This is a genomic window from Vibrio sp. YYF0003 (assembly GCF_036350715.1).
Lineage (GTDB): Bacteria > Pseudomonadota > Gammaproteobacteria > Enterobacterales > Vibrionaceae > Vibrio > Vibrio natriegens.
This window is the reverse complement of record NZ_JAZDWA010000001.1, coordinates 1,358,964-1,416,634: the sequence shown is the minus strand read 5'-3', so window position 1 is coordinate 1,416,634 and position 57,671 is coordinate 1,358,964. Positions and strand designations below refer to the sequence as shown.

Here is a 57,671-nt window from a genome sequence, read left to right as displayed (position 1 = left end):
ACGTCAATGGAGTATCGCAAGCGATCACCTAAGCGAATTTGTTGGATCGCGAGATACGCCTCAATCAATGCGGTTTCATTGTCGATGGTCGTGTTTTGTTCACGTGAGCTTTTTAATGTCGCACGCAATAATGCGGTGAGCTGATCAAGCATCTTTCTGGCTTTATCCACGTCTTGTGACATTAGCGCACTGATGTTCGCCAATGTATTAAACAAAAAATGCGGCTCAATTTGGCTTTGCATCTGTTTCAATTGACTGAGTAATAAGGCGCGCTCTTTTTCCGCTTTCTCGAGCTTGATGGTTTCCAATTCACGCTGTGCGATGGCTTGCTTCTCTCGCGAGTGAAAATAGAAAAAACACATGGCACTGAACAACAATCCCATTAAACCGATGGGCAACATGCCAGAGATCCCGAAGTATTCACCAAGCCAAAACTGTGCATTTACCACCCCAAACAGTAAACATGCGGTGAGAGAAATGGTAATTTCCATTACACGCGGGATGGTGGGAAAGAGTTTGTCGATCAACCACGAGAAAAAAATGGCCGAGTAGCCAAAGCCAAAACTGACCAGTAAATGAATATATAACGGGCCGCCCCATACAAAGAGCGTCATTACAGCAATAAATAGGCAGAATAAAGAGGTCTCCACCAAACTTCTTCGCCATCCACCTTCTTTCATTGACTTCCCTGAGAACATTTAGAATTTCCCTTTTATATTAAAGACAATCATATATTTATCATTGATCTGCTCATACGCGGATTGCTTATCTCCAGATAAAAATCGTGCAGCAGCTTCCAGTTCCACACTTTGCTCACCAGTATCAATCCATTGGTAACTCACCCATTGAGTCACTATCGCACCGCCGTCTTGTGGAGAAATCAAGACATCAAGCGTTGGTGTGACGTCACTTAACCAACCCATATTCTCTGTCATAAACGTCGCGCCACTCCATGACGCCCAGGCTTCTACATCCCAACTCCAATGCAGCATCACGTTATGTTGCACAATATTGGCATGCTGAAAACCTTGCGCGTAACTGCTCGCAAGCAACCAAGTTGAGGGGAATGAAGAGAGTAAGTCACCACGGCTTATCGCCTTCTCCCATTCGCTCGTTGACCAGGCACGGCTGTCATACCAATATTCTGCGATTACGTTATGCCCAGCTTGGTTAGCCCAGTTAAGTCCAACCAAAGCTTGAAATACACTGCCTTGGTTATCAACAGACACAGGCTGTTCAAGCTGATCAGAAATCTGATAACTGACACTCTGCTTTTGCCATAGAAGAGAACTGTGCATGGCTATCGACTCGTCCCAAACGGTAATCACGCTGGCGCCAAATAAGCCGCGGCGAACATCATCGTAATAACCAATCCATTGGTATTCCGTGTCATCCACCAGCATATAACGACGTACACCAACACCTTGCTGCTCGGTCGCTTGATCCAATGCACTTTGATCTTGTTGCCCCCAACTTGAGTCTGTGGCAATCAAAGTCCATTCACCGGCTAAATCGTAATGAGAAACAGAAAAAACGCCCGCCCCTTCTTCTGCCACTAAACCAACTGGATTTTGTCGGTAGGGTTTGAACAAATCCAAAACACGGTAGCCATACCCCACGCCCCAATCGACACGTAATTTACCCACACTGATATCGAGAATAGCATTACCGACTTGCCATTCGTCTTGCCAGACAAGCTCTCGTATTAAGAGTTGGTTGTCTGATTCGCTCCCCCATCCTTTTCGGCCATGCTGATTCAGATACAAGCCTTGGCTATAAAACGAAAATAAGCCACTGATGTTTTGGTAGTTCATTTGCACATCAAGCAGCGCATTGAGCGAGTCACGAGAGTCTCCTTGCGCTGGAATGAAATGAGTATCGCGTTGCTTAACGGTCTCGTAGCTCAACGCCCAATCCCATTCGAGACTCAGTTCGTTACCCGCCAATACGGGGGAAGCGAAAACGCCAACCAAAAGGCTTACGATACAAGTAGTACAAAATCGCATATTGGTCCCCTACCGCAGCCTACAATTGCGAGGTGTTCGCTTTTGGCAAATAGCTGGGATTGTAGAACTTGTCGTCCAACTGCCATGGCAAGATCGCCTGATACTCGATCACCGTCTTTTTGCTTGGCTGGATGCTGTCCAACAAGGTCATCTCACTGACGTAATCTCGCGTCTCTTTCGTTGCTCGGCGGTAGTACGCTTGCTTAGCGAGTTTGCCTGAACGTAGATAAAGATCAGCTTTGATTGGAAACGCATCCTGCTTTGCCAGCCATAGATCGATCTTCTGATAGCTCGCGCCTGCAGTTTTAGCGGTCAGGACAAGATGGTAAGTGGCAATGCTCTTGCCGCTAACAGAGGTGGTTTCTGTCGCTTTCCACTCTCCCTGATAATCTTGGCTCCAGGTGAGTGTAGATATATCTCCGATCGATGCTTCACCCAGTAACTTTTGCATTGGTGTAATGCGAATCGGGCGGCGGCTTTTAGGCATTTGCAGCCAGTAGTTATCACCCATCATCAGCATTTTTTGACCGGCTTCGACTGCCGATTTAAACACCACGAGTGACTCTCGATTGGGACGAGTATAAACATGGTACAAGCGAGTCTTATCCAATTCTTGATCTTGGTACAAGCGCACCAACGATACGACTTTAGATGATTGATCCTGTAAGCGGTAGCCATCGGCTTTTTCCATCAATTGCGCCACTTGCTGTGTATCCAGCGCTTGCACATTTGCGGAGACTGCGCCGCAGATTACTATCACCGCCAGTGGCATGGTTCGTTTGAAATTAAACATAAATCAGTGCCTCCGTAATAGGCTTGTTCACCCCTTTGCGTGCCGAGAAAAACGCCGCAACCAGACAAATCAGTAGTACTGCAAATCCGGCAACCGCAACGAGATCCCAAGAGAAGTAAATAGTGAGAGGATATCCTTCCGTGCGTCCTGGCGGTGGCGGCATCTGCACGTCTACCACCATCAATAAAACCGTTACGACGGCGGTCAGCAGCGCGCCAATCAAGCTGCCAATCACGGCAAGCAACCCCGCTTCTCTTAAGAACCCGGCTATAATTTCACGCGGATAACTTCCCAGCGCAGACAACGTACCTATCTCACGCGTTCGCTCCGTAACGGACATAGTCATGGTGTTAAACAGCGCGACAAAAACCACCAGTGCCATTACCGCTCCCATGATGCCGAAGATCCGGTCGTACAATCCCTTCACTTTGAGATAAAAGAACGCTCTTTCCTGCCAAGGTGTGATTTCAACCTCTTGATTACCGAAGCTTTGTTTTTGATTCGACAGAATTGTTGCCACATCTTGTCTGACCTTGTTTGTCAGATTGGTATCGAATAAGAAAACCGATAAGGTACTGACTTTGTCCGAACCGAGCAAAGACTGCGCGCTATGGATGTGTACATACAACTGACGTTTATCCAGCTCTGGAACGCCCGTTGAATAGATGCCGCGGACTTTAAAGTCGTACGCATTGAGCGCGCCGTCCGTCGTCGTAGCCAGTAGCGTGATCCAGTCGCCTACGTTTACGTTTAGATTGCTGGCGAGATCCACACCTAACATCACTTCCGGTTCAGCTGGGTCATAACGTGAAGCGTGGATATTGGACAGCGTCTGCCCTGCTCTCACATCCAAAAATGGCCCTTTCATATCGAACTCCCGGTCATTCACACCTATACCGATGAAAATGGATGACTTACTGCCGTTGGAAACCAGCCCGTTAAACTCCACACGCGGCTGCACGCCTCGTACTTCATTAATACCGATAAGTTGCTTGGTAAAAGCATCAACATGGCTTAGACCATTGCTTAGAGGCATTTCCTCCTCTTTCGTGAAATATCCAGGTGTTGTTAGGGTTAAATGCCCGGTATCGCGCGCGGTTGCCTCTTTCAAACTGTCATAGGTATATAAGCCGAAACCGCCTGCACTGGTCAGGGCAAATACAGCAATGGCGATAATCAGCATCGAAAGCAGGCTACGGCGGCGGTTACGCTGTAGGTTGAGCCACGCAAGACGAACTGAATCTGGGATTAACTTGCCCATGAAACCTCCTCAGCCCCGAGAGGCGTGTGAGTCATGTTTCCGTCAACCAGCTCAAGAGTACAATCGCAGCGTGAAGCCATTCGCATATCGTGAGTCGCAATAATGAAAGTGGTGCCCCTTTCGTGCCCCAGTTTTTTCATGATTTCGATAACCTTATTGGCACTTTGGCTATCCAGACTGGCAGTGGGTTCATCAGCAATCACCAATGCCGGTTTATGGACCAACGCTCGTGCAATGGCGACGCGCTGCTGCTGCCCTCCCGACAAATTATCTGGCATATGGTGAACAAACTCCCCAAGGCCCACGAGGTCTAGCATTTCGTGAGCGAGTCTGGTTTGTTCGGCTTTGGAAAAACCGTTGAGATGCAGCGGATAAGCAACGTTCTCTAAAGCCGTCATCACGGGCACTAAATTGAATTTCTGGAATACAAAGCCGAGCTTTTCTCGGCGCATTTTAGCGGCTTGTATTTGCCCGGTTGGGTATGGGCTTCCTTTAAAGGTCACTTGCCCGTGATAATGCGTATCCAGCATGCCTAGAATATTGAGGAGCGTGCTTTTTCCCGAACCAGAAGGACCACACAGCGCCACCATCTCTCCGGCAAACACTTCTCCCGACACATTTCGCAGTGCATGAACCGTCTGGCTTCCTAAGACATAATCACGACTGAGTTGATTGAAAGTGATCACAGTGGCTCCTTACTGCTTCGCGAGCAGTTCCTTGGCGTTTTGCGTTTCAATGTTGTCATAACCTAAGCGCTCCATCTCATCCAACCAAGCTTGGGCTTGTGTCTGATCGTCAGCGCGTAAAGCAGAATCAATGGCGTAACGGTAAACCCATGCAGTAGCGGAAAAAGGCTGTTGCTGGAAACTTGGATCATTGATCAAGGCAAGAAACAGCTCATAGCCTCGCTCAAAGTGATTGAACATATCAGGAAGTGCTGTGTATGTTGTCGCCGCCATCGCAGTCGCTAACAGATATTCTGGTAAGCCTTGCAATCGTTGCTGCTCTTGAACCGGTATCGGCTGGCTAGCCATTAAATCCAAACCCTTTTGTATCGTCGCCAGACCTGACTCGGTAAATTTCATCTTATTCCAAGGCATAAACGCTTCCCGACCTTGAAGAGTTTGAGTGCAGCCGAGGTACACCAAAGTCAAAGGCGTAGCGCCTTGCTGCTCGATAAGAACCACTAGTTCGTCATGAACGCTGTCGACCAAAGCTGAATTCCCTTGTTCAGCTTGATTAAATCGGTGAAGTAACGACTCCGTAGGATTGGCAAATGCGAAACTACTGTTCAGTGCGAGAACGGAAAACAAGGCGATGAATAATTGAAATCCCGATCGGAAGTACGAATTGAAAACCATCATAGTAATTGTCCTTTATTAATATGGATTAGATGGTTTCAGATTAAGGAAAGGTGCCCTCCCCTGCTTAGGGATGCGACCAATGGTGTTTTTGCGGAGTGAATGGGGACCAGCACGGATGAATGGTTGTATCGGCCTCCCAATCAGAAAGATTAAAGACTTACCCAACACGATCAAAAAAGGCTTCCCGAAGGAAGCCTTTCAATCGAATTCGCGAACGAATTACAGCTCAGCGTTATGGTAAACCTGCTGAACATCATCACAGTCATCAAGAAGGTCTAGGAACTTCTGGAATTTCTCAGCATCTTCACCCGCGATTGGCGTTTGAGTTTGAGGAACGAAAGTGATTTCTTCCACATCAATCGTTAGATCTGGGAATGCGCCGTTCAAAGCTGTTTTCGTTTTGAAGAACTCAGTATGAGGTGCAAATACTGTGATCACACCGTCTTCTAGTTCAACGTCAGTGACATCAACATCTTCCATCATTAGCGTTTCCAGAATGATTTCATCATCATCGCCTTTGAACTGGAATACCGCTTGGTGATCGAACATGTGAGATACCGAACCTTCAACACCAATTTTCGCGCCTGTTTTTACAAAACACTGGCGAACATCTTGGAAAGTACGGTTGCCGTTATCGGTTAGACAATCAACGATGACACTTGTGCCACCTGGGCCAAAGCCTTCGTAACGCGCAGGAGCGTAATCTTCACCGCCACCGCCACTCGCTTTATCAATCGCTTTGTCGATAACGTGTGCAGGAACTTGGTCTTTTTTCGCTTTCGCGATCAGGTGCTTAAGAGACAAGTTCATGTCTGGGTCTGCACCGCCATTTTTCGCACACATGTAAATTTCTTTACCGTATTTGGAATAAACTTTAATTTTTGCGCCTGCAGTTTTCGCCATAGAGGCTTTGCGCACTTCAAAACTTCTTCCCATCGGGATGTTCTCTCTAAATTCAAATTTAATGCGAAGGATTTTAGCAAAAAGCGAAACGTTTTCAATTTTCGCTCTGCTGAGGAATGGGGGAAGTTACCTCATTCGCCGCGTTGATTCCTATCAAGGCCACGATTCGCTTTACGCGACGCCCATTACTCGCTTGTACTTTTCAACCGATTGCTGGAAAAATGCTTTTTCATCAGCATCGTTAATCTTAGATAATTGCTCTTCTATTGCTTCGGGGCCAGATTTGGCCTCTCTGAGTTTCCAAACCAAAAACGAAGCTTGCTTATCCAGTTCGATTTTGTTTTTTTCATCAGGCGGCAACAGGGATAGATTAAACGACATTCACAGCCTCAAGGTACTTTAAATACTAGCCGCGCACTATAGCATACCGACTATAGATTGGAGAATAGAAACGCACTTATCTTGATCAATTTCAAGTTACCGATGTGACTATCCCATCGAATTTCAACGCTTTTGGCGACGAATTAAAATTCTGTTGACGCGCGGCACTGCTATCCCCTGCTTAAAAATCTTATTTACACTGTAAAACAGCGAGTGATAACCATAGGCCAGCGAGCATGGTATCCAGCAAAGTCTGTCATTGTGCGGCTATAGTTTTACAACAAGGAAAGCTGACAAAAACATTACCCATTGAAGTTGGTTCGATGAGTCATAAAATGAAAAAGGGTAGCAATGAGCTACCCTTTGAATTGTTTGTTGATGACAAAGATGAATCAGTGGATCAAACCCAGTTCTTTGGCTTCTTCAATCGTCAAACCACTTTCACGGATTTCACGAAGTGCCTCAATGCGTCTTCTGGCTTCTGCCGATTTCACGGTTTTGTCAGGCTGCACAACGGATTCTTCTTCAGGTAATTCCCATTTGTGAGCGATGTTACTCATTTCTTCATGGTCGATAGAATTAATGGACATATTTCCTCCGAACACACCATGTTTTCGATGAGTAATCTATAGCAAACCCCATCAGGTGTGGTAAGCAAAACAGTAGGGAAATGTGAACCCTCCCGACCTTTCGTTAACTCATTAATAGTTTCATCATTTAAGTTTTGCCAAAGTAACAAATTAGGATTAAATTTGAATGATTACCCCTAAGAAAAGTGTGCTGATCCAGCTCTCATTTTCGTCCTCTCAGACATTTTTAACGTACACCGTAAACCTGTTTTTATTTCACTTAACTTTCGAGTCACTTCACCGATTCTCTATCTGTCACTTTCTAAAAACCGTCCCAACATGCTAATGATAATAATTATCTTTTAGATTGGTAAGGTGTTTATATGAGTGGTATTAACTTAAATCATGCATACCACAATGATCCGGTCATCCAGATCAGAGAGTTGTGTGTCGATTACATCACAGATAATGGTGATTTTAACGCAGTGAAATCCGTCAGTTTTGACATAGGCAAAGGGGAAATATTTGGTCTTGCTGGTGAATCAGGGTGTGGGAAAAGCACCATAGCATTCTCCGTGAATCGTCTCCATAAGCCACCTGCATTTATTTCTGGCGGCAAAATACTGTTTGAGGGAAAAGATATCCTTAATCTCTCGGATTCTGAGCTAACGGCTTTACGATGGAGTGAAATCGCTATGGTTTTTCAAAGTGCGATGAACTCACTTAACCCTGTCTTAACGATTCAAGAGCAATTTGCCGATGTATTGCGTCACCATCAAGGCTTAACCAATGCTCAAGAGAAGGATCGAGCCGAGAAGTTGATGGACTTGGTCAACATTCCTCGACAGCGACTAAGCGAATACCCCCATCAGTTTTCTGGCGGGATGCGTCAGCGCTTGGTCATTGCCATCGCCCTGTCTCTTAATCCGAAACTGATCATTATGGACGAGCCAACGACAGCTTTAGATGTAGTTGTACAACGAGAAATTTTGCAGCAAATCTATCAGCTTAGAGATGAATTCGGGTTCTCGATTCTTTTTATCACCCATGACTTGGCACTAATGAGCCAATTGTGCGACAGAATCGCCATCATGCGCCACGGAGAAATTGTTGAAGTCAACCAAGCTTACGACATTCGCAATCATCCTCAACATCCCTACACGCAGAAGCTTTGGGCTTCTTTCCCCAATATCCACGACGTCCACAAACAACCTGAGACACTAGGAGCCTAATCATGAACCAGCCTATTATCCAAATGAAAGATGTGATTAAAGAGTTCAAAGTCGGCGGCGGTCTTGAGAAAGAAGAAACCTTTCGCGCTCTGCAAGGTGTTAGTTTTGATCTTTATGCCGGGAAAACCCTGGCTTTGGTCGGTGAATCAGGGTGCGGTAAAAGCACCTGTGCGCGCTTGATCACGAAAGTCTATCCGGCAACTGAGGGCAAGATCCTGTTTAATGGTACCGACATCAATGAGATCACGTCTCGATCTGATATCCAAGCGTACCGCAGTAAAGTACAAATGGTCTTTCAAGATCCTTTTGGCTCACTCAATCCAACGCATACTATTCGCCATCACCTCACGCGTCCTATCAAAATTCATAAGCAAGTCAAAACTGATCGTGACATATCTGCCCGCTTGCTGGAGCTGTTGAAGCTGGTGGAACTTCCAGAGGAAACGTTAAATAAGTTCCCACACGAGCTAAGTGGTGGCCAGCGCCAACGGGTTAATTTAGCGCGTGCTCTCGCCGTTGGATCACAAATAATTCTCGCGGATGAACCGACATCAATGCTTGATGTATCCATTCGCTTGGGCGTCTTGAATTTAATGCAGAGAATGAAGCAAGAGCTTGGCATTGGCTTTTTGTATATAACTCATGATCTGGCAACCGCACACTACATCGCAGAAGAAACCGCGGTGATGTACAAGGGGCAAATCGTTGAATGGGGTGATACTCACTCAATACTCAAGAACCCGCAGCACCCTTATACTAAGCTGTTGATTTCTGCCGTGCCCGATCCAGACCTCCCCTTTGGTAACTTAGTGAAAAATGAGCCAAACTATTCAGTAGACGCCGATGAGATTCGTAGTCGAAGCAGTATCATTGTCGACGAATTTGATCAAATAGGGCCAAATCACTTTGTAAAACAATGGACTGAGGCAGCGTAATGGAATTGAGTACTTGGCAAGATCAGATCTCGATGTGGTATGAACATCGGAAGAATGATCAAGTTGGTAAATTGGAAACGATCTTATACCAGGCACCAGATGAGGTCTTTGGGCCTAAGCTGTGCGAGCGACAAAGTAAAGCGATTGCTTGTTGGCTTGACGGTTGTTTACGAGTATTCCAACACGCCAGGTATCATGACCATCTAAAAGCCTACCAAACCTTGCTCTACGCAAGTGCAAAATTGGAACAAGCTGCGTGTCAGGTATCAACCGATATTGAGATTAAGGACTGGTGTTTGAAACGTTTGCAGCATCTCACGGTGCTCGCTTTAGAGTTTTGTAATCAGCAGTGCGATCAAAGTGAGTGGCAACAACAAGCTCACAGCTTGATCGAGTCACATGTGGCGTTGATGCGATCTTTAAATTGGAATGAAACCAGGAAGCATGATCAAGGTTTACGTCATTAACCCGGAAAGATGATCAAGGTTTTCCCTGAATTTGAGACAAAAAAAAGCGAGTTTCCTAAGCAGAAACTCGCGAAGTCTATTCAGAATGAATGTAACAATATATGAGCCTATCTATTAATCATCAGAAAGGACAAAAGGTTGTCTATTCGAGATCAAGCTTAGTCTCGACTCTGAATCGCTATGTCATGATTTTGTTAGAGTTAGGTCTGTTTTCTATTATCGAAATATATATTTACATTTAAAATCAATCAGTCACATTAATCGGTTTCAATTCATAAACCTGAATGATGTTAAATCGCCATTTCATCAAGAGCTCGATACACCATCTCATCCATATGGCCATCATAAATTTGTCTGCAGACCTTGCGCCGAACAGCTAAACCAGCAATCAGACGCTCAATAGTGAGATGTTTGAGATCATTTTGCGTATTGAACAGCTCAACGGTCTTACTCAGAGTCTCATAAGGTAATGGGTCATCTCCAACTCTTAACCAATCAAGCTTCTCAATGTACTCAGAGCACTCTTCCTTAATCGAGGCGTACGAGTGCCCTGTCATTGCTGATAACGCCGTTATGCTGCGTTCCAGAGCCTCTGGTGAGGTATATTTGGATAGAGTAATGGTAATTTCATCTGCATTAATCTCAACCAGATGTTTTCTTTGCTTGATCCTACGCCCTAAATTACCACGAGGAGACGGTGCTTTGCGCTGAATAGGCTCAAATTCGCCGTCAATGATGCCTGAGAGCTCTTCTAGCTGTTGTTTGGATACCATCTCATTACGAAGTGGGTTTGGCAGCGTAGGAGCCATGTTACGCTTTCCTGCGTTTGTGGTACGAGCACGTGAATAACGCAAGACTTCCTCAACATCACACTTGATATCGATCTGGTAATCCATGATTTTACCTTTCTCGATCATGGTTTCGATCGTCAGGTGGTAGCCCCATAAGTTAACAACAAAAAGATCTTCCGTCCCTTTTCCATCAGATAATCGTTTCAGTTCCCGGATAAGATCCATGGAGAATCGACGCCACTCGATGTTACGCGCTAACTTCTGATTCAGTTCACTAAGCAACATACAATCCGTATGGCGACGAACCATGCGGCTACGGAAAAAGGAATATAACTGGAACACCAAAGTATGTTGTTTCAGAATCTCTGGTGGAAACAGGAAGAAGTAATCACGAGTCAGTAATTCCTCGTAAAACGACGGCTCCCAAACCAATATGTACAAATTAGGTTTGATTCGGATCTCACCGTCGCTGCCCTCAACTGGCGCTTCTTCTGATGCGGTGATCGTTCGCGCTAGAAAGCGGAATCGATCACTTTTAAAACCTTCCGGCATGTTTTCACTTAACCAGCGGCCTGTAAGCTCATGCAACTGGAAGTCGGTGAATTCGATTCTATCGATACTGTCACGAATGGAATCACGAGCAGGTCCACTGTCCTTTTTGCCACGCAATGACAGGATGTCGGTGATATACAGCGGTGTTTTATTCGGTACATGAGCAGCATCAAGATGGTACTGATCTTTGTGATGATCATGGTATTGCACGGTCAGGGTAAACAGCGCAAACAAGGTCATCAGATCATCGACTGTCATGATATTTTTTGACGATCGAGTTTCTATTACCGCTTTCGTACCAGAGATCGACACCATCGACTTCTGATAACTCTTACGAGTTCGTGGTGGCGCCAAAGCTTGGTCGATGATCCCTGCCCAATTAGTTGGAGATACGACGAATTGATCCGCTTCATCTTTCATCGTCGGCGGCGTGTTTAAGCCATGTTCTGTCAGCAAGCGTTTGTTTACTTGCGTCTGAGCTAGTGCTTTTGAGCGTTTTTGTTTTTCATTCTGGCGGACTTTTTCAGTAACTAAGCTCGTTGCACCCAAAGCGGAAATGAGCTTATTGGGATTAACAAACGTGTGAAGCATGGTTTTACCTGCCAGTCCTTCTTCAAAGCGAACTGGAGTTTGCGTAAATAAACCAATGTTCACCGCTGCTCGTAATCGTTGTTGTAACGCAGCACGAGTCAGTTGACCATCTGTTGCTTCAACGATTTCAGTGGTTGATACAAGTCCATCTTTGCTGCTGAAACCTCTCAACGAGATCAGATTAAGCAATTCTAAGATGCTTTTGGTCACCCCTTTGAAGTGTTGGTATTGTTCTACCCAATCTGCAGAAGATTCGTGCACTTCAAAAAGATGCCCGTCTTTGTGGCTTCTTGGTGCTTTAATCAGAATTTTTTCATCAGCCATCATTTTAGATCCAGATCACACTAGCCGTAGTTGTGCTATGGTTCCGAAGAATAAAGAAAAACAGATCATAAATAAAGAAAAAATCTTGTTTTTTAAATAACTGATCTTTTTGATTATTCTGATCTTAATTGATTATATGATCTATTGATCTGGCAATTTTCATTATTTTAAGTTGTTGTTATAAAAGGGAATTATTGAAACCCCTTTCGGAACCATGATCATGAATATAACGAAACAATGATCAACAATATCTTGAAAGCATGATCATATCCTCTCGTAAGCATGATCATTAAGTTTCTGAAAAGATGATCAAAATGGTCTTGAAACGATGATCATGACATTTGTACAGGTTATCCACAGAAATGCGGGTTTGCTTGATTAACAAAGGTGTAAACACCATGGATTTTACCGCCTCCTTGGTTCCGGATCGATGATCAAGAGTTGCGTTAATGCCAAGTTAAAGTCTCATTTCGGCGGTAATTTATTCATGTGCTGAAAATATCATCAGATATCAGTACTAAGCGTGTAAATCCTATATCTGTTCTAAATTTAGGAAGCATGATCATGATAGCCGTACTTATCAAATACCATGTTTTTATTTCATCGTTCCGAGGTTTGTTTACGCTTGATTCTCTGAATGCCCCAGTATATCTGCATTCGTCCGTAAAATGGCGAGTAAAAAGCATGCTTCCGAGAAACCTATTTACTTGATCATTTTTCCGATGGTTTGATCGCGTAGAATAACGTCCATCTACTCATGCACTCCCCTACTTTTGCCATGATCATGCTTTCGTAAGTTGGATATAACACGGAAAGATGATCAAGTAAGCCTCTTGATCATCTTTCCGGTCCATCTATTAAAAAACGGCCTCAAATGCTTTGGAAGCATGATCAAGAGGGTATCCGTGAATGAATCTTGCCCCCGTTTCTGCATTTTTTGTTGTAAACATGTTGATTTTACATAATCCGTAATTTAGCCGGTCAATATAATCGTTCCGTATAAATTTTAATTTACATTGTAAATGTGTGACGCTGTAACACTTTTAATTTATAGAGTTAGCAAAGCGGTTTGTGCGAACTTGTTTGATTATATTTTGATATATTTTTTACCATAATTCATAAAAGAGTCGATTTTATTGTTTTTATATGTGATTGTTATTCAAAATGTTTGTGCACCTTTTTGTTGTTTTTGGTGTTCACTGCTGTACAATTGCAATCAGATATCCTTTCAACGGAAATTGGCATGAAAAGAGAAAAAACGATTGAAAATCTTCATGAGTTAGCAGAACTCACACAACAAGTTCAAGCTGACCGTATTGAGATTGTTTTGGAAGAGCGAAGTGACAACTACTTCCCTCCAATGTCTAAGGCAATGATGGAAACCCGATCGGGTTTGACTCGTCGAAAACTCGATGACGCGATTGGTAAAATGGAAGCCGCTGGCCATCAATTTACAAAGAATAACGCCAATCATTATTCCATTACGTTAGAAGAAGCACATATGCTGATGGATGCGGCTGAGGTGCCTAAATTCCACGAGCGTAAAAAAAACAATGGTAATAAGCCGTGGATTATCAACGTACAAAACCAAAAGGGTGGTACGGGTAAATCGATGTCGGCGGTGCATTTAGCGGCTTGTTTAGCGCTTAACTTAGATAAACGCTACCGTATTTGTTTGATTGACTTAGATCCACAAGGCTCATTACGTCTATTCCTAAACCCACAAATCAGTGTCGCTGAACACGATAATATCTATTCTGCCGTTGATATTATGTTAGGTAACGTACCAGACGGTGTTGAGATTGATAGTGAGTTTTTGCATAAGAATGTATTGCTACCTACGCAATATCCAAACTTGAAGTCAATCTCTGCTTTCCCAGAAGACGCGATGTTTAATGCCGAAGCGTGGCAAACCTTATCTGAAGACCCATCTTTAGATATCGTGCGTTTGTTAAAAGAGCAGCTTATCGACATTATTGCAGATGATTTCGATATCATCATGATTGATACCGGCCCGCACGTGGACCCGCTAGTTTGGAATGCAATGTATGCTTCTAACGCCTTGCTGATTCCATGTGCAGCCAAACGTCTTGACTGGGCTTCAACGGTAAACTTTTTCCAACACTTACCGACAGTGTATGAAATGTTCCCAGAAGATTGGAATGGCCTTGAGTTTGTGCGCTTAATGCCAACCATGTTTGAAGACGACAATAAGAAGCAAGTTTCTGTTTTAACTGAAATGAACTATCTTCTAGGTGACCAAGTTATGATGGCTACCATTCCGCGTAGTCGAGCGTTTGAAACCTGTGCTGACACCTACAGTACGGTATTTGATCTCACTGTGAGTGATTTTGAAGGTGGTAAGAAAACGCTCGCAACCGCTCAAGACGCCGTTCATAAGAGCGCACTTGAACTAGAGCGTGTATTGCACTCTAATTGGCCGTCATTGAATCAGGGGTAATAAGTAAATGGCTTTGAAAACGTCTGAATTAAACGCAAAATTATTTGGCAAAACTAATAAACGCCGCGTAGCTACGCCTCAAGAAGCGCAAACTGCTGCAAAAGAAAAAACGCAAACCATTGAGTTAGCGGTCGCAGGTGAGAATACCGTTCAATTCGAGTTGGTTCGCATTCCTGCTGACAAGGTTGAGTCTGAAACGACAGTGTTTGTCGATAACGCACGCGAACAATCTTTCTTGAATGAGCATGCTTTATCCGATGTATTGGTTACGTTAAAAGAGCGTGGTCAACAGTATCCGGCCGTCGGCCGTCGCACTGAAGATGGCAAGATTGAGGTATTAGACGGTAGTCGTCGTCGTAAATCTTGTATTCTAGCTGAGCAAGATTTTCTGGTTTATGTTGGTGACAACATTAACTCTAATCATGCTAAGTTCCTGTCTGATGTGGCAAACGCTCACAAGCCTCTCTCTCTTTATGAAAAAGGCAAGGAGATGCAAGCCAAGTTAGACAGCGGTGAAGCAGAAGACCAGAAAGCGCTTGCGAAAATGTTCCAATGCAGTGAGGCATTGGTAAGTGGAGCGTTAAAAGCGGCTTCTTTACCACTAGAGTTGCTTCAAGCGTATCCAAATGTTGGCGACCTTGGTCGCCCAACCATTGTTAAATTGCACAAGCAGTTTACGAACCTAAGCCCTGAACATCAGCAAGGGTTGTTAGATAAATGTCGTACAACAGAAGGATACTTGTGGCAGCGTAGCACAGCGCAAGGTGTTGCTCGTCTAACAAAAGAAGTCACAGAAAGCCTAGAAAGTTGGATTACTGAATTATCACCAGCCAAACCATCACCAAAGGTAGACAAAGTCGATTTGATAAAAGGTCGCGCGAGTTACAGCCGCAAAGGCAGTAATCTGGCACTGAACCTTAAAAAAGTAGATGACAGTTTGATGGAAGAAATTCTTGCTTTTGTTCACAGCAAATTGCGATAACGTTAGTCAAAACTTCAACCGCCTTCGGGCGGTTTTTTTATGCCTGTTGTTTTTGCTTGCCGATCAGTTGCCTGTTTAAGTTGTGGTAATATGGCGTTGGTTAAACCTTGGGTATAGAGCATGCACACACAAACTGAGTTTCTCGCTTTACTTCAACAAAAGGCATTTCAGTCTTTCCAACGCGTAGGCGTCGCGATCCAGGGTGATGGCGACTGGCAAAACGAACTTATCGCTTCGTTCTATAAAGCTCATCAAGAATTACGTTGGTTTTGTGTCGGTGAATGGTCGTTAGGCGACGCCTTTTCAGTATCTAGCAAACAAGGGCATATGTTGCTAGGAAGAGAATGTGATGTGCTCGTTTATGATGCGCGTAAAAACTTTGATGCGAACAGTTTCTCTGCAGCATTGGGCTCACTAGTTGGTGGTGGAATTCTGATTGTGGCTACCGATAATGTTGAGCCATCAAACTGCGCTCAACAGTGGATGGCGTCTCAGTGGCAGAAGTTATTTGTCTTAGAGCAACATCAACCTGTGCCTGAGTTACCAAGTTTTGAACCCTCCAGTAAAGCCCAAAGATATACGCAACAAGAGCAGGCAGTTGCTGCTATTGAAAAAGTGGTAACAGGCCATCGAAAACGCCCTTTAGTGTTAACCGCAGACCGTGGCCGTGGGAAAAGCAGTGCCCTTGGGATCGCGTGTGCGAACTTATTACAAACTAAGCCGTTGCGAGTGTTAGTGACAGCACCATCTATTAAAGCGGTAGAACCGGTTTTCTTACACGCAGAACGAATATTGCCAAGCGGCCAGCGTATCAGAAAAGACAGATTTGAAGCCGAGCAGGGGAGCATACAATTTATCGCGCCGGACGAGTTACTCGCGTCGCTACCCGAATGTGACTTACTACTTGTCGACGAAGCCGCTGCAATTCCAGTTCCTATGTTGCAGCAGATGACGGCTCATTTCCATCGCCTTGTATTTTCTAGCACCATTCACGGTTACGAGGGTTGTGGACGCGGGTTTACGCTTAAGTTTGTTGACTGGCTGAGAAAGCAAAGAGCCGGAATGAAAACCTGTCATCTTAAACAACCAATCCGCTGGAGCGAAGGCGATATTCTCGAGTCCTGGCTATATCAAGCATTTGTATTGGATGCTGAATTGACGGCCCCTCCATCCGAGGTTGCGCAAGAATTCCAACTTGAAAAAATTGCAAAGCTTGAGTTGGTTTCTAATCCTAGTTTACTACGTGACTGTTTTGCTCTTTTGGTGAATGCGCACTATCAAACTTCTCCGAATGATTTGCTGCATTTACTTCAAGATGAATGTAGTTCTATTTATGTAGCAACGAGTGAAAAGAAAATAGTCGGCGTTGTCATGACGGTTGAAGAGGGCAGTTTAGATGATTCGATTATTTCTGATATTCAACTCGGTAGACGTCGTCCACCTGGTCATCTAGCCCCTGTTACTATTATCAATCAACTCGGCATGCCTGGTGTGGGTCGGCTTTCAACGCTCCGTATTATGCGTATCGCGGTGCATCCGGAGTTACAAAACAGAGGGCTCGGGAAGCGGATGCTTCCTCAACTTGAGCAGTCTCTACCTTCTCATGTCAATTATCTTTCCACCAGCTTTGGTTTGACAGATGAACTGTTGCGCTTTTGGAATAGTGTCGGTTATCAACCGATTCGACTTGGAACAATGCGTGATGCCGCAAGTGGTTGTTACTCTCTATTGATGGTCAGACAGTTGGTCAATAAACCGCAGAAATGGATTGATGAAGCTGAGCTACTTTTATGTGAGTTTATGTCGATGAGCGCCAATCTGGTTTACTCGAAGTTAGAGCCTAGTTTATATCGAAGTTTACTCAGTGCGCCAAGAATGGAGATCGTACTCCATCCTTGCCAACTTACGCTTATTCGCAATTACGCTCTGGGTGGTGGTAGTTACGAATCTGTGTTTTTGTGGTTAAAACAGTGGCTATTGAAAAATGGCTTAGTATCAGTTTCCGATTTAATGATCTGCAAGTTGTTCGTTAACCATGATTGGGAGAGCTGTGCGAAACAGTTCAATCTAACTGGACGTAAGCAAGTTGAACAAGAAATTCGGCGTGAAGTGCAGTTGCTTCTGAAACAATTTACACTGTAAAGCAGACCTTAATTAGATTTACACTGTAAATTAAAATAACGAAGAAGAGGGGGTTTACACTGTAAATCGCCTCTTTTTTTATTTGTCCTATTTGAGCTGGTTTAGATTATAATCACGATACTATTCACTGACTTGGCGGAATTGACATTTATCTCACTATTAGTGATATAAGCTTGATTATTAAGACTGCACAGTTTGTCGAGAAAATATTTTTAGTTAGACTGATGGTGTTGATGTTCAGCAAAGTGGTATCGCTATGTGGAAGCTGTGTCTTGAGTGGTCTGAGGACAAAACAAGGATAATCGCTCGTCTGTCACCAGATGTGGATTTGGAAAGTGAGTTCGATAGAAAAGAGTTACTTGCGCAACTTACGTTAATGAACGCCGATTCGTTATTTGTTGAGGATGACGCGGTCAGCCGATTTATTGAATGCGTGAGAGTTCGAGACGCGCTAGCTTATAAAGGCGTCGTGGTCGCTCAGAAGAAAGACGCACAGATTACTGTGGAGTTGTCCAATAACGATATGCTTGCAAGCATCGCCGTAACCGGCGCTTATGGCGGACGAGGATTACGTGGAGAAGAAATTGTTAGGGCACTTGCACAAGCAAAGGTTACCAAGGGAATCAACAAACTCGCCTTAAAGAAAGTAATGCTGGTCAGTAGTCAACTTAAGCCTGGAGAAACGTTCACACAACCTGTTGCTGTTGGTAAACCGCCAATCAAAGGTAAAGACTCTAAATTTACGCCTCTGGTAAAAGACATCACCAAACGTATACTCAAGCCAAAACAGGGGCAATCGAGTAGCGACAAAATAGACTTGAGAAATCTTGGCGAAACAATCTCTGTCAATGTTGGTGATGAAGTCATGCGCCGCACTCCTGCTACTAAGGGAATCTCCGGCTTCACTGTCCAAGGCCGACTTATACCTGCGCATGCGGGCAAAGATACCGCTCTCAAACCGGGCAAAGGTAGTGAAGTTTGTCCAAGTGATCCAAATCTTCTCATTGCTTCAATTTCAGGTACGCCACTAATAAAGAACAATACGATTGAAGTCGACAACGCACTGTGCCTTAACAATGTTGGCGTTAATACTGGCCACGTTAAATTTAAAGGAAACGTGATTATTGGCGGCAACATTGAATCTGGCATGATTGTTCAGGCGACAGGCTCGATTACGGTAGGTGGATTTATTGAGTCCGCTGATGTTCAAGCGCGTGATGACATTCTGGTCGGTAAAGGAATTATTGGTCATACCGTTAGTGATGGCCAACCTAGAAGTTGTCGTGTGAAAACCAAAGGTTCGATTCGGGCTAGTTACGCGCAGTATAGCGAACTATCTGCAGGTAAAGACATTGAGCTCGCAGTCCATAGCATGAATAACGAAATCACTTGCGGTAAGACCCTGACAGTTCTGGATGCGAGTGGAAAAAATGGCACATTGAGTGGTGGCCACGCTAAAGTCGCCAAAAATGTGTTGTGTTTGCAACTGGGCGTTGAAGGAGATACAGCAACCAGGGTCGAAGCGTTCTCAGGCTATTCTTTGTATAAGGAGCATATTGGCAACTTAAAGGAACAGTATAAAAACGCACAAGCTGGAACAATGGATATCATCCGCAAAGAGTTAGAATTCAAAAAGCGTCCCAAAGCAGAACGTAATCAAGCAGAAGGTGTGGAAATAGAAACGTTAAAATCCCAAAATAACCGCCTAGTGGAAGAGTTAAAGCTGAAACTTGATCAGACCGAGATAGCCTTTGAACTTGCGCTAAAAGAAAATACGGTGGTAGCGAAAGAACACGTTTTTTCTCGGGTAACCGTTCTGTTTGGTAACGAGCAAGTGACAACCAAACGCACCCACGGCGGTTGCACATTTCGATTTAATCAATACGAAATCAATGTGTCGGCAAATCTCGAGCAAGAATCCATCATCGCGTAGACGGCCAATTTTTGTTTCTAAATCCTTTAGCGTATAGGAATCACAATCAGGCTTTATCGACGCTTGTACTAAACTGAGTCTTCAATCGTTGGGTAGGGTGATTCTCTATCTACAAAAATAGGCCTCTTCAAATACGATACTTGTTTGACTCGACTTACATAACGGCGTTTTACACTGTAAATCGCATACCTATGTCTTTCTTTTTCAAAGCATATATGAAATGCTTTTTTCTATCGTAAAACCTTAATTAACAGGCTCATACTGAAGCAGTGCAATAATCGCGGGTAGGTACTGCTCTATCGTTAAATCAGAGGACACGGCTGGTAATTCCAGAGTGACACACGGCAGTTCTCGTTCACTACACCAAGTGCCAAATGACCCGGGAGTTTCGTAATCCACGTCTTCGACCAATGGTAGATCGAATTGGCTACCGAGCCATTTTGCTAAGGGAGAAAATTTTGGGTCATCCACAAAGGCCAGCGGTTCATGGAATGAGACCACAAACGTTGGTCGTCTTTCTTCGATAAGATTGATCAGCGCGGCCACCTCAGGCTCAAGTTGATTTGCATTACCCGTTTTTACTTTTACATCGCGTACCGGAGTATGAGAACTCCAACGATACACAGTGCCATGCTCAGTCCAGTTTTGAGTTGGAAAGGCACGATTAAGATCAACTTGATTGGCGTTTGCTCTGGTACCGAGTTGGTTACCATCCGGGTTCATCGATAACACCACATCATGATGTAAGCCGTTTACTGGCAAACTTCTTAGCGCGCATGATAAACCTGTTATAGAAGCTGTCTCATCTCCGTGTGTTCCCGCTAATATCAAACCACGTGATGTGCTTTCCACCTGAGCAGGGAAGTAAAGTAAAGGCGCACCTAAAACGGACTTTCCGTAGGTTTTGGGCTTAATTAAAAATGCAGCTCTTTCCGTTCTTGGAATTAGATTCACCATAATCTCCAACCAGATGAAGTAATATTAATTTTAATTACTTAGATAAACCGAACTGTTAAATTTCGTCAATGGTTGTATTGTTAATTGTGGTGTTGGCTTCAAAAGACGAGTTAGGAGAACTAAAAACGATATGGATATTAAAAAATTCTCAAAGACATTGCTTATTTCCTCTCTTTTTACCCCTGTCGTAACGATTTCTGCGTTTGCGGATGTCATACCTGAAGATGTTCAACTTGCCGCTGAGCAAGTTTTAGTGCGAGCGAATGATGCTGAAGCGGCCACTCTCGATCCGGCAAAAGCCGAAGGGATGCCAGAAATGCATATATTGCGAGACTTATTTGAAGGGTTGGTGATTCAAGATCGTGATGGCAATATTGTTCCTGGTGTCGCCCAGTCGTGGGAAACGAAAGACAACCAAACGTTTGTCTTCCATTTACGCAAAGACGCAAAATGGTCCAACGGTGATCCAGTAACGGCAGACGATTTTGTGTATGCGTTAAGAAGGGCGGTTGATCCTCAATTGGCGTCACCAAATGTTTGGTATCTTGAAATGACAAGCATCAAGAACATTGTGGATGTCGCTGAAGGTAAACTGCCCGTTGAAGAGTTAGGTGTTAAGGCTCTAGATAAATACACACTTCGCTTCGAGCTAGAAAGTAAAGTCCCGTACTTTGTGGCAATGACAGGCCACACATCAATGATGCCTGTTCATAAATCGACAGTGGAGCAGGGTGGGAAACCATGGAGCGATCCGAAACAGTTTGTCGGTAATGGCGCATTTGTCCTTGATAAATGGGTAGTCAATGAACGCATTGAACTGAAGAAAAATCCTAATTATTGGGATGCAGACAATACGCATCTCACCAACGTAACTTACATCCCGTTTGAGAATCAAAATGCCTCGATTAATCGCTATGTGGTTGGCGAAGTAGACATCACTTCTGATGTACCAACACATATGGCACAGAAGCTAGAACAAGAATATCAGGATGCGTATACAGTAGTGCCATTATTGTGTACGTATTATTACGCGTTCAATACAACCCGTCCGCCTTTTGATGATGTGAGAGTCCGTCAGGCTGTGTCTTATTCAATCATGCGGGACGTCATTACCAATGGCGTTACCCAGGTTGGTAACTTACCCGCATACACGTTTGCTCACCAATATACGGCTGGTTTTGATGCGACTCAACCGGACTACAGCAACTGGACACAGCTACAACGTGACGAAAAGGCTCGTCAGTTATTAGAAGAAGCGGGTTATGGAAAAGATAAGCCGCTCGATTTTAAACTTCTTTACAATACCAGTGAGTCGAATAAAGCCATTGCTGTGGCTATTGCTTCTATGCTCAGTGATAACTTAGACGCGAAGGTAGAGTTGGAAAACCAAGAGTGGAAATCTTATTTAGTGGCGCGTAAGCAAGGTAATTTTGATGTAATGCGTGCCTCTTGGTGTGGTGATTACAATGAAGCATCGACATTCCTGAGTTTGTTAAGATCGGATTCCTCAGGTAACTTTGCGCGTTACCAAAGCAACGAATACGACCAGGCGATGGACAACGCACTCGCGACCACAGACGATAAAAAACGTCAGGAGTACTACGACGAAGCCGAAAAACTGATTGCGGCAGATGTTCCTATCGCCCCAATTTACTATTACATGCAGGCGAGATTAGTGCGTCCCAACGTTGGTGGCTTTGCTAAAAACAACGTAGAAGGTCGAATTTACTCTAAAGACCTGTACATTAAGAAGTAAAAATAAAGCCCCGTAGAGCGAACTCTCGGGGCTTTAATTTTTATCACACTATTTTTTGTCGCAGACTGACTATCTGCTTCCCACGTCTAAAACCAACTTACTCGAGCACCGGGTTACTTTCTTCGGGTGTAAATTCGGGACTTGGCTTTAGTTGCGACAGGCTTGTTTTTGGCCAGTTTTAACACCGCTTTCTGTAATATTTGGTTGTTTGGATAAGTGATAAGGTTGCCGTTTTCGTGCTTGATCAACACATGAAACATGCTGATCTCTTGAATCTCACCGCTGATATCTTCATCTTTATCGACGACTTTGATCCGATCTCCGACGCGATATGGAAATACGAAGAAGATCAAAAAGCTTGCGGTGATATTACTCAGTATCGACCATTGGGCAATAAAGGCGACCCCCAGGACTGCAAATATGGAGGATAAGAACAGCGATACATCGCCGTATCCGATGCCAGTGACAATCGCGAAAGTGGATGCGGTCAGAAACAGCAGTGCCACGTTAAAGCAACGCTGAATAAAGCTTAAGCGTGCCTTCTTTACCCCTTTCGATGAGGCTAGGTTTATGATGGCTCGGTTGGCAACTCTTTTCAGGATCCGATAAGTGATCAAGACAATGATGCCCATTAACACTTTATATCCAAGAGAGCCTTCGTTGAAATACTGGTTCACTTGATCTAATTGGATCCAATCATTCATTTCTTCAACTCGCCTTTCTTCAACTCGATGGTACTAACAAACGGCTGTTATAGCTGATTTTTTACTTTAAGTAATCACAATTTTTTATCTTAGCTGGTCAACTTTGTCTCGTACTTGAATATGACTTGATTTATCTCGCATATCTCAAATTGATGTGCCTATTGAGCACACTGAGAACCGGAATTCGCGCTTTTCTACTGCTAATCTAATAAGGTCAACAGACCCTAGTTATGACAGCAAGTTATCTCACTTGATTAACGAAGCGAGGGAGCTTAGATCTGCGAGGTGGAATAATGAGGCATATGGAAGAAGATGAAAAAGCGATTATGATGTTGGCTGTTATTGTTGGCTTCGTGCTTATCTGGGTATTCTTGGAAGAAGTGAACTATTTCGGGTTCAGATAGAGAGAGCCCCGTAATCAGTCGATTTAAGGGGCGATATTGGAACGTTAACTTACTGCACGCACTTTACCTTGTTTCAAATCGCTCAGTACCTGAGCTTTTGGACCATCCGCAATAATGCTGCCTTTTTCTAAAACGATAACCCTATCAACGATATCAAGCATTGCGGTCTTGTGAGTGATAAAAATCAACGTCTCATTCTCTTTCAACTGGGCTAACTGATGCTTTATGTGCATTTCAGAGCGGTTATCCATGGCGCTGGTCGGTTCATCCATCAGTAAGACCGGAGGATGCCCTAACAGAGCCCTGGCGATGGTAACGGCCTGACGCTGCCCACCTGATAGCATTGCACCACCTTCACCTACCTGACGCTCCAGACCGGCAGGATCCGACTGAGTAAATGCGGTCACTCCCGCACGATTAGCGGCATCCATAACATCACGGTCATCGGTGAGAGGGCGTCCGAGCGTAATGTTATCGCGTATCGAACCAAAGAATAGAGTTGGATCTTGTGGTACGCAGCCGATATTGCGCCTTATATCGACGTGATGAAGCTGAGCAATATCGGTGTCATCAATGCGCACATGCCCCTCTGTAGGCTGATATAACCCCATGATAAGACGTTCTAATGTTGTTTTACCTGAGCCTATACGCCCGATAATCGCGACTTTCTCACCAGGGTTGATGGTCAGGCTCAAATCACGAATCGATGCGACAGGCGAGTTAGGGTAGTAGAAGGTGACACGTTCAAGTTCAATTTTACCCTGAACAATAGGGCGGTGGATGTAACGCTTTCCTTCTTCTTGCTCATCCGGCATCTCCATGACCTGATTAATGATGGTCATTGAAGACTTCGCTTGATTGTAGCGTGTCGATAGCAAAGAAAGCTGAATCATCGGGCTGATGGCGCGTCCACTCAGCATCGTCGCAGCGATTAAGCCCCCCATGGTTAGCTCTCCTTCTGCAATCAGGTAAACGCCGAGAATGACCATACCGACATTACTACTTTGCTGCACAAAGCTTGCTGAGTTTTGAATACTGTCCGTGATACGGCGGCTTTTAATATTCCAGTTTGCCATGTGTGCTACGGCTTCTTCCCAACGATATTGGAATTGGCTTTGCGCACTGAGCATTTTGACGGTTTCGATACCAGAGAGGCTTTCAATTAAGTTGGCGTATTTTTGCGAAGCGAGTCGCGACCCTTCTTCTATCGAGCGTCTCAACGGCTTTTGAATTATCAGCGAGTGAATAACCAAAATAATGACACCGACCAAAGGGACGAATACGAGGTTACCTGTCATTAACCAAATGATGACTAAGAACAGAATTGCGAAGGGTAAGTCGATTAGGGCGCTAACGGTTGCTGATGTGAAGAATTCACGAATAGATTCAAATTCCTGTAGATGGCGAGCAAAAGCGCCAACCGAAGGAGGTTTGGATTCCATTCGAATCCCCATCACTTTGCTAAACAGTTTCGAGGAAATCAGAATGTCAGATTTTTTACCCGCGACATCGATGAAGTAGTTACGTAATGTCTTGAGAATAAAATCAAATAAGAAGACAACAAATACACCACTTGCCAGTACCCATAGGGTTTCAAAGGCAAGGTTAGGGATCACTTTGTCATACACCAAGCGCGTAAACATTGGTGCAGCGATGGCAAAAATATTGATCAGTAGCGAGGCAATAAATACATCACGGTAAATGCGTTTTGATTGCCATAAAGTCGACCAAAACCAGTGTCCTTGATTGGTTTTGAGTACCTCTGGCGAGCGTTCATCAAAACGGAACTGTTTTTTGACCAGGAAGTAGCGCCCGGCGTATTGTTGAAGTAAGTCTGGTAATGAAATGGAGATAGGCACCATTCCACTTTCTAAGGTGGTGATTTCCGCTTCTTGTGTCTCTGGGTTCAGACTGTTTAAAACACAAGAATCACCACCTTTCAGAACTAATATTGCTGGCAGTATCAAGCTGGAGATATTCTCCAGCTCTCCACGGTTTTCTTTGGCGACCAACCCGGCTCTCTCTGCTGCTCTGGGAAGCAGAAACGGAGTCAGCCTGCCTTCTGAGAGCGGCAATCCGTTAACAAGTGCTTCCGGCGAGTTAGCTAATCCATAGTAACGGCTAACGTAGATCAGCGAATTCAGCAAAGGGTCTTTCATCGTGGTTGAACCTTCTATTCTTTGTCGACAATAAATCCTTGGAATACTTCAACAAAATGTTCAGCAAGGAAATCCAACTGGATTTGAGTCTCGATACGCGACGCAATGGTCGTGATGCCTAAGTTGTGCGCGGTACGAGAGATCGAAGTCAGCGTAAATTTCTGTTTTTCATCGTGCAGATTATGCGTAAACAAGTAATCGAGTTTCACGTAATTTGGACGGAACTCCTGAATGTACTCCAGCGACTGGAAATTTCGACCGTAATTATCCACACCGAATATTGCCCCCGCCTGGCGAATAGCATTACACAACAGGGCGGTATGGTGAGGATTCTCAATAAAGCACTCTTCTGGAATCTCAAAGTGTAGCTTAGGCGCGACTTCAGGGTGTTTTTCCAGCATGCTCGTTGTCCAGCGAATAAACGAAGGCTGAGATAAACTACTTTGCGCAATGTTGATCGCGACAGGATCGGTGATGTCTCCACGCTCTAGCATGTTGATCATTGACTCGATCACGTACTGGTCGAAAATGTTGGTTGCTTCTAGCTGCTCAAGCGCGAATAAGTATTGGTTCGCACGGAACGTTTCGCCATCTTTTTCAATACTTGAAAAGACTTCACTGTGGAATACTTTACCCCAGGTATTTTTAGCAGCCTGAAAACGGAATTGGATCCAGTCACTGTGAATCGCTTCTTCAACCAAAGCTTTCCACTGCTGTTTACCCATCAGGTTAGATGGGGAATCGCTGCCGATAAATCCGTAAGGCTTATCTGGCTGAGCTTTTGCCTTGGACAGGGCATTATCGACCATTGATAGAATTTCAGAGTGGGTTTTATGCTCTTTACTATGGGCAACACCTAGTGCTGCTTTCGGTTTAGCAAGACCCGTTGGGTCGGTGTTTAACCCATTCACACAGTTAACGATGCTGTCGGCCATAAGACGAAGTTCACTTTCATCCATATGAGGGAAGAGAAGACCGAATTCGTCACTCGATAGGCGAGCAATCGTCGCTCCCGAAACATCGATGGTATTTTTCAGGCGTTGAGAAAGCTCTTTTACGTGCGCATCAGCGCGTTGGTAATCTTTCGTCTCGTAAATATCGCCAATATATTCGGCATGGAGTAGCGCTATACCACCTTGTGTTTCTTCTGCTAGCCATTGGTCGACCTGATTCATATAAAACGAGCGGTTACCCAACTTGGATATTGGATCGAGGTAAGCCTGAGCTCGCAAACGCTGTGCTTCTTTCGCCTGTTCTTTAAAAGACAGCTCAATTTGAGCCGACATGGTGTTGATACCATCAACGACAGCAATCAGGTCTTTGGTTTTAGGGCGGGTAAGTGGTTCTCCAAACTGATTATTCGCAATGTCATGCATTTTCTGTACGATTGCCGCCAACGGTCTGAGTGAACGTCGTAAAATGTAGGAGATAGCAATCAAGCCTGCCAGAAAGAGAAGGCTGAACGCAGATAACAGACCAATGAATCCTTTCCATAGCTGTTCATAGGCAGCGCCGGGGTGGCTGATAATCTCAACTTCGGCAAGCTGCATCCAACCGCTGGTCACCACACGTTTATCATGAATCGCTTTAAAGAGATTTAAGTTGATAAACCATTGTGGCACTGAGCTTGGTTTGATTGGGTAAGAACGTACGATCTGGTAATCTGAGTCAAGCGATGTCAGACGAACAACGGAATAGGTGCTGCCATCAAACAGCGCATTAATGACCGACTCAACGGCAACCTTATCTTTGTCTTTTAGGTAAGGAGCTAATGCCAAACCGACAGTATTGATGGTGTTGTTGACCTCTGAACGCTGCTGTTGCTCCAGACTGGTTCGAGTAGTATTGAATTCGATTACGAGTACTGATGCCATCAAGAGCACAAAGACCGTAACCATTCCCACTACTAGCTTCTTATATAGGGTCATGTTTTTCACTCGTCATATTTAATTTTAGGTTTTTTTAACTGCAACTTACGTTCGCGCGAGCGTAAGTCATTCCAAAGGCTCAAACGTGAGGCTTTCCCTGCCAGTTCTCCGTTTCCAGCAGAAGATTTTATTAACCACAGGTTTGTACCATTAAAGCTGTAAATCGGTAGCAAGTCGCGGCGCTTAGAGGCTCTGACAATTTCTGCATTTAGGTTGTCGAGAATAAGCGGCTCTGCACTGGCCGTCGGGTAATAGGCCAACACCATATGAAACTGATTTAGTTCTATGGCTTTAACGTACACCAAACGCATCTTAGAGTCAGGCACACCCAGTTCAAGTAATGAGAAATACTTCGCAATGGTAAAATCTTCACAGTCTCCAGCATTACTTCCTAAGAATTCGAGGGGCGTTGCCCAGTAATCCGACGTGCCCCAAAGCTTTTTGTCATCAACGAAATACAATTGATTAAAAAAGCGGTTAACACCTGCGAGCTTCTCTCGGGTATCCACATTGCTTAGTTCGGTCAGTGTGTTTCTCCACGTACTGACACGCACTCCGGCTCGTTGGCCGTACACTGCCGTGACTCTATCGACCCATTGTTGCTCTTCTTTGTTTAACGCACCTGTTTGGAGCGAAAGACAACTTAAGCTAAATAGTAATGTGACTTTACGTGTAAAAATGGGTTGCATATTAGATTTACGTCACAAGTGTACTCTTATAATGAGTTCGTCTGTGAGAAATAATTACTTTTTATTTAACAACTTACAAACTCATCGTTGCAAATTCAGTATGAAGTCAGAGTGCCACGTGTCGTCTACTCCTTTAACGCATTGGTTTTGGCTTTCAAAATAGGCTCAAGCAAATATTCCAAAACGGTTCTCTTGCCGGTAATGATATCGACGGATGCGGTCATGCCGGGAATAATCGGTAAATCGGCATCCTGACCAAAGTTAGTTTTGTCTGTGCGTACCCGGACAATATAAAAGCTGTTGCCTTCGTCATCCTGGGTAGTATCCGCGCTGATATGCTCGAGCTCGCCTTCCAAACCACCGTACTTGGTAAAGTCATAAGCGGTAAATTTTACAATGGCATGCAGGTCTGGGCGCAGAAATGCGATGTCTTTCGGGGCGATTTTGGCTTCAACCAAAAGGGTATCTTCAGTTGGAACAATCTCGACGATATCCATTCCTGGCTGAATAACACCGCCAACGGTATTAACGTAAAGGGTTTTTATTTTGCCAGTCACTGGCGAGTTGACGACGGTGCGATTGACTCGGTCTTCCAAGCCAACGGCTGATTCAACTAACTCTGAAAGTTGGTCTTGCGCATTATTGAGTTTTTCTTGTTGCTCTGAGCGGAACTGTAATGCGACATCAATACGCTTGAGCATGGCTTCTCTCAACGCGGACTTGAGCACCGGAATTTTCAGTTCGCTAGACGTCATTTCACGGCGAGTATCATTAACCTGACGCTGTAGTTTAAGTAGTTCAATACGCGGTACCACGCCTTCGTCTGCTAAAGGTTTGGTGATATCCAGTTCTTTACGAACATATTGATAGCTTTGACGTAAGTTTCTCACGCGGGCTTCTATCTCGACGAGATCTTGCTGCTTTTGCTGGACTTGTTGATCGATAACGGACAGTTGGTTGCGCAGGTTATCTAAGTTTTCACGGTATTCCGCTTTTTGACGCTGCGCCAATTGTGGTTGTTTTTCTTCTAATAGGGGTGGAAAGGTGAGTTTGCCATAATCCAGCACGACACTCTGTTTCCAGTTGTCTGTATCGAAATCTCGATTGACTTCCACACTGCTGATCGAGGCTGAAAGCTGAAGAACGGAAGCCGTTAAGTTCGCGACTTGCTGTTCTCGTTCACGAAAGTCAGAGCGAAATCGGGTGTCGTCAATTAATAGGAGTTGTTGACCTTTTTCGACCAGCTGACCTTCTTTCACCAAAATTTCTTTGACCAAGCCGCCCTCTAGGTTTTGGACGACCTGAATTTGAGAAGAAGGGATGACCTTGCCCTGGCCAACGGTCACTTTATCTATTTTTGCCCAAGAGGCCCATCCAATAGCGGCAATGAAAAAAAACATCATCACCCAAAGCATCAAGCGTGCGCTACTGGGGGTATTAAGAAGCAAAGCTGCGGTTTTATCGTCGACAAAATCCAGTTCATCAGTGCTGAGTTTGCTGTAGTTGTTTTGGCCCATCACATTCCCTGATCACAATGGCTCATTATATTTTTGATCTAATTACTGTTCAGTCTTATGCGTTTGTTCTCTTGCTTCGACTGAATCAATGTGTAGGGATTGCCTCCCCCTGTTAATCACCCAACGTTATACCGTTCTCCGTGTGGCACGGGCGCTGCTTCCGCCTTTACAGTGCCTTGAACTTCGTTTTGTCCAACTGATGTTTTTTTAGTTTGTCGTACAAGGTCTTGCGTGATACCTGTAATTCTAGTTGAACCTCTTTAAGTCTGCCTCTGTGCCGCTGTAAAGCATCAATTAATAGACAATATTCAAAGTGTTCTGTGCGTTGGGTCATACTCTGAATTTCGATGCTTTTGTCGCTATTCCAATCTTCGATACGAAAGGTATCAGGCTTGAGTGCACGCAATTCTGCAAATCGACGCAATTGTTTGATGTTTTCAGGCCATGACAATTCCGTAATGTATTTGACTTCATCAAGGCTGATGTGTGGTGGTTGCAGTTGATAACGGCTGGCAGCATGGCGTACGAAGTGTTTGTACAGCGGGCCGATATCTTCTTTTCGCTCATCCAAGGTGGGTAAGTGAATCAGTGTTGCTATGTTTTTGATGTCTTTTTCTACGTGTGTCGCAGCACCAAAGACACGTTCGAGTTTCGGATGGTTAAATAGGCTCTGCCACTGCTCCAAAGAAAGGTTTTCTGCATTGTATAGATATAAGCTGCAATGGCTTTTCCCTTCGGTTAAATGTTGAATGGTTTTATCTAACGAATCGACAGAAAGCTCTGGTAAGTCTTCTCCGGAGACCGCGATTAATTCGCTGTCGGCGGTAGCGTGTATATCATGAGCAAACTGTGTGGCAAGCCTGCGTCCTGTGCCATCTTCACCAATGAATATCAATGGTTGGTTCGTCGGTACGCTAATCAGTAACCGGCGAATATTAACCATGGCTTTACTGTGTCCGATCATTTTAGGACCGACATGCGTTTGCATGTCGAGTTCTTTTTTCAGCCAGATGTTTTCTTGCAGTAGATTGAGTTTATCGTCGGCATTATTGAGCGATTTCATTAACTGATCAGTTGAAAAAGGTTTTTCCAGAAAGTCGTACGCGCCACTTTTCATGGCTTCAACTGCAGTTTTGACATCTCCGTGACCGGTTAACACGATAAACTGAAAGTGTTTGTTTTTGCTCAGCAAGGTTCGCATGAACTCCAGACCATCCATCACTGGCATGTGAATGTCGGTAATGATGACTGCAGGGGAGTTTGGATCGATCACGCGTAACGCTTCGACGGCATTTGGCAGACAAGTGACGTCTATACCTTCGATAAGTAGGGCCTGAGAAACCGCATCTCGAATATGAGGTTCATCGTCTACGAAGAAAACAGGGTTATGCATGATCGTTTTCCATTAATTGAGTGGTTGTGTATGGCTTGGTCATCGGAATGTTGACCACAAAGGTCATGCCGCCGCGCTGCTCTGTTGTAGCGCTGTTATGATTAAAGGCGCTGAGCGAACCCTGATAGCTTTCTAAAATACGTTTAGAAATGGTCAAACCGAGTCCTAACCCCTCAGGTTTGGTGGTAAAAAATGGGTCGAAGACTTTCGCTAATGCCTCGTCGGACATACCAGGACCATTATCAGAAATCAGAATGTCACAGCTCGAGTCATCGCATTGAACGGCAATCGAAATTTGCGGATCGATACAATAGCCATCCATTGCCTGCGCTGCGTTGTGAAAGATATTGATCAAGACTTGCTCCAATTCAACACTGTGAATGGCTAAACGCAAACTGCTATCGATCTCGGGTACTTTCAGCGTGACGCCCTGTTTAATCAGTTTGTTACTTAAGATGCTGGTGGCGTTGTGTACAGCATCATGCAGTATCGATACTTCACTGAAAGAGTTTTGATCGGTTTTACGGGTAAAGACTTTGAGGCGAGCAATGACTTCGGAAATGGTGTCATTCAAAGTCAGCATCTTCTCCAAGTTGTCTGCGACCATCGGATAGCGTTCCATTGCCAGCAGACGTTGCGAGTTCTCAGTGTAAGTTCTCAATGCGGCTAAAGGCTGGTTTATTTCATGATTAATGCTGGCAGAAAGCTCTCCCAATAACGCCAGTTTCGCCGCTTGGGTCAACTCCTGCTGTGTTTGTTTAAGCTCTTGCTGGCTCTGTTCATATTGGCGGATAGTTTGTTGCAGTTTTTGATTCGCTTCGCTTAACACAACCGTTCGTTGAACGACTTTTTCTTCCAAACTGACATTGAGATTGGCCAGATGGGCTTTGTTGACCAGCATTTGAAACCAGGCAAGTGCAATCAAAGCGATGAGAGCGTAAAGGATCAGATAAACGGCATCCGCCTGTAGAACAGCAGCAAGAACGGTATCTTGATTTATCAGTGCGATAACTCGAAAACCTTTGTCTAACAGCTCGGTCGCATAAGCGAGATAATTTGGCGACAACAAAAGCTGGTTGCCTGAGAAGTTGTCGGCATTGCTTTGCGCAGTAAGTGAACCGTTGTATTCCGGCAAGGTATCACCATACTGTCGGGTTTGAGTCAGCGCATCAATCGCTTCTGGGGTCAAAGGGTACAGTGCTTTGTAGCGCCACTCGGGCAAGTTACTCATGAAGACAACATTATGTTTATCTGCAATCAAAACATCGGTGCCGTTTTGAGCGAGTCGCTTTTCCAACTGTTCCAGATTCACTTTAACGGTAATTACGCCAGCGACGTGGTCATCGACCCAAAGTGGTGACGAGAAAAAGTAACCGCGTTTATTCGAGCGAACGCCCAAACCGACATATTGAGCCGTTTGTCCGCGTCGCGCATTTTGAAAATAGGGGCGATAACTGAAACTGGAACCGACAAACGAATCCGATTGCTGATAGTTGCTTGATGCAATGACCAACCCCGTGCTGTCGTGCACATAAATCGTGTCCGCTAAGCTTTGTTTTAACCAGTTTTCCAGCAAGACATTGAGCTCATCAGACGCAGTGCCTTGCTGTACCGCTTTGAGCAATCTTGGGTCGTGGCTTAACAGATTAGGAATTTGCTCAAATTTAGCCAGCTCGTAGTCGACTTCTTGCGATACCAGTGAGGCTTGGTTTTCAAGTTTATGCTGCCATTGATCATGTTGATACTGAGTTGCGTAATGATGAGTAAGAGCAAGCCCTGTGAGACCAACAGCAAACAGGAGTAATAAAAAGTGGCGAAGTGCTTTGGGATTGAGTAAGTTCACGTTTGGCTCACCAGTTATAACGCTATCCCTAATTGGGGCGGCGAGAGTTTTTGGGTTCAGACGCGGGATTAATGAATCAATCATAATTGATTCTGATAGTCTCGATATATTCCCTGCATCTTAAAGTTATTAAGGTAAATAAGTCACTTGAGGCCTAGTTTATCAGAAGGTATCTGATGATGCTGTGAGGCGCAGCGATTACGAGACATAACCATTGATGTCCTTGTATTTCCTTATTATCGAGAGCACAATCGACAAAAAATAGTGAAGGAGTAAAGATGGAACTTGCTGATATTCGTCGTGAATACACGAAAGGTGGTCTGCGTCGTAAAGATTTGGCGGCGGATCCTATTGATCAATTCAACCTGTGGCTGCAGCAAGCGGTTGAAGCGGGGTTAACTGATCCTACCGCAATGACGGTGGCAACGGTTGATGAGAATGGCATGCCGTTTCAGCGTATTGTGCTGCTGAAAAATGTCGATCAAAATGGCTTTGTGTTTTACACCAACCTGGGTAGCCGTAAGGCTCAACAACTTGAGCATAACAGCAACATCAGTCTGCACTTTCCTTGGCACCCTCTTGAACGACAAGTTCACATCACAGGTGTTGCCGAAAAGCTCACCGCGATGGAAAACATGAAATACTTCACGTCTCGCCCTAAAGAAAGTCAACTTGCTGCCATTGCCAGTAAGCAGAGCAGTCGTATTTCGGCTCGTGGCGTACTAGAAGGTAAGTTCCTTGAGCTAAAACAAAAGTTTGCCAAAGGCGAAATTCCAGTGCCGTCATTTTGGGGTGGCTTCCGAGTGAAACCGCAAAGCATTGAGTTTTGGCAAGGTGGGGAGCATCGACTGCATGACCGTTTCTTGTTTTCGCAGCATGACGGTAAATGGGACATCGATCGCTTAGCGCCATAGTCCACGACATCAGGCTATTTGACTGAAAGACACCGCCACCTCGGCGGTGTTTTGCTATCTGCTACTTTTATCTGTCACCATTGAGAACAACAGAAAGCTGATGCTTCAGTAAGGTCTTCGGTACCACAGAGCCGTATCCAGCTTCCATCGCTTTATCAATCAACTCATTTTTGCTGTTCGCATCAAATTTGTTGCGCAGGCGAGCGACGTGACCTTCAACCGTTTTGGTCGAAATCCCCATTACTTGGGAAATGAACTGCGGCTTCTTGCCGTAAAGTAACAAGAAAAGCGTTTCTTGCTCACGCTTGGTGAGTGTCACGGCCTTGGAGTCTAGATTCGAGAAACGGAATATGGATTGCTGATTCGGATCGGTTTCGACCGCTCGGCAAACCCAATAGCCCACTTCGATAACTGCCGTGTCGGTCAATTCTCTTCCATAAAAGATGGTACCCAAGGTATTTCCCTGTTCATCTCGCCAAGGCGTTTTAGTAAAAATGTGGGCGCGCCAGTGTCCGTCTGGGTAGGGATGAATATCAAGAATTTTCAGCGACTCACCAGTCTCCATAACGTATTTATCCTGACGTTGAAACTCTTCTGCACACTCAGTGGTTGGGCTTAGCATGTCGAAGTCAGTCTTACCAATACAATGTTCGGGGCTGGTATGGCCTATTAGCTCGGCATACTCCTGATTAACGTAACGGAACACGGAATCTTTATCTTTGCACCCCCAACAACCGGGAAGTTGTCGAAGGAGTGACTGTTCTATGCTATTGACTGGGATATTCACAACAGGACTCACTACTCTCTGACTGAGTAATTTCAGGTTAATAAGCTCGCGTCTCGGTTTTTACCGATTTACATAAAGAGTGCCCTTGATCATGCTTTCGTCGTGTCGCTAAAACGGGTTGGCGCTGGGACGGGCGTGATTAAGATTTCTCAAAATGATAGTTAACGCGAGGATACAGTTAGGTGGTCAATATGATATCAGCTTATGCTATTGTTTTCATTCATATAAAAAAAGCCAGCCTGAAGACGGGCTGGCAACACAAGATATTAATCTTATTGACTTGTAGAAGAGGTTCTAATTTACGTAGCGAGGGCCTGCTAGGTAAATTAGAGGTATCAACGAGATACCTAGATCTTAAGGGGGATGTTCCCTAAAGTTCTCGGTCTAATGTATTGAATCGGTAGAATATAAGTAAGGGGGGAATTCCCTCTATGAGCAATGATTTAATAGAATCTTCATCATCGATTATTCGCTCAGTAGATTGAGTCTACATAAGCGTCCGATCGCAAGTGAGGATCTTTACTAATAATGGTGGTTACATTCAACAGTGCTCGCTATCTATCCGTTTTTACTATCAAAATTGGTTTGTCGTTAACCGTAGTTTGAACCAACATGATCATCGTTCCGGAACGATGATCATGTAATTCATGTTGATCATCGCGTTTTGATCTTGTCCGATAAATGTGTGGAAGATTTGCAAGCTTCCCTAGAAGGTATATCATGCGTGATTGTAAGCCTCACGCTTAAGATGACTGTGTGAAATGACTGATTCAGATAACCCGAAAGCCCCGCTATATAAAGATATTATGCTGCCTCGCCCTGCAGAACTGATCACGCTTCCATCTTATATGGAATGCCATGATCATTCTTATACTCAGATTGTCATTGGGTTGAAAGGACAAGCTGAGTTTGAAGTGCGCGGGCAGGGAAATCTCGTCGGGCCGGGTCAGGGATGCGTGGTAACCGCCTGCTCTGATCATGCTTTCGGAGGGGTGATAAATCAGTCAGATATTTTGGTACTCAATATGCCAAAACCGACCAATGACGATCCGGAAATGTTGGATAAACTCAACAATTTGGAGCGTTCGCACCTGTACTTCAAGCTAGATAGTCAAATTCAGAAGCTGATACAGATGCTGGTTCAGGAGATGCGCAGTCACCCAGAAGATCTGTTATTGAGCCGTGCTTGTAACGATACGGTCATCGCACTGATGCAGCGCCATATCTCCGCTTTTGAAACCAGCCGCAAAGAGTCCCGTTTTGATCTGGAAGCGATCGACCGCTACATCGAGCAGCATTTAAGCCATAAGATCAGTGTTGCTCAACTCGCTGGCCGAGTGTTTTTAGGTGAAAGTCAGTTCCACTGCTTATTCAAAGAGCAAATGGGAATTACTCCGCATCAGTATGTTTTGGGTAAACGCATTGATATGGCACGAGAGTTAATCAATCAAGGACAGCTATCGCTGGGGCAAATTGCAGAGTTCACAGGCTTCTCTAACCAAAGTACGTTCACCCATACTTTCACTCGTCTTCAGGGATTATCGCCTTCACAATATAAGAAACAGATTGGATAAATTCCAAAGATTTTTACTCAAGACCATGCTTTTAGCATGGTTTTTTGTTTTTTATTAGTGTGATTTAGATCTCTTTTCTCTTCATTTTTCATCAAGTTGTACGTTAAAGCAGCATTCTGTCCTGAGTTATTCCGTTAGGACCGCGGGCTTACGAACAATATTATTGATATCGTTGGTTTTTTGTTGTTAATAAGCCAGAAAAATTAAAATTTCCGATACAAAATATTACCTATTTGAGCGTGATTGTGTGGATGTTTTGTTATAAAAGCGAGTTTTTAGCAAAAATACCGTAGTTTTTGACAAGTATTCTTGTCGGCCTCAAAATACACTGCCAGCCATTGATGATCCTCGAAGCGGTTTTCGAGGAGTGAGATTGAGGAACACACATGTTTACAGCTACAAACGTGTTGACACCGGAGTTTATCGAGCAGCCGCTTGATAAGTTGTGGTCACTGATCTCGCCATTGTATATGGTGGACGAGTCTCAATGGCTAGAGCAATTGTTGCCGCTAGCGACGCCGACAGAGGAAGAAAAATCGGCGATCACGATCCAAACGACCCAACTTATCGAAGCCATTCGTGCCGATAAGAAGTCAATCCAGATGATTGATGCCCTGCTGCTGGAATACAGCTTAGATACACAAGAAGGTATCTTGTTGATGTGTCTTGCAGAAGCATTAATGCGTATCCCTGATTCTGCGACTGCTGATGCGTTGATCAAAGACAAGCTAAGTGTTGCGGACTGGAAATCTCACCTGAAAAATTCAGACTCTGTTTTCGTTAACGCGTCAACATGGGGTCTTATGCTGACGGGTAAAGTGGTTGGTCTTGGTGAAAAAGGCAGCCAGAGCCCAAGTCAGGCTGTAAACCGTCTGGTGAATAAATTCTCTGAACCTGTGATTCGTAAAGCCATGTATCAGGCGATGAAGATCATGGGTCATCAGTTTGTTCGTGGCCGCACAATCGAAGAAGCGCAAAAAAATGGTCGCCCGATGCGCGACAAAGGTTTCACTTACTCATTTGATATGTTGGGTGAAGCGGCGCTGACCACAGCTGACGCGAATAAATACTTCAAAGATTACCTAATGGCTATCGAAGCGGTTGGTCGAGAGACTTACGGCAGCGATACCAGCCCAGCACCTTCTATTTCTATTAAGCTTTCTGCATTGCACCCACGCTATGAAGTTGCAAATGAAGAGCGTGTCATGACCGAGTTGTACGACTCGTTAATGCAGTTGCTAAAACGTGCGATTGAAGTGGATGTAGCGATTACGATTGATGCAGAAGAAGCCGATCGTCTTGAGCTTTCTTTAAAACTATTTGAGAAAGTCTACCGCAGCGACCTAGTGAAAGGCTGGGGCAAGTTTGGCCTGGTAATTCAAGCGTACTCGAAGCGTGCTCTTCCTGTATTGGTATGGATAAATGCGCTAGCGAAAGAGCAGGGCGATCTTATCCCACTGCGTTTGGTTAAAGGCGCTTACTGGGACAGCGAAATTAAATGGTCTCAGCAAGCTGGCTACGACAACTACCCAGTATATACCCGTAAAGAAGCGACAGACGTTGCCTACCTAGCTTGTGCTCGATTCCTATTGAGTGACGGTGTTCGTGGCAATATCTTCCCGCAGTTTGCGAGTCACAACGCGCACACTGTGACGGCAATTGCAGTCATGGCGCAGCACAAAGATTATGAGTTCCAGCGCCTGCACGGCATGGGTGACTCACTTTACAACCATGTGATGGCTAAATACGGCCAGCCAGTGCGTATCTACGCGCCAGTTGGTAGCCATGCTGACCTGCTTCCTTATCTGGTTCGCCGTCTGTTAGAAAACGGTGCAAACAGCTCGTTTGTACACCGTTTGGTGGACGCTCGTTGCCCTATCTACGAGTTAACGCATCACCCTGTGGATGTGCTGACTGGTTTTGATACGTTGAACAACGACAAGATTCCATTGCCATCGGGTATTTTCCCAGAGCGCAAGAATTCTTATGGCGTAAACGTGGATATCGAAAGTGAAGCTAAACCATTTGAGACCCAAGTTGAAAGCTTCCTGAACAACACATGGACAGCTGGTCCTGTGATCAATGGTGAGTCTTTCGCTGAAAGCATGATCAAGGATAACGCTGCAGAGATCGTTACTGCGCCATACGATCGTCGTATCGAAGCAGGTAAAGTCGCTTTTGCTACGCTTGATCATGTGTCCTCTGCAATTCAAGCGGCTCAAAGTGCTTTCCCTGCGTGGAAAGATACGGCGATTGAGCAGAAAGCACAGTGCTTAGACTCACTTGCTGATTTGATGGAAGAGAATCTTGCTGAGTTGGTGGCGATTTGTCACAAGGAAGCAGGTAAGACGATTCACGATAGTATCGATGAAGTTCGTGAAGCGGTGGATTTCTGTCGTTACTACGCGAAGCAAGCACAAAATCTAAAACCATTCGAGCTAGAAGGCTTTGACGGCGTTAAACGTATTTCGAGCCGTGAAGGTTTGGGGGTGTTTGTTTGTATCAGCCCATGGAACTTCCCTCTGGCGATTTTCCTTGGTCAGGTCACAGCAGCACTTGTTGCTGGTAACACAGTGGTAGCGAAACCGGCTGAACAAACCAGCTTGATTGCAGCGCGTGCAATTGAACTGATGCTGGAAGCAGGCTTCCCAGCAGGTGTTATTCAGTTGCTTCCTGGTCGCGGTGGTGAAATCGGTCATGCACTGACTTCTCACGATGCGATTGCTGGTGTGGCATTTACCGGTTCGACAGCAACTGCACAGCGTATCAACGTGACATTGGCAGAGCGCACAGCGAAACCTGTTCCGTTTATCGCAGAAACAGGCGGTCAGAACGCGATGATTGTCGACAGTACGGCGCTGCCAGAACAGGTTGTACGTGATGTTATTCGTTCTGCGTTTGCATCAGCTGGTCAACGTTGTTCTGCACTACGTGTACTGTTTGTGCAGGAAGACGTTGCGGATCGAATCATCACGCTTATCCAAGGTGCGATGAATGAGCTAAAAGTTGGCTTGCCGTATCTGCATGAAACCGATGTTGGTCCGGTTATCGACCAAAATGCGAAGCAGAAACTTCAGGCTCACATTGAGCAAATGAGCAAAACTCAGAAGAAAGTGGCTGAGTTGAACCTTAACGAAGCGTGCCAGTACGGTGATTTTGTGTCACCAAGTGCGTTTGAAATCTCAGGCATTGATGTGCTGAAAGAAGAGCAATTTGGCCCAATTCTACACATTGTTCGCTTTAAAGCGTCTGAATTACCAAACGTTGTTGAGCAAATCAACCAAACGGGTTTTGGTCTGACCATGGGTATCCATAGTCGTAACGAAACCACTTACCGTTGGATTGAAAAACACGCTCGTGTTGGTAACTGCTACATCAACCGAGATCAAGTTGGTGCCGTAGTAGGTGTTCAACCTTTTGGTGGTCAAGGCTTGTCTGGTACTGGCCCTAAAGCTGGTGGTCCTCACTACTTGTACCGCTTTACTCAACCTGTTCTTGCTCAACAAATAGTTGCTCAAGCAGAGAACGCATAAGGAGTCGCATTATGGTTCATCAGATCACATATTTTAAAGATGCATTTTCTGCGTGGGAACAGTGGAATCTGACCGATTTTGATTACAAATGCGAGCACGCGCTGGCATTTAAATCTGCACTAGAAGGGCACAATGCCACAGTAGCAAAAGTGGTTTCATACCACTTGCAACAGGCGTCAGCACTTCTTGCAGAAACTCATCAGTTAGTAGGGCCTACTGGTGAAACTAACGAGCTGTATGCTGCAGGTCGTGGCGTAGCTTTGGTGATTTGTGAAAACAACACCGAAAATACGACTAACGCGTTATACAGTGCATTTGCAATGATCACCTGTGCCTTAATTGCTGGTAACAGTGTTGTGATTTGCAGCGACAATATCGAGCTAAACCAACTGGTTACAAAAGCGGTATCGTCGACGAACCTCCCATCTAACTTAGTCCAGGTAGTTGCGTATGACGCCTCAGCACCGTTGCTTGAGAGTGATGTACGTAGTGTGGGTTATGTTGGGCATTCTAAGGTTGAGCACGCGCTCAATCTTCAACTGGCTAAGCGCGATGGTGCCATCGTCGGCTTAGTTTCTGAAACGGATTTAGAGTCACCGAAATTGGCTCATGATCCTCATCTGTCGTTACGCTTTATTACTGAGCGTACTCGAACGATAAATATTACCGCGGTGGGTGGTAACGCAACTCTACTCGAGCTGGGGAACGAAACTCACTAACCTGACTTGTGACACCAATTTGGAATAGCTCCCCTGAGAACCGTTTCAGGTTGGTGTCTCTTGCTTTGCTGTATTGCTGAGATGGCAAAATATCAAAGAAGACAAGGAAGGAAATAATTATAACGAGGACTATCTAATGATAGAAAATAGCATTGCTATCACGTCCACTTTTGTGGCGTATTTATTAATCATGGTTGCCATTGGCGTTATTGCGTATAAGAGGACTGCCAACTCATCTGATTACTTCCTAGGTGGCCGTAGCCTAGGTCCGTGGCCTGCTGCGTTATCTGCAGGTGCTTCAGACATGAGTGGCTGGCTGCTACTTGGTCTACCAGGTTACGCTTATGCTGCGGGTATCGAGGCATTTTGGCTAGCAGGTGGTCTGCTGGTTGGTACATGGGCGAACTGGTTAATCAGTGCAAAACGTCTACGTACTTACAGTATCCAGACTGACGCGCTGACATTGCCAGAGTTCCTGTCACGTCGTTTCAACGACAAATCAAAACTGATCCAGACAATCTCTGCGTTTTTCATTCTTCTATTTTTCCTTTTCTACACCAGCTCTGGCTTGGTAGCAGGGGGCAAACTGTTTGAAACAGTATTTGGTCTAGATTACACCTATGCGGTTATTATTGGCACGGTGTGTGTGGTTTCTTACACACTATTCGGTGGCTTCCTGGCGGTATCTTGGACAGACTTGGTGCAAGGCCTGCTAATGGCTGCAGCACTGATGATCGTGCCTGTTGCAGTGATGGACGGTGGATTAGGCCAGCTTTCATCAGATATGCATAACATCAACCCTGAACTACTGACGCTTTGGCGTGATGTGAAAGGTGAGCCACTATCGGCTATCGCGATCATCTCTCTGGCAGCTTGGGGTCTGGGTTACTTCGGTCAGCCTCACATCCTGGCGCGTTTTAAAGCGACTCGTTCAAACAAAGATTTGACGACTGCACGCCGTATCGCAGTGGGTTGGACAGCGCTTTCAATGGCGGGTGCAATGCTTGTAGGTCTTGTTGGCCTTGTATGGGTTGGCGATCACTCTGGTGTTCAATTAGAAGATGGAGAGAAAATCTTCATGCTACTGGTTAACACGGTATTCCACCCAGTTATTGCAGGTATCTTGCTTGCAGCGATTCTTGCAGCGGTAATGAGTACAGCAGACTCTCAGCTTCTTGTTTCTTCTTCAGCACTAGCAGAAGATTTCTACAAGCAAGTATTTAAACCAGGCGCATCTTCAGAAGAAATCGTAATGGTTGGCCGTGTAGGCGTGATCGTGATTTCTCTGCTTGCTCTATTCTTGGCAATGACACCAGACAGCTCAGTACTAGGACTTGTATCTTACGCTTGGGCAGGCTTTGGTGCCGCATTTGGCCCAGCAGTAGTACTTAGCCTTTACTGGAGTGGTATGAACCGTAACGGCGCGCTTGCAGGTATTCTGGTTGGTGGTGTGACTATCGTTCTATGGAAACAGCTATCAGGCGGTTGGTTCGATGTTTACGAAATCGTACCGGGAATCATCTTCTCTACACTGGCTATCTTTGTAGTAAGTAAAATGACTGGTGGTGCTGCGCACGACGTATTGGAGCAACACAAGTCATACAAACAGAAATTGATTGATTTGGACTAATTTCTAGTCACAGATGAAACCAATAAAGCTCGCTTCAAAGCGGGCTTTATTTTTGCCTGAATTTTGCAAATGTACACCCAGACATTCTCACCGTACTTTTACTCCTCCTTCCTTTTATGTTTTGAGAACTCCTCCTCAAACGGCATCCGTATTTTTCCTTTTCTAGGGCATTCGCTGACATCTTGATAGTAATTTAGGATGCAGCATAAAGGCTCTATATCATTGAATAAAAAGTGAAAGTTAGTACTAAATATGTAGTTAACCGCGTGAATTTTCCACTTAAAGTAGCGTTAATTGGGGGATTTCTAACAGTTAGCTTTAGGAATGGTTTTAAAAATAGTGATATTCAACAATTGGTTATGTGTGTTTCATCAAGTTCTGACAGTAATTGGCATTAAATTTCACAAAATAACAACAAAAATTGACATCTGAGCAATGTCTCAATTTTATAAATACATTACCCTGTTTTTTGGAGGTAGGACACAAAACTCAAAAGGGTATTTTTTAATGTGGAATTATTTTGAACAAAATATGTCAATTATCAGTAGCACAGAAAAAATTGGGAGAAAAAGAAATGCCGGATATTTATTGCTCAGCTTGTAGAAAGTCGACTCAACATAAGGTCATCATGAGACGTTGTGAGTCGCAGCCAGTTGAAACCTTGACTGGCAAAGTTCTGAGCTTTACACAGTTGATGGCGAAGTTCGTTTCGGGTGAACATTATTATGAGATGGAACCTCAGTATTTTTGTCGTCGTTGTAATCACCGCGCGATTGGCGAAGTGGTGTCACATCCGACAAGACAAACGTCTGCAATTATGTAGTTGAGTCGATGGTTTTCGTTAAAGTGCGCTGACCCTAAATGCGAGTCGAACAGTAATAGCGAGTACATTTAGGTGCTTGAGTTTTGTGACTTTGTTAAACGGTGATGTAGAGCTCTTGGCTCGCTCAAACGGTTTAAATAAGTTGCAGCCTCTATCTCTCTGTTGTTTCATTGAATCTGGCTCAATACGTGTGTTTCAAAGCCATGTTCCTTTGTTTTATGCATCGACAAATCGTGCGCAATCCGTGTTGCTCTCCCAAGCATGAACACAATGTCTCTCATCCATCTTCAGGCTTTTTCTTCGGCTTTTTCCCCTACGCTACTTTTTAGTTAACCTGAGATAAAATGAGAGATTCACCGTATTTGGTATCAATGACGTTGGGCTGGTGGGCATTGGCGTCTGCTTTTTATGCGTATCCAATACAAAAACAAAGCTGGTTTCACACGTTAGTCATTTGCCAGTTTGCAAATGCCTTACTAACGATTATGGTGAGCCTCCATATGATATGACTAGGGTGTGGTTGATGAGTTATCAATTGGACAGGATTGACCTGCATATTTTGAGAGTGCTTCATTCACGAGGCCGAATTCCAGTTGTTGAACTAGCAAAGCAGATAAATCTAACGACGTCGCCTTGTTCTGATCGGGTTAAAAGACTAGAAAAAGAAGGCTATATCAATGGCTATCATGCGGAGCTGAATGCAGAAAAATTGGGTCTGGACGTGCAAGTGTTCATTCACATTCGTCTAGATCAAACCAGCTTCTCGATATTTGAGAAATTTGCCAAGGCGGTTGAGTTGATGCCTGAAATCGAGGAGTGTTATTCGCTCTCCGGGGATTTCGATACCATGATTAAAGTTCGCGTCAAAAGCATGAAAGCGTATCAGGAATTTATGTCTAGCAAGCTTGGTACCCTGCCGGGAGTGATTCAGACACGTAGTGAAGTGGTCATAGAAGAACATAAAACCGGATTTGGTGTGAACCCTGAGCTACTGGGCTAAGCTTAATCTGATGCAATCAAAAAAGGAGCCATTTGGCTCCTTTGTCAATTGTGCTCAGAATATTAGCTGATTAGAAGCTGATGAAGGTCGTAATCACACCAATTACGCCGCCAAAAACACCACCCCAAACAACAAGCCAGCCCAAGTGCTCTTTAATCATTTTCTGCACCATCTCTTTCACTAAGGCTGGTGTCAGTTCGCTGAGGCGCTGATCGATAATGCTTTCGATGTTTTGTTTGATTTCATCCATCATCGCAGGTGATTCAAACTGTTCTTTCAGCGCCTCTTTTACTGAGTCGCTTTGGCTTAGCTCAACTAAGGATTCTTGCATCTTCTCTACAAAGGGCTGTTTCATTGGCTGAAGCGCTTCTGAACCGCCAAACATCGCCAGCATTCCACCAAACTGAGAGCCTTCGATCACCTCCACCAAAGAATCAAAGGCAGGGTTGAAATCCACCTTATTAATCACAGGTTGCAGGTTGATGCTCGCGCCGCCCGCCATCTCTTTATTCAAGAATCGGTCAATATTAGCTTCAGTAAAGAACTGCTCCATCATCAGGTTCTTGATGGCGAGTTTGAATTCTTCAAATCGTGCCGGAATAACACCAGAACCATATAAGCCGGGTACTTTTTCAAACAGCATATGGATGGCTAGCCAGTTGGTGATAGCTCCAGAAAAGGCAAATAAACCTGCATACCAAAGATAGTTGTTTTGAAGTTGATGGCCAGCACCCATCAATATGATTGCGAGGACATTCGTTAACAAACTTTTGTTCATAGTGACCAGTTATGTAAGAAATTAGCAGTGAATTAAGTGGCGTGATTTTATACCTAAATAACCTCTAGATGCTAGATTCAGCGGGGAGGACTTGGTTCTAGGATGTGGAAATGATTTGAAGATTTATTAGAGAGATAGAAAAATAAAACCCGACAATCATTGTCGGGTCACTGCTTTTTCTTAGAAAATCTAAGTGTCATTTTTGTATTTTTAGATGCGGTAGATCTTACAACAAAGTTGGCATTTCCATCTTTCTGAGTAGCCAAATAGCTTGTCAGTCCAACTCGGTTTAAGTTGTACGATCTGCATTGAACCACATTTACACATAATCCAATTACCTTATTATCAGTTTAATTACCTGCGACCACTTATCGTGGTTTGGGTAGAACCAGCCGTCTGTTGAGTATAGCTGGTTATCAAAACGTAGCTTGATAAATGATCCAGTCAGAGACTCTGTAAGGTGTTCATCGCTGTGGATACGCAATGAGCCAAGATAGTAGCAGAATAGTACGGCTTTTATCGTGTCGTGTTGTTTCATATCCGAGAATCTATACGCTCTCTATGATTATCCTTACTCTAGATAATGCGAAAACCACAGCTGCCTTTGGCTCTTTTGGCATCATTCCTGTCTCCATATCTTCAATTTGTGGTGATCGGTCTTTTCTTTGAAAATATCTTGTTTCGCCATTTTATTTGCTGAATTTATATTCACATTTTAAGGTTTTTTATTTTGCGTTGTCTGTTTGTGATTTCTGATGTTTAAAGCAATTTTGATAATGAATCTTGCATATCTTTAAGCTAACTCTGTGTAATTGGCTATAATTTGAGTTCGTAACACTGATTTTTTCGATTTGTAACCCGTGTAACACAAAAAATTAAGCCTGTAAGGTGGCAATTATTTTTTCTGAGTTTATGGGGTTTGGCAGTAAATTTTCCTTTTGGAAGGATGAAATAATCGTGAAAACAGTAAAACCTTACGTAACAATGTATTTACAATCTCCTCATTCTAGTGAGAAGGAATGTATCGGATGCTATTACACGAATCAGTACCCCAATTTGCAAATGGGAACGAAGAAAGCACACAAAGTGCTCTGCGCCATACCGCAAACTGCGTAGTGATGGTGCCACCTAAAGAATTTCGCTTTAACGAAGAAACTGCGAGAGACAACGAGTTTCAGAATCAGGTGTCACTCAGCCAGAAAGAAGTTTCTCAAAAAACCATGGCTGAATTTGCTGCGATGGTAGCAACCTTGCGTCAGGAAGGCGTTCAGGTGGTGGAGTTTGATTATCCTCTGTCAGATGTTGCGACGCCAGATGCGGTATTCCCGAATAACTGGTTCAGTACAACGTGTGATGGGACCTTATATACGTTCCCGATGGCGTGTGAAAACCGTCAGAAAGAAGTTCGTCCAGACGCTCTTGTCGCCGCGTTAGCGAAAGCGGGACGAGAGGTATCACAGCAAGCTAGCTTAACCGAATACGTTAACGATCAGGCGTATCTGGAAAGTACTGGTGTGATGATTTTTGATCATTTTAACAAGACAGTTTATGCGGCACTTTCTCAGCGCTGTGACCGTTTAGTTCTGGAAGATTATGCAAATCGTATTGGCTACGATCGCGTGATTTCATTCCAAACACGTTTGCCTTCTGGCTCACCGATTTACCATACCAATGTAATGATGGCGGTAGGTGAACAGTTCTGTGTTATCTGTGACGAAGTAATCCCTGAGTTCGAGCGTCGCTTTGTGCTGAAATCACTGGCGAAAGACAAGCAAGTGATCTCGATTTCGATTGAGCAGATGAATCAGTTTTGCGGCAACATCCTTCAACTGGAAACCGTGAATGGTGACAAGGTGATTGCGATGTCTCAATCGGCATACGATGCGTTTTCACCAGCACAAAGAAACCAGTTAGCGACGCACGGTAAGTTACTGCCGTTTGATGTGACGACAATCGAATCTATCGGTGGTGGTTCTGTTCGCTGTATGTTGGGTGAAGTCTTCTTGCCAAGCCGTCAAGCTATGCTGTAAGTACTTACTAACTAATTTAGCTCTAAACGTTTCGCCAATCCTTTTGAAGGGTTGGCGAAACTGTTTCTGTCTGCCACATATTCTTTGGTGTACAGGTTAATTTGGTACTAAAAAAGGGCGAACAGGAAATAGTTCGCCCTTTGCATTGATATTCAGAGAATGTTATTGCTGCGAAGCGCTCATTGCATCTTCTATCACTTTAGACATATCAAAAGTCGTACCGCCTTGTGTCGGAGGATAGTCCACTAAGCTTTGGACATGTTCTGCCATCATTTCACTCACAGGTGCAAGCATCCAAGAGACTTTCTGAGCTAAGTGACCGTTTGAGTCTACTGAATCATAACTTTCGAATGGGTCGGCACGTAAGTTGTACACTTTAGGTTTAGCTAAAGGTAATAAGTTGTCATAGTAGTGTTCGGCAATGGCAAAGTGGAACTTCCAAGGACCAAGGCGAATTGCTGACAGCTGACTTTCAAAATAGTAAAAAATCGAGTTGCGGGCCGATTTGTCTGACTCACCCTTCCAGTACGCTAAGTTATCAATACCATCGATGTACTGTTTTTTCTCTTTGATCATTTTCTCTTTAACATCTTTAACCCCCGCGGCAGAGGCTAAAGTAGTAAAGAGATCCTGGTGTCCTTGAATACCATTCAGTACTTGCCCTGGAGGAATAACGCCAGGCCATTTGACCATGGTCGGTACTCTAACCCCACCTTCATAGGTGGTCATTTTTTCACCGCGGAATGGTGTCGTACCACCATGAGGCCACGATGAGTGCTCTGGGCCATTATCTGTTGAGTAGACGATGATGGTGTTCTCTGTTAAGCCTCTTTTTTTAAGTTCTTCCAGTAAAAAACCAATGTCATCATCGTGCTGCATCATGCCGCTGCCGTAGACATCATATTCACTGGTAAGATGCTCTGCTGCGTAGCGCCATTTTTCATCTAAGCGTGTGTACAAGTGCATTCGGCTGGTGTTTATCCAAGTAAAGAACGGCTTGTTGTCTTTTATGGATTTATCGATAAAGTTGACCGCCGCCGGCAGCATTTCTTCACGGTCAAAGTTCTTCATACGCTCCTGACCCAGAGGGCCTGTGTCGGTACATTTTTGTTTACCAACAGCCCCAAACCTAGGCTCAACCGTTTTGTCTTCGGTTTCTGTAGCGAAGCAATGTAACACGCCACGAGTACCAAATTTTTTCTCGTACTCTTCAACTGAGCCTGAATATTCCTTGGCGAAGTTTTGGAAATCTCTCTGTTCGTGTTCTTCTTGGGTGTTTAAGTGGTATAAGTTGCCGAAGAACTCATCAAAACCATGGACAGTTGGCAGGGAAAAGTTTTGGTCACCCAGATGGTTTTTACCAAATTGTCCGGTCGCATAGCCTGCTTCTTTTAATACCTCAGCCAGGGAAGGCGATCCTTTTTGAATCCCTAGAGTACCGCCGGGCATCTGCACAGTAGTCATCCCCGAACGAATCGGGTATTGCCCGGTAATAAATGCTGCACGGCCTGCAGTAGAGCTAGGTTGGGCATAGTGGTCGGTAAACATGATGCCTTCATTGGCAATACTGTCGATGTTCGGTGTTTTGTATCCCATCGTACCCATGCCATAAGCACTAACGTTTTGCCAACCAATATCATCACCAAAAATGACCACAATATTTGGCTTTTCAGCGGCCAGAGCCGTTACTGGTAAAGCTGCTCCTATCATTGCTGCAATTGATTTGATTTTCATAGATTAATTTCCATATGCTACTGACTGTCCAAATCAGTATAGTGCAAGGATTTCATTCGGTTTGAGTTTGAATATCTTTTTGGGATTTTTGCAGGCGAGGCACGTTAGAGTCGCAAATATTTTCAACGAGTCGTGTTTTTAAGACAGAGGTAACGTGAAGGCAGCATGACGATTTTAGATATTTTGAAGAATCTGATTATTTTATGATGTAAGTACTTACTATTTCTTTAGGCACAAAAAGCCAGCAGATAGAGGTCTGCTGGCAAAGTCTTTGGGCTTCTTTTCTTTTTATTGTTCCAGAAGTTCTGGAGATTAACCTTGCTTACGAATCAGGTAGTCAAACGCGCCTAAGCTTGCTTTTGCACCTTCACCCATCGCAATGATGATCTGTTTGTAAGGTACCGTTGTTGCGTCACCCGCAGCAAATACACCTTCCAGGCTGGTTTCACCGTGACTGCCTACTTCAATTTCACCACGTGGAGACAAGTTCACATCTGAATCTTTCAGCCACTCTGTGTTAGGAACAAGACCGATTTGAACGAAGATACCCGATAGCTCAAGTTCTTTGATTTCATCTGTGTTGCGGTCTTTGTATTTCAGGCCAGTCACGCGCTTGCCGTCACCTACAACTTCCGTTGTTTGTGCCATGGTAATGATGTCGACGTTTGGTAGCGAGTTCGCTTTGTTGATCAGTACTTGGTCAGCACGTAAAACATCAGCAAATTCAAGAACCGTTACATGTTCCACAATACCTGCTAGGTCGATTGCCGCTTCGATACCTGAGTTACCACCGCCGATAACGGCCGTCTTTTTACCTTTGAATAGCGGACCATCACAGTGTGGACAGTAAGCAACGCCTTTATTGCGGTACTCTTGCTCACCAGGAACATTCATTTCTCGCCAGCGAGCACCTGGGCTCAAAATAACACTTTGACTCTTAAGCGTTGCGCCACTTTCTAGCTGAATGTGGATAAGACCATCTTCAGTATGTGCTGCGCCCATTAGCTTTTTAGCTTGCTGCTCTGTCACAACGTCAACGTCGTACTCTTTCAAATGCTCGCCAAGATCAGCCGCCAGCTTAGGACCTTCAGTGCGTTTCACCGAGACAAAGTTTTCGATCGCCATGGTGTCCATAACCTGACCACCAAAACGTTTAGCCACAACACCAGTGCGGATGCCTTTACGTGCTGCGTAAAGTGCCGCTGCACTACCACCTGGGCCGCCACCTACAACAAGAACGTCGTAAGGTTCTTTTTCATCCAGCGCTTTTGCTGCTTTCTCGCTTGCGCTGTCGTCGACTTTGTTCAGAATTTCTGTAAGTGACATGCGGCCTTGGCCGAACAGCTCACCGTTAACGAATACACTTGGTACTGCCATGATATCGCGCTGTTTCACTTCGTCTTGGAACAAAGCACCGTCGATCATGGTTGCTTTCACTTTCGGGTTAATCGCTGCCATCATGTTAAACGCCTGAACAACATCAGGACAGTTCTGACAAGACAGAGAAATAAAGATTTCTACATCCAGTTCTTTATCTAGCGCAGCGATTTGTTCAATCACTTCTGGTTCTAGCTTGATTGGGTGACCGCCAGAGTGAAGCAGAGCAAGGACTAGTGACGTAAATTCATGGCCCATAGGCAGGCCAGCAAAGCTAAGTGCTGTTCCTTTAGTCGGGTTGGTTACCGCCATTACTGGTTTACGGTCACTGGCTGCGTCGTCACGAACAACAGAAATATGCTCGCTCATTTCTGCGATTTGATTAGCGAGAGACAAAATATCATTTGCCGCTTTGCTTTCATCTAGGCTAACCACTAGACGTACGTCTTCTTTTACATTAGCCAGATATTGTTTGAGTTGTTGTTGGATCGCTTGGTCTAACATAGTTGTTATTACCTTTTAATAAACAGAAGAGTGGTTACTCTGGATAAAAACATGAGGAGAGAGCAAACCGGGAAGAAGGTCGTCAAGGTATCTAACCCGGATTGCTCTCTTTAATTAGGTTTTGGTTCTTAGATTGAACCAGCGTTGGCTAATCTAGAATTAGATTTTGCCTACTAGGTCTAGAGAAGGTGCTAGCGTTTCTTCGCCTTCTTTCCATTTAGCTGGGCAAACTTCGCCTGGGTGTGCAGCTACGTACTGAGCCGCTTTAACTTTGCGTAGTAGGTCTTCTGCGTCACGGCCGATGCCTTCTGCAGTGATTTCCATTGCCTGGATAGTACCTTCTGGGTCGATTAGGAACGTTGCACGGTCTGCAAGACCTTGACCTTCACGCATCACGCCGAAGTTGTTTGTGATGTTGCCAGTTTGGTCGCCAAGCATGTAGTAGTTGATTTTGCCGATAGTCTCAGAGCTGTCGTGCCATGCTTTGTGAGTGAAGTGAGTGTCTGTTGATACTGAGTAAACTTCAACGCCACGGCTTTGTAGCTCTGCGTAGTGGTCTGCTAAGTCACCTAGCTCGGTCGGACAAACGAACGTAAAGTCAGCTGGGTAGAAGAAGAATACCGCCCACTTACCTAGAACATCTTGTTCTGTTACTTGTACGAATTCGCCTTCTTTAAACGCTGTAGCTGTAAATGGTTTGATTTTAGTATTGATCATTACTTTACTTTCCTTTCGGTTATTTTGGATTAGCAAATCTTGCTGTCGGAAAGTATATTCGCATCTGAGTTAGGTTAAATAAAATTGCTTTTAACTATCTTATTGATAGCTGATTCCTATTTTCCTAAATAGAAAAAACCTATTACGCCTAATTTGTACTGACTATTAATAGGTTTTTGTTTTTCACTCTGCGATGACCATGTTGCGCCTGGATAGAAGCTTCACAAGCCAATAGTTTTAGGTTTATTTATTGTTATTATAGTGTTAATTAAATGTAAATTACACAAGTGTATCCAACAGCTTGTTGCACAAATTCTTTAAAGTAATCAGTTCATCCAGTTCTAATGTTATTTTGCAGGCTATGGCATTAGGAACGGATTTAGCGCGTGTTTTTAACTGTTTTCCTTCGCTGGTCAGGTTCAAAACTCTCACACGCTCATCGCTTTCGCTTCTCCCCCTAGTAACGAACCCTTTTGCTTCTAGTCGTTTCAACAGAGGCGTCAGTGTGCCTGAGTCCAAGTGAAGGCGTGAGCCTAATTCTTTGACACTTGCGCCGTCTTTTTCCCAAAGAACCATCATGACCAGATACTGAGAGTAGGTAAGTTCCAGCTCATCCAGTAGAGGACGATAAGCGCGAATGACGGCGTTAGCTGCACTATAGAGCGGGAAACACACTTGATTTTCCAGCAAAATTTTCTCATCGTCGTTCAATGGGTTTTCTGTGTAGCACTGACTCATGGGCTTGGCCTATCTGTTCACTATGGAGGTTATAAAAATAAATTGTGCACAATATAGTTGCAAGTGAAGTTTGTTTCGATATAAGATTGCAAACAATTAAATTGTACACAACTTAAATTGAAAGGGGATATTCGTATGACGACGTTATACAAAACTCAAGCAACTGCTCTTGCCGGTCGTAATGGCCAAGTGAAAACTGACGATGGTCTATTGTCTCTCGACTTAGCATACCCGAAAGAAATGGGTGGCACAGGTGCAGCAACAAACCCAGAGCAACTGTTTGCTGCGGGATACTCGGCGTGTTTTTCTAACGCGATTTTACACGTAGCGCGTGAAGCTAAAGTGAATCTCAAACATGCGCCAGTAACCGCAGAAGTGGGCATTGGTCAGAACGGCAACGGCGGTTTTGCTCTTACCGTCAGTCTGGCGGTTGAGCTGGATTTACCACAAGAACAGGCGCTTGAACTAACTCGTACTTCACATCAGGTTTGCCCTTACTCGAATGCGGTACGCGGTAATATCAATGTTGCTGTAACCGTGAATGGTGAAGCGATTTAATTGAGTTGGATTGCTTAAAGAAAGCCTGCGCAATAGTCGCAGGCTTTTTTGACTATTTGATGGCAGTGCAGAAACTGACGTCTGCATGGTGAGTTTGTGGGTCAAAGCTATGGTAAAGCTCGAAGCAAGGACGATCATCGCTTTCAATGCCAGACTCAATCACTTTAGTCATCAAATCATCCCATGCTTTTGAGTATTGGCCGTTTTCCGTGATGCGTTGACGCATGACTGCGTATTGACCACCAGGAAAGTCTTGCAGCTCAATGCCACTTGGAACTTCGGTGTCTTCAGGCACCATCAAACAGATGTCAGTTCGACATTTCTCGTTCGGCGTGATTTCTGGGTTGTCGTGGTAAATAAAGATGCAGGTGTTGCCCGCCAGACCTTTCATGCCAGCCCATTGGTATAGATGACCTGCTGGCTCTTCATAGCCTTCGCCGTAAGGACCATTCACGCGAATGTACGCCAGTTTGGTTGCGTCAAAGTGTTGCGTTTCCATAATAATGCTCCATGTTGTGAGTTCAGAGCCAGTATATGAATCGCTGGAATTTTCTTCGTTTCCGTTCTTGCGCAATGTGTGTCCAATCTTGCTGTTTCGCGCTAATTCAGAAAACTGTTGGTAGTTTTCACAATCGCGAAAGGCCGTTGGCGTCACCCCATAATGTTGTTTGAACGCTTTGGCTAAGCTTTGTGAGCTAGAAAAACTGTACTCTAAAGCAATGTTGAGCACCGGTTGTTTGGATTTGAACAGGTCATCCGCTGCGGCTTCTAGTCTTAAACGTCGGATGAAATCGGCTAAGGTCTCGCCCTGCACGGCTTTGAAAGTACGATGAAAGTGATAGGGGGATAAGTTCGCTAGCGCCGCCACTTCGAGTAGATTGAGTGGTTCGTTAAAGTGCTGTTCCAGATAGCGAATAACAGGAACGAGTCGTTTTTGATAATCGACGCGCATTATTGGTTCATCCTTGTTTGATTTGCTCAAAGCGTATCGTAACAAGGCAAGCTTTCAAGGCTGTTATTGGATAAATGCGTCGCGGTCGGTTGTTTTCAATAAAGATATTGTTGTTCAACAATAGGTTAAGCCTCACACAGGTAAGCGATGCACACAATAAAGTGCTCAATACCCAGTCAGCTCCATATAGCCGGTGCCTGAATGAGACCCGTCGATGGTCACCGGACCCTCCCAATAGGTTACCGACAGGGGCATTTGTGCGTTAGGATTGAGTGCAGTAATCGTGATTTCAATTTGCTGATTGGGGATCGAAAGCTGCCACTCTGTTGGATAGTCACGACCTTGAATAGTCGTTTTTCGGGAAGCTTTTAAGCGGAGCTCGTTTTGTTGAATCGCGGTTCCGCTGCCATCTTGGTTCATCAACTTAGCGTGCGAGTAACTGGCTTTTCCGGTTTTTGCATCGCGAAGTTGGAACACCATCAGGCTTGTTTCCTCACCCAGCCTTAGCGCAAACCAATCCCAACCTTGCTGTGACTCCTGTAAGTACTGTGAACTCCACTCTCTGTCGATCCAACCTTTACCCGAGACCTGATGAGTTTCGCCATCGATGGTGACTTCTCCCTCCACATCAATAAACGGCTGACTGTAGTAATGCGAAGCGGCCTGACCATCGGCACTTTTGGTGCTGTATCCTTGCTCGCCTTGCTTTTGATAGGGTGCATTACTGGTTAAGTTGAGTGAGTAACCAAATTTCTTGGAGTTGGTATTGAGCGTAGCGGGAAACAAATCATCGGTGGATGAGATCCACTGCCAATCATCCAGATAAACACGAAATGGTGAGGTGTCCACTCCGGCAAGCTCGCTGTGATCCCGTGACCATTTTTCATCGGCGTAATGTTTGTCTTTGGTGGTAATCGCGCTATGCGCCATGTAAATTTGATGGCTTTGCCATACGGCCTTTGTTTCTTCTGGTTTGTTTTTCTGTGGTACCGCAGAGAAGCGAAATTGTGTCCATTGCACACCGAGAGGGTTGCCCTTTTCATCGGTTAAGTTTGCCGTTAAATACCACCATTCATGACGAAAATCGAGGTGCGCTTGATGATCGGCAGGGAAGGTGATCTCAACACCTTTCATCACTGGAGTGAACGACTCGGCCTCCGCTGGTACTTCACTTCCTCCTAATAGCATCCCTACATTTTGTTGCTTGGATTCTTCACAGCCGATAAGAGATAAACAACCAAGTACTAGTGCGACATGTTTTATGATTTGATTCATCACAGTACCTCACTTTGTAAGCTGGATACCACAGGTTTGCTCACCAAGCGCCACATTGGGAACAGGGTAGCCATCACCGCGACTAAAATGGTAATGACGGAGATACTGAGTGCATCACTCCAGCTCCATAGGTAGTTCAGGCTCCAGCCGAAAGCGCGTAAGGTTACTACGTCAGTCAGTATATAGCCGACCATTGCGCCAAGTGGTATGGCGATAACCAACGTAAAGCTAACCAAAGCGACGATTTGCCCAACCACCATCTCCATCAATTTTCGACGACTCACACCAAGCGCATACAACCTTGCAATGGCGGCTTTGCGCGCATCGAGTAACATAAAGCAAGCGCTGAACAAACCGATCACAGCCACCATTAAGGTGACGCCATTTAGTGTGTGTGTGATGGCGAAGGTTTGTGAAAAGATATCTAACGCGACTGATTTGACGTGAGCCTGATCGTAGAGCTGACTCGGATTCAGAGCCAACTGTTGTTGTAATTGGTCATACATGGATTTTTTGTCGCCAGAGATTTTGATCCCAAGGCTAATCGGCAAGTCTGTAAAACCGCGCTCTTGCCACAATTTAGGAGCAAGTAATACTTCGCCATTGGGTGCTCCGTAGTCGTGAAAAATGGCTCCGACAGTCAGAGTCTCGCCTTTCAACGCATCGAGCTTCAGGTCACTACCAAGCGATAAGCCAAGTTTCACTGCGGTAGGTTCACTGATCGCAACGACCTCTCCTTGATAAAAGCGCGGCCAGAATTCATCAACACGGGACTTAAATACCATGGTTTGTTCTAAAGTGTCTTTATCTTTGGTACCAAGTCGGATAGGTAAGCCCTGCAAGTTCGCATCGACATAATACTGTTTATAGACCTTTTCTACGTTGTCGAAGTGCTCCAGAGCATGCTCAACATTCGCCATTTCACCCTGCGATGGACTGACGTAAATATCCGCATGTAGCCTTTGTTCGAGCCATTGCTTTAAGGTGGATTCAAAGCTTCCGACCAAATTGTTCATACCGATATTGGCGGTCACGGCAAGAAGCAGCGCCATCATCGCAAGAGAAAGTGGAGAAACCAGCTCACTCAGTTCAGCAAACAGATATTGCACTAAGCCAGGTGTGGTTCGCTGCTCGCTCCAATACGCTAATACGCTGAGCGTTTTCGGTAGATATAAAGGAATTGAAACCACTAACACACCAAGCCATGCCATGGTCAGGCGATGGTGGTCACTCAACCATAAACCTGTCAGAGATAGCGTGGCGAGCACCAAGCCGACAAGGAACAGTTGATTCTGGTTGGATGTTTCTGGTGCTTGATAAAGACCACTATGTGAAGAAAGCGGCTGATGGACTCGCTGTTTAAAGTGCTGCCAACAAGCGAGCAAAGCCGCCGCTAACGTCAGCAATAGCGCCTGTGCCCACCATTGCCATTGCCACGTGCCGGGAAGTAAAGTAGCGCCGTACAGTTGTTCAAGCGTAAGGGCAACCGTTGGATGTAACCAATGACTTAATTGCATACCGAGGACAAAGCCAAGTGACGCGCCGAATGCCACCAAAATCATCAATTCAACTAATAGCGCAGAGAACACATTTATCGGTGCGATGCCAGCCTGCTGAATTTGTACCAACAGGCGATTACGTTTGAGTAAGCTGTACTTCACGCCGTTATAGGCGATGAACAGGCCGACTAAAAACGCCAACAAACTCATCGCAGTAAGATTAAGGTGGAAGCTGTCCGTTAGTGAGCCAAGATCGGTGCTTTGGGTGTTGGCGACCCATTGTCCTTGTTTTCCGACTAAGCTTTGCCATTTCTCGAGATTATTGCCTTCACTATTGAAAACCGCGATATAGCTCAGTTGTCCGGGTTTATTGAGTAACTGCTGAGCAAAGCCAATATCCATCAACATCCGGCTTCCCAGTTGCCAGTCATCCGGAAGAACAACGACTTTCGTTTTGACCTCATCCAGAATCATGAAATCTGTGCCACCTAGATTGTGATGTTGGGATTGACTCATCATCACAATCGGTTCACCAGCCAATAGCTGAGTCAGGGGGAGTGTGCTATCAAACAGGGAAATATCTTGTTCGTTACTAGAATCTGAGGCATAGCGTGTTCCAGAGATGATCGCCGCAATAAGGTCACTTCCCTGCACTGACCACCGACGACCTTGTTCATCCCTGACCCGACCTTCAATCACCGGCAGTAAGGCGCTTAACCCCTTTTGTCTAAGTGAAAAGTAGAGCGATTCGGGCAAATAGCGTTGACCAGCTGGTGGGATAATCAGGTTTTGTGCTTGAGCACTCAGCTGCTCTGTAGATTCTGCGTAGCTGCGCTTGGCATTGAGATTGATGGCTTGCACGGCGACAAACAACGTAACGGCGAGTACGATGCCAATTAGAATTGCGGCGGCTTGCAGCGGTGCTTGCCGATAATGAGCGGTAAACAGGTAAAGTGCGAGTTTGGTGTGCGCAAATCTGGTTTTTTTCATAGCGCGGCTCGGAGGTTGTCCTGCTTACGGACAAGGTGACCGTTTTTCAAGCGCAGTTGAGTTTGCATGAATTCGGCACATTCAGTGCTATGCGTCACCAATATCACTGCGGTTTTACCTTGCGTGGTAATGTCACTCAGCAGCTTCATGACCTCTAAACCGGCTTTTTGGTCAAGGTTACCAGTAGGTTCGTCAGCGAGTAAGAGTTTGGGTTTGTGGGCTAAGGCTCTGGCTATAGCGACACGTTGTTGCTGACCACCAGAAAGGGTAGAGACATGTCTGTTTAGTAAATCACTAATAGCCAGAGTCTCCACTAAATAGTCACACCATTCGTTCCAATTTAGCTGGTTCAAATTGAGTGGAAAGGCAATGTTTTGTTTAACGTTTAGTGGCGTTAACAGGTTGAACTGTTGAAAGATGACGCCAAGCTTTTGATGTCGAAAAAGGCTCCATTGCGGGTCTTTCCAGACGGTGGTGTTTTCTCCATCTAACCATAGTTCGC

At 44.8% G+C, this 57,671-nt stretch carries 46 protein-coding genes (2 of these 46 cut by a window edge); 17 read left to right on the top strand and 29 right to left on the bottom strand.

Going from position 1 to position 57,671, the window contains the following annotated elements; translation table 11 throughout:
- The 9 genes from V1U08_RS06105 to V1U08_RS06065 all read right to left on the bottom strand — a co-directional run.
- Positions 1-698, bottom strand: partial view of a sensor histidine kinase gene (locus V1U08_RS06105; protein WP_330470182.1) — the 5' portion only. Its footprint begins 325 nt before the window's first position; the window shows 698 of its 1,023 coding nt (coding positions 1-698); its start codon is at positions 696-698; its stop codon lies beyond the left edge, outside the window.
- The gene (locus tag V1U08_RS06100; RefSeq protein WP_330470181.1) at positions 699-2,006 is read right to left on the bottom strand and encodes a hypothetical protein; all 1,308 of its coding nucleotides are present in this window, start codon (positions 2,004-2,006) and stop codon (positions 699-701) included.
- Positions 2,007-2,025: 19 nt separating this feature from the next.
- On the bottom strand, positions 2,026-2,799 hold the full coding sequence (locus V1U08_RS06095) for an outer membrane lipoprotein-sorting protein (RefSeq protein WP_330470180.1): 774 nt from the start codon (positions 2,797-2,799) through the stop codon (positions 2,026-2,028).
- A complete protein-coding gene (locus V1U08_RS06090) occupies positions 2,792-4,060 on the bottom strand; it encodes an ABC transporter permease (RefSeq protein WP_330470179.1) in 1,269 nt (422 codons plus the stop codon). Before V1U08_RS06090 ends, V1U08_RS06095 begins: the two co-directional genes overlap by 8 nt.
- A complete protein-coding gene (locus tag V1U08_RS06085; RefSeq protein WP_330470178.1) occupies positions 4,048-4,746 on the bottom strand; it encodes an ABC transporter ATP-binding protein in 699 nt (232 codons plus the stop codon). Before V1U08_RS06085 ends, V1U08_RS06090 begins: the two co-directional genes overlap by 13 nt.
- Positions 4,747-4,755: 9 nt before the next feature.
- The gene (locus V1U08_RS06080) at positions 4,756-5,424 is read right to left on the bottom strand and encodes a hypothetical protein (RefSeq protein ID WP_330470177.1); all 669 of its coding nucleotides are present in this window, start codon (positions 5,422-5,424) and stop codon (positions 4,756-4,758) included.
- Positions 5,425-5,643: 219 nt separating this feature from the next.
- Complete coding sequence (locus tag V1U08_RS06075) at positions 5,644-6,360, bottom strand: YebC/PmpR family DNA-binding transcriptional regulator (RefSeq protein WP_014233427.1); 717 nt, start codon at positions 6,358-6,360, stop codon at positions 5,644-5,646.
- Positions 6,361-6,498: 138 nt separating this feature from the next.
- Positions 6,499-6,708, bottom strand: coding sequence for a DUF3283 family protein (locus tag V1U08_RS06070; protein ID WP_005374484.1), 210 nt, complete (start codon positions 6,706-6,708; stop codon positions 6,499-6,501).
- A 392-nt stretch (positions 6,709-7,100) separates the two neighbouring features.
- A complete protein-coding gene (locus tag V1U08_RS06065) occupies positions 7,101-7,298 on the bottom strand; it encodes a PA3496 family putative envelope integrity protein (RefSeq protein ID WP_014233426.1) in 198 nt (65 codons plus the stop codon).
- A gap of 362 nt (positions 7,299-7,660) precedes the next feature.
- Here V1U08_RS06065 and V1U08_RS06060 point away from each other — a divergent pair, with 362 nt between their 5' ends.
- Genes V1U08_RS06060 through V1U08_RS06050 form a run of 3 tightly spaced genes read left to right on the top strand, consistent with a single transcriptional unit; the run spans position 7,661 to position 9,911 of the window.
- A complete protein-coding gene (locus V1U08_RS06060) occupies positions 7,661-8,509 on the top strand; it encodes an ABC transporter ATP-binding protein (RefSeq protein WP_330470176.1) in 849 nt (282 codons plus the stop codon).
- A gap of 2 nt (positions 8,510-8,511) precedes the next feature.
- Positions 8,512-9,444 carry an ATP-binding cassette domain-containing protein gene (locus V1U08_RS06055; protein WP_330470175.1) on the top strand — a complete coding sequence of 311 codons (933 nt, stop codon included), beginning with the start codon at positions 8,512-8,514 and terminating at the stop codon, positions 9,442-9,444.
- Complete coding sequence (locus V1U08_RS06050; RefSeq protein ID WP_330470174.1) at positions 9,444-9,911, top strand: transcriptional regulator; 468 nt, start codon at positions 9,444-9,446, stop codon at positions 9,909-9,911. The genes V1U08_RS06055 and V1U08_RS06050 overlap by 1 nt, the downstream gene beginning before the upstream one ends.
- 290 nt (positions 9,912-10,201) lie before the next feature.
- On the opposite strand, the gene V1U08_RS06045 is transcribed toward V1U08_RS06050, so the two are convergent.
- Positions 10,202-12,172 (bottom strand): replication initiator protein RctB domain-containing protein, encoded by a 1,971-nt coding sequence (locus V1U08_RS06045; protein WP_020335045.1) that lies wholly within the window; start codon positions 12,170-12,172, stop codon positions 10,202-10,204.
- Positions 12,173-13,412: 1,240 nt separating this feature from the next.
- Here V1U08_RS06045 and V1U08_RS06040 point away from each other — a divergent pair.
- From V1U08_RS06040 to V1U08_RS06025, 4 genes are all read left to right on the top strand, one after another.
- Positions 13,413-14,630, top strand: coding sequence for an AAA family ATPase (locus tag V1U08_RS06040; RefSeq protein ID WP_014235120.1), 1,218 nt, complete (start codon positions 13,413-13,415; stop codon positions 14,628-14,630).
- A 7-nt stretch (positions 14,631-14,637) separates the two neighbouring features.
- Positions 14,638-15,612, top strand: a complete 975-nt coding sequence (locus V1U08_RS06035; protein WP_330470173.1) for a ParB/RepB/Spo0J family partition protein — start codon at positions 14,638-14,640, stop codon at positions 15,610-15,612.
- 120 nt (positions 15,613-15,732) lie between these two features.
- Positions 15,733-17,754, top strand: coding sequence for a tRNA(Met) cytidine acetyltransferase TmcA (locus V1U08_RS06030; RefSeq protein WP_330470172.1), 2,022 nt, complete (start codon positions 15,733-15,735; stop codon positions 17,752-17,754).
- Between the two features lie 256 nt (positions 17,755-18,010).
- Complete coding sequence (locus V1U08_RS06025; RefSeq protein WP_330470171.1) at positions 18,011-19,687, top strand: DUF342 domain-containing protein; 1,677 nt, start codon at positions 18,011-18,013, stop codon at positions 19,685-19,687.
- A gap of 243 nt (positions 19,688-19,930) precedes the next feature.
- On the opposite strand, the gene mpaA is transcribed toward V1U08_RS06025, so the two are convergent.
- Positions 19,931-20,641 carry a murein tripeptide amidase MpaA gene (mpaA, locus tag V1U08_RS06020; protein WP_041170519.1) on the bottom strand — a complete coding sequence of 237 codons (711 nt, stop codon included), beginning with the start codon at positions 20,639-20,641 and terminating at the stop codon, positions 19,931-19,933.
- 133 nt (positions 20,642-20,774) lie between these two features.
- Here mpaA and V1U08_RS06015 point away from each other — a divergent pair, with 133 nt between their 5' ends.
- Complete coding sequence (locus V1U08_RS06015; protein ID WP_330470170.1) at positions 20,775-22,400, top strand: ABC transporter substrate-binding protein; 1,626 nt, start codon at positions 20,775-20,777, stop codon at positions 22,398-22,400.
- A gap of 113 nt (positions 22,401-22,513) precedes the next feature.
- Here the strand turns inward: V1U08_RS06015 and V1U08_RS06010 are convergent, their stop codons facing one another.
- The 7 genes from V1U08_RS06010 to V1U08_RS05980 form a co-directional block, all read right to left on the bottom strand.
- Positions 22,514-23,104 (bottom strand): mechanosensitive ion channel family protein, encoded by a 591-nt coding sequence (locus V1U08_RS06010; RefSeq protein ID WP_014235114.1) that lies wholly within the window; start codon positions 23,102-23,104, stop codon positions 22,514-22,516.
- A gap of 448 nt (positions 23,105-23,552) precedes the next feature.
- Positions 23,553-25,667 carry a type I secretion system permease/ATPase gene (locus V1U08_RS06005; protein ID WP_020335034.1) on the bottom strand — a complete coding sequence of 705 codons (2,115 nt, stop codon included), beginning with the start codon at positions 25,665-25,667 and terminating at the stop codon, positions 23,553-23,555.
- Positions 25,668-25,681: 14 nt separating this feature from the next.
- Positions 25,682-27,595, bottom strand: coding sequence for a bifunctional diguanylate cyclase/phosphodiesterase (locus V1U08_RS06000; RefSeq protein WP_014235111.1), 1,914 nt, complete (start codon positions 27,593-27,595; stop codon positions 25,682-25,684).
- 5 nt (positions 27,596-27,600) lie between these two features.
- Positions 27,601-28,284, bottom strand: coding sequence for a transglutaminase-like cysteine peptidase (locus V1U08_RS05995; protein ID WP_330470169.1), 684 nt, complete (start codon positions 28,282-28,284; stop codon positions 27,601-27,603).
- A 125-nt stretch (positions 28,285-28,409) separates the two neighbouring features.
- A complete protein-coding gene (locus V1U08_RS05990; protein WP_330470168.1) occupies positions 28,410-29,801 on the bottom strand; it encodes an HlyD family type I secretion periplasmic adaptor subunit in 1,392 nt (463 codons plus the stop codon).
- A 166-nt stretch (positions 29,802-29,967) separates the two neighbouring features.
- Positions 29,968-31,194, bottom strand: coding sequence for a sigma-54-dependent transcriptional regulator (locus tag V1U08_RS05985; protein ID WP_330470167.1), 1,227 nt, complete (start codon positions 31,192-31,194; stop codon positions 29,968-29,970).
- Positions 31,187-33,037 (bottom strand): sensor histidine kinase, encoded by a 1,851-nt coding sequence (locus V1U08_RS05980; protein WP_330470238.1) that lies wholly within the window; start codon positions 33,035-33,037, stop codon positions 31,187-31,189. The genes V1U08_RS05985 and V1U08_RS05980 overlap by 8 nt, the downstream gene beginning before the upstream one ends.
- A gap of 278 nt (positions 33,038-33,315) precedes the next feature.
- Between V1U08_RS05980 and pdxH the strand changes: the two genes are divergently transcribed.
- Positions 33,316-33,951, top strand: a complete 636-nt coding sequence (gene pdxH / locus V1U08_RS05975) for a pyridoxamine 5'-phosphate oxidase (RefSeq protein ID WP_014235106.1) — start codon at positions 33,316-33,318, stop codon at positions 33,949-33,951.
- 67 nt (positions 33,952-34,018) lie between these two features.
- On the opposite strand, the gene V1U08_RS05970 is transcribed toward pdxH, so the two are convergent.
- Positions 34,019-34,738: a helix-turn-helix transcriptional regulator gene (locus V1U08_RS05970; protein WP_024372625.1), complete on the bottom strand. Its 720-nt coding sequence runs from the start codon at positions 34,736-34,738 to the stop codon at positions 34,019-34,021.
- A 761-nt stretch (positions 34,739-35,499) separates the two neighbouring features.
- On the opposite strand from V1U08_RS05970, the gene V1U08_RS05965 reads away from it, so the two are divergent.
- The 6 genes from V1U08_RS05965 (at position 35,500) to V1U08_RS05940 (ending at position 44,017) form a co-directional block, all read left to right on the top strand.
- On the top strand, positions 35,500-36,312 hold the full coding sequence (locus V1U08_RS05965) for an AraC family transcriptional regulator (RefSeq protein WP_268668557.1): 813 nt from the start codon (positions 35,500-35,502) through the stop codon (positions 36,310-36,312).
- A 386-nt stretch (positions 36,313-36,698) separates the two neighbouring features.
- A complete protein-coding gene (gene putA, locus V1U08_RS05960) occupies positions 36,699-39,845 on the top strand; it encodes a bifunctional proline dehydrogenase/L-glutamate gamma-semialdehyde dehydrogenase PutA (protein WP_020335027.1) in 3,147 nt (1,048 codons plus the stop codon).
- 11 nt (positions 39,846-39,856) lie between these two features.
- The gene (locus V1U08_RS05955) at positions 39,857-40,564 is read left to right on the top strand and encodes a 1-pyrroline-5-carboxylate dehydrogenase (RefSeq protein WP_020335026.1); all 708 of its coding nucleotides are present in this window, start codon (positions 39,857-39,859) and stop codon (positions 40,562-40,564) included.
- A 136-nt stretch (positions 40,565-40,700) separates the two neighbouring features.
- Complete coding sequence (gene putP, locus V1U08_RS05950) at positions 40,701-42,194, top strand: sodium/proline symporter PutP (RefSeq protein WP_020335025.1); 1,494 nt, start codon at positions 40,701-40,703, stop codon at positions 42,192-42,194.
- Positions 42,195-42,768: 574 nt separating this feature from the next.
- Complete coding sequence (locus V1U08_RS05945) at positions 42,769-43,017, top strand: hypothetical protein (protein ID WP_014235099.1); 249 nt, start codon at positions 42,769-42,771, stop codon at positions 43,015-43,017.
- Between the two features lie 523 nt (positions 43,018-43,540).
- Complete coding sequence (locus tag V1U08_RS05940; protein ID WP_006740877.1) at positions 43,541-44,017, top strand: Lrp/AsnC family transcriptional regulator; 477 nt, start codon at positions 43,541-43,543, stop codon at positions 44,015-44,017.
- Between the two features lie 70 nt (positions 44,018-44,087).
- Here V1U08_RS05940 and V1U08_RS05935 read toward each other — a convergent pair whose 3' ends face one another.
- Both V1U08_RS05935 and V1U08_RS05930 read right to left on the bottom strand, forming a co-directional pair.
- Entirely contained in the window at positions 44,088-44,795 is a 708-nt protein-coding gene (locus V1U08_RS05935; protein WP_065300603.1) for a DUF445 domain-containing protein, read from the bottom strand.
- 334 nt (positions 44,796-45,129) lie between these two features.
- Entirely contained in the window at positions 45,130-45,333 is a 204-nt protein-coding gene (locus V1U08_RS05930) for a hypothetical protein (RefSeq protein ID WP_014235097.1), read from the bottom strand.
- A 490-nt stretch (positions 45,334-45,823) separates the two neighbouring features.
- On the opposite strand from V1U08_RS05930, the gene V1U08_RS05925 reads away from it, so the two are divergent.
- Entirely contained in the window at positions 45,824-46,825 is a 1,002-nt protein-coding gene (locus tag V1U08_RS05925; protein WP_014235096.1) for an arginine deiminase-related protein, read from the top strand.
- 162 nt (positions 46,826-46,987) lie between these two features.
- Here the strand turns inward: V1U08_RS05925 and V1U08_RS05920 are convergent, their stop codons facing one another.
- The 4 genes from V1U08_RS05920 to V1U08_RS05905 form a co-directional block, all read right to left on the bottom strand.
- Positions 46,988-48,559, bottom strand: a complete 1,572-nt coding sequence (locus V1U08_RS05920) for an arylsulfatase (protein ID WP_014235095.1) — start codon at positions 48,557-48,559, stop codon at positions 46,988-46,990.
- A 312-nt stretch (positions 48,560-48,871) separates the two neighbouring features.
- Positions 48,872-50,440: an alkyl hydroperoxide reductase subunit F gene (ahpF, locus tag V1U08_RS05915; protein ID WP_065300601.1), complete on the bottom strand. Its 1,569-nt coding sequence runs from the start codon at positions 50,438-50,440 to the stop codon at positions 48,872-48,874.
- A gap of 159 nt (positions 50,441-50,599) precedes the next feature.
- Positions 50,600-51,157, bottom strand: a complete 558-nt coding sequence (ahpC, locus tag V1U08_RS05910; RefSeq protein WP_014235093.1) for an alkyl hydroperoxide reductase subunit C — start codon at positions 51,155-51,157, stop codon at positions 50,600-50,602.
- Between the two features lie 279 nt (positions 51,158-51,436).
- Positions 51,437-51,895: a MarR family winged helix-turn-helix transcriptional regulator gene (locus V1U08_RS05905; protein WP_243977305.1), complete on the bottom strand. Its 459-nt coding sequence runs from the start codon at positions 51,893-51,895 to the stop codon at positions 51,437-51,439.
- 135 nt (positions 51,896-52,030) lie between these two features.
- Between V1U08_RS05905 and V1U08_RS05900 the strand changes: the two genes are divergently transcribed.
- Positions 52,031-52,453, top strand: coding sequence for an organic hydroperoxide resistance protein (locus V1U08_RS05900; RefSeq protein ID WP_243977303.1), 423 nt, complete (start codon positions 52,031-52,033; stop codon positions 52,451-52,453).
- Positions 52,454-52,505: 52 nt separating this feature from the next.
- On the opposite strand, the gene V1U08_RS05895 is transcribed toward V1U08_RS05900, so the two are convergent.
- The 4 genes from V1U08_RS05895 to V1U08_RS05880 form a co-directional block, all read right to left on the bottom strand.
- Positions 52,506-53,405 (bottom strand): AraC family transcriptional regulator, encoded by a 900-nt coding sequence (locus V1U08_RS05895; protein ID WP_330470166.1) that lies wholly within the window; start codon positions 53,403-53,405, stop codon positions 52,506-52,508.
- Positions 53,406-53,570: 165 nt separating this feature from the next.
- Entirely contained in the window at positions 53,571-54,680 is a 1,110-nt protein-coding gene (locus V1U08_RS05890) for a lipocalin-like domain-containing protein (RefSeq protein ID WP_330470165.1), read from the bottom strand.
- Complete coding sequence (locus V1U08_RS05885) at positions 54,680-57,169, bottom strand: ABC transporter permease (RefSeq protein ID WP_330470164.1); 2,490 nt, start codon at positions 57,167-57,169, stop codon at positions 54,680-54,682. Before V1U08_RS05885 ends, V1U08_RS05890 begins: the two co-directional genes overlap by 1 nt.
- Positions 57,166-57,671, bottom strand: partial view of an ABC transporter ATP-binding protein gene (locus V1U08_RS05880; protein ID WP_330470163.1) — the 3' portion only. 190 nt of this gene lie beyond the right edge of the window; the window shows 506 of its 696 coding nt (coding positions 191-696); its start codon lies beyond the right edge, outside the window; its stop codon occupies positions 57,166-57,168. Before V1U08_RS05880 ends, V1U08_RS05885 begins: the two co-directional genes overlap by 4 nt.

What these genes read in the sequence shown, in the direction of transcription:
- pdxH (WP_014235106.1), top strand. Translation starts at nt 33,316, where the DNA reads ATGGAACTTGCTGATATTCGTCGTGAATACACGAAAGGTGGTCTGCGT.
- V1U08_RS05995 (WP_330470169.1), bottom strand. Translation starts at nt 28,284, where the DNA reads ATGCAACCCATTTTTACACGTAAAGTCACATTACTATTTAGCTTAAGT.
- V1U08_RS06010 (WP_014235114.1), bottom strand. Translation starts at nt 23,104, where the DNA reads ATGAATGATTGGATCCAATTAGATCAAGTGAACCAGTATTTCAACGAA.
- V1U08_RS05925 (WP_014235096.1), top strand. Translation starts at nt 45,824, where the DNA reads ATGCTATTACACGAATCAGTACCCCAATTTGCAAATGGGAACGAAGAA.
- V1U08_RS05985 (WP_330470167.1), bottom strand. Translation starts at nt 31,194, where the DNA reads ATGCATAACCCTGTTTTCTTCGTAGACGATGAACCTCATATTCGAGAT.
- V1U08_RS05965 (WP_268668557.1), top strand. Translation starts at nt 35,500, where the DNA reads ATGACTGATTCAGATAACCCGAAAGCCCCGCTATATAAAGATATTATG.
- V1U08_RS06100 (WP_330470181.1), bottom strand. Translation starts at nt 2,006, where the DNA reads ATGCGATTTTGTACTACTTGTATCGTAAGCCTTTTGGTTGGCGTTTTC.
- V1U08_RS06060 (WP_330470176.1), top strand. Translation starts at nt 7,661, where the DNA reads ATGAGTGGTATTAACTTAAATCATGCATACCACAATGATCCGGTCATC.
- V1U08_RS06045 (WP_020335045.1), bottom strand. Translation starts at nt 12,172, where the DNA reads ATGATGGCTGATGAAAAAATTCTGATTAAAGCACCAAGAAGCCACAAA.
- V1U08_RS06005 (WP_020335034.1), bottom strand. Translation starts at nt 25,667, where the DNA reads ATGAAAGACCCTTTGCTGAATTCGCTGATCTACGTTAGCCGTTACTAT.
- V1U08_RS05905 (WP_243977305.1), bottom strand. Translation starts at nt 51,895, where the DNA reads ATGAGTCAGTGCTACACAGAAAACCCATTGAACGACGATGAGAAAATT.
- V1U08_RS05900 (WP_243977303.1), top strand. Translation starts at nt 52,031, where the DNA reads ATGACGACGTTATACAAAACTCAAGCAACTGCTCTTGCCGGTCGTAAT.
- V1U08_RS06040 (WP_014235120.1), top strand. Translation starts at nt 13,413, where the DNA reads ATGAAAAGAGAAAAAACGATTGAAAATCTTCATGAGTTAGCAGAACTC.
- V1U08_RS05885 (WP_330470164.1), bottom strand. Translation starts at nt 57,169, where the DNA reads ATGAAAAAAACCAGATTTGCGCACACCAAACTCGCACTTTACCTGTTT.
- V1U08_RS06055 (WP_330470175.1), top strand. Translation starts at nt 8,512, where the DNA reads ATGAACCAGCCTATTATCCAAATGAAAGATGTGATTAAAGAGTTCAAA.
- ahpC (WP_014235093.1), bottom strand. Translation starts at nt 51,157, where the DNA reads ATGATCAATACTAAAATCAAACCATTTACAGCTACAGCGTTTAAAGAA.
- V1U08_RS05895 (WP_330470166.1), bottom strand. Translation starts at nt 53,405, where the DNA reads ATGCGCGTCGATTATCAAAAACGACTCGTTCCTGTTATTCGCTATCTG.
- V1U08_RS06050 (WP_330470174.1), top strand. Translation starts at nt 9,444, where the DNA reads ATGGAATTGAGTACTTGGCAAGATCAGATCTCGATGTGGTATGAACAT.
- V1U08_RS06095 (WP_330470180.1), bottom strand. Translation starts at nt 2,799, where the DNA reads ATGTTTAATTTCAAACGAACCATGCCACTGGCGGTGATAGTAATCTGC.
- putA (WP_020335027.1), top strand. Translation starts at nt 36,699, where the DNA reads ATGTTTACAGCTACAAACGTGTTGACACCGGAGTTTATCGAGCAGCCG.
- putP (WP_020335025.1), top strand. Translation starts at nt 40,701, where the DNA reads ATGATAGAAAATAGCATTGCTATCACGTCCACTTTTGTGGCGTATTTA.
- V1U08_RS06030 (WP_330470172.1), top strand. Translation starts at nt 15,733, where the DNA reads ATGCACACACAAACTGAGTTTCTCGCTTTACTTCAACAAAAGGCATTT.
- V1U08_RS06090 (WP_330470179.1), bottom strand. Translation starts at nt 4,060, where the DNA reads ATGGGCAAGTTAATCCCAGATTCAGTTCGTCTTGCGTGGCTCAACCTA.
- V1U08_RS06035 (WP_330470173.1), top strand. Translation starts at nt 14,638, where the DNA reads ATGGCTTTGAAAACGTCTGAATTAAACGCAAAATTATTTGGCAAAACT.
- V1U08_RS05920 (WP_014235095.1), bottom strand. Translation starts at nt 48,559, where the DNA reads ATGAAAATCAAATCAATTGCAGCAATGATAGGAGCAGCTTTACCAGTA.
- V1U08_RS06065 (WP_014233426.1), bottom strand. Translation starts at nt 7,298, where the DNA reads ATGTCCATTAATTCTATCGACCATGAAGAAATGAGTAACATCGCTCAC.
- V1U08_RS05945 (WP_014235099.1), top strand. Translation starts at nt 42,769, where the DNA reads ATGCCGGATATTTATTGCTCAGCTTGTAGAAAGTCGACTCAACATAAG.
- V1U08_RS05890 (WP_330470165.1), bottom strand. Translation starts at nt 54,680, where the DNA reads ATGAATCAAATCATAAAACATGTCGCACTAGTACTTGGTTGTTTATCT.
- V1U08_RS05955 (WP_020335026.1), top strand. Translation starts at nt 39,857, where the DNA reads ATGGTTCATCAGATCACATATTTTAAAGATGCATTTTCTGCGTGGGAA.
- V1U08_RS05930 (WP_014235097.1), bottom strand. Translation starts at nt 45,333, where the DNA reads ATGAAACAACACGACACGATAAAAGCCGTACTATTCTGCTACTATCTT.
- V1U08_RS05940 (WP_006740877.1), top strand. Translation starts at nt 43,541, where the DNA reads ATGAGTTATCAATTGGACAGGATTGACCTGCATATTTTGAGAGTGCTT.
- V1U08_RS06025 (WP_330470171.1), top strand. Translation starts at nt 18,011, where the DNA reads ATGTGGAAGCTGTGTCTTGAGTGGTCTGAGGACAAAACAAGGATAATC.
- V1U08_RS06000 (WP_014235111.1), bottom strand. Translation starts at nt 27,595, where the DNA reads ATGACCCTATATAAGAAGCTAGTAGTGGGAATGGTTACGGTCTTTGTG.
- V1U08_RS06080 (WP_330470177.1), bottom strand. Translation starts at nt 5,424, where the DNA reads ATGATGGTTTTCAATTCGTACTTCCGATCGGGATTTCAATTATTCATC.
- V1U08_RS06075 (WP_014233427.1), bottom strand. Translation starts at nt 6,360, where the DNA reads ATGGGAAGAAGTTTTGAAGTGCGCAAAGCCTCTATGGCGAAAACTGCA.
- V1U08_RS05935 (WP_065300603.1), bottom strand. Translation starts at nt 44,795, where the DNA reads ATGAACAAAAGTTTGTTAACGAATGTCCTCGCAATCATATTGATGGGT.
- V1U08_RS06070 (WP_005374484.1), bottom strand. Translation starts at nt 6,708, where the DNA reads ATGTCGTTTAATCTATCCCTGTTGCCGCCTGATGAAAAAAACAAAATC.
- ahpF (WP_065300601.1), bottom strand. Translation starts at nt 50,440, where the DNA reads ATGTTAGACCAAGCGATCCAACAACAACTCAAACAATATCTGGCTAAT.
- V1U08_RS06015 (WP_330470170.1), top strand. Translation starts at nt 20,775, where the DNA reads ATGGATATTAAAAAATTCTCAAAGACATTGCTTATTTCCTCTCTTTTT.
- V1U08_RS05990 (WP_330470168.1), bottom strand. Translation starts at nt 29,801, where the DNA reads ATGGGCCAAAACAACTACAGCAAACTCAGCACTGATGAACTGGATTTT.